Here is a 46,428-nt window from a genome sequence, read left to right as displayed (position 1 = left end):
GGATCCGCTGGGTACCCTGCTGTTTGCGATGATGAAATTATTGAGCAAAAATGCAATGACAGCGGCGGTAATAATGATCTTGATCCAACTGATGATTTCTTCCCTCCAGCTGAACGGTTCCCGTTCTTTTGGCATGTTATCGTTTTTTTTCATATGATCTCTCTTCTTTTCCTTCATGATGGTTCCATTACAGAGTTTAAATGAGATTGATTTATAACGCAAGGGGTTTTACAAAATGGTAAGAAAATATTCACAAATACTCTACGGATTGTCCATAAAATCATGATATCCTGATTCTAAGTTAAAAAAATTACACCAGGGGGAGCCGGATCATGGGAGGGAAAAGCCGGAATCAGGATAGAACGATTATTGCAGCTTCTGCGTTAATGTTTGCAGTTTCATCGCTGCTTCAGATACTGGCAAGAAAGGTTCCGGGATTTGGGGACTGGTATGCCAGGCGTATTTACCGGTTTATGGTAGGAAGCATTGGAAGGCTGTCCGGGGCATTTCCCTTTGCCCTTGTGGAGGCCTGCACCTACCTGCTTATTTTGTACGCTGTTTTCTACGTCTTCGTCCACCGCAAGGAGAGGAAGAAGATCCTCATAAGAGCCGTGTTTCTTGTTACCGGCCTTTTTTTACTGTTTACGTTGAACTGTGGTATCAACTATTACCGGAAGCCGTTTTCCAGCTATTCAGGGCTGGATATGAGAAAGTCTTCCGTTGAGGAACTGGAGCGCCTCTGCCGGAATCTTACAGATGACGTAAACCGTATGTGCAGAGAAGGCATAGCAAAAGAAATAGACTTAAAAAGCCTGGAAAAGGAAAGCGTTAAGGCTATGAAAAGACTGGGGGAGGCTTATCCTGAGCTGGCAGGCTATTATCCGCCTCCAAAGCCCCTCCTATGGTCTTACTTCTTTTCCGTCCAGCAGCTTTGCGGCCAGTATTCCCCTTTTACGGTGGAGGCCACTTATAACCGGTCCATGCCGGATTACAACATTCCCCATACTATCTGCCACGAGCTCTCCCACCTAAGAGGGTTCATGAGAGAGGATGAGGCCAACTTCATCGGCTATCTGGCCTGCATTGGATCTGAGGTTGATGCATTCCGCTACAGCGGGTACTTAACCGGCTGGGTATACGCTACCAATGCCCTGGCAAAGGCAGACCGGGAAGCATACGCAGAAATCTGCGGACAGCTTAGTGAAAAGGCATGGGATGATTTAAGAAACAACAATGAATTCTGGGGGAAATACGAGGGGAAAACTGCCGAGGTCTCCAACCGGATGAATGATACTTATTTAAAGCTCAACAGCCAGTCCGATGGCGTTAACAGCTATGGCAGAATGGTTGATTTAATGCTGGCATACGCAAGGCTCAAATAAGCCCAATTCCTGGCAGACTCTTGAAAATTACATGACCTGGTGATAAAATATTTCCATAACGAGGGACCAGGAGGAGTCATGTATGGATGGTAAATTGTATGATTTAATGGATTGGGCCGGCATTGAAGAGATTGTATATTCAGAAGCAGCGAATCCCCACGAGATTCTGGGCCCGCACGTAACAGAGCAGGGGCTGCTTATCCAGGCATTTATTCCTACGGCAGAATCGGTGATCGTCCGGTTTAGGGAAAGCGGTAAGGAATACCCTATGGAGCTTGCGGATGAAGCCGGTTTTTTTGCGGCTCTCATACCACGCAAAACCACAGCAGCTTATACCCTGTTGGTTACTTACGATAATGGGACATCAGAAGAATGTCTGGATCCCTATTCCTTTCCAGCCTTTTATAAGTCGGAAGACATCAAAAAGTTTGAATCCGGAATTCACTACAGCATCTATGAAAAAATGGGGGCGCACCCCATGTCTGCAGGCGGAGCAGAAGGGGTATACTTTTCTGTGTGGGCTCCCTGTGCCATGCGTGTCAGCGTGGTTGGGGACTTTAACCTGTGGGATGGCAGGCGTCATCAGATGAGGAGGCTGGGGGATTCCGGCATTTTTGAATTGTTTATTCCCGGCTTAAAGACAGGAGCGTTATATAAGTATGAGATAAAGCATAAAGACGGGACACCCCAGCTTAAAAGCGATCCCTACGCCAATTACTGTGAGCTGCGTCCTGACAATGCTTCCGTGGTCTGGGATATTAACCAGTACTCCTGGAGTGATCAGGAATGGATGAAAAAGCGGGCAGGGTCTGACTCCAAACAAAGTCCCATGTCCATTTATGAAGTGCACTTAGGCTCCTGGTTCCGGAAGGAAGCGGAGCTTGATGAAAACGGAGCTGCCGTTGTTGGTTCCGAATTCTGTCATTATCGTGAAATAGCAGAAAAGCTGGCGGAATATGTAAAGGATATGGGTTACACCCATGTGGAACTTCTTCCCATCATGGAACATCCCCTGGATGCCTCCTGGGGATATCAGGTGACCGGGTATTATGCGCCCACCAGCCGTTATGGAACCCCGGATGATTTTATGTATTTCATGGATTACATGCATAAGCAGGGCATCGGCGTGATTTTAGACTGGGTTCCGGCTCATTTCCCCAGGGACAGCTTTGGACTTGCCAGCTTTGACGGAACCTGTGTTTATGAGCATAAGGATCCAAGACAAGGGGCACATCCCCATTGGGGAACTTTGATTTATAATTACGGCAGGCCGGGCGTCAGCAACTTCCTTATCGCCAATGCTCTTTTCTGGGCGGACAAGTACCATGCGGATGGGATCCGTATGGATGCGGTAGCTTCCATGCTGTATTTGGATTACGGCAAGAACCCGGGGGAATGGATTCCCAATATTTACGGCGGTCATGAAAACCTGGAAGCTGTCGAGTTCCTGAAGCATTTGAATTCCATATTCAAGGGCCGAAAAGATGGGGCGGTAATGATAGCGGAGGAATCCACGGCATGGCCCCGGATCACGGCTGATGTAAAGAGTGAAGGCCTGGGCTTTGATTATAAATGGAACATGGGCTGGATGAATGATTTCACCGGATATATGCAATATGATCCTTACTTCAGAAAACACCATTATGGAGAGATGACCTCCAGCATGCTTTATGCATACAGCGAAGATTTTATCCTTGTATTCTCTCACGATGAGGTGGTTCATGGAAAAGGTTCCATGTTGGGCAAGATGCCGGGAGAAACCCTGGAGGAAAAGGCGGCGAATCTAAAAGCTGCTTACGGTTTTATGGTGGGACATCCAGGTAAGAAGCTATTGTTCATGGGTCAGGATTTTGCACAGGTGAGTGAATGGAATGAAAATAAAAGTCTTGACTGGGAGATCCTAAAATATCCCCTTCATAAGCAGACGCAGGATTACGTAAAGGCTTTGAACCGTTTTTATAAGAGCCAGCCGGCCCTGTACCAGCTGGATTATGATCCGGACGGCTTTGAATGGGTGGAATGCACGGATTCGAAAGAGAGCATTGTATGCTTTTTAAGAAAGACAAAGAAAAAGGAGGAGACTCTTCTCTTCCTATGTAATTTTGATACAATGCATCATGAGAAATACCCGGTAGGGGTTCCCTTTGAGGGAAAATATAAGGAAATATTAAACAGTGATGACAAGGCCTTCGGAGGACAGGGCCGGGTAAATCCACGGGCAAAAACCTCTAAGAAAAAGGAGGCGGATGAAAGGCCGGATTCTATGGAAATAACTGTGGCTCCCTTAAGCATCATGGTCTTTACCTGTACCCCTGAAAAAAAGAAGCCGGCTTTGGCAGGGAAGAAGACCAGGAAGCCTGCATATACTGAAAAGGCAAAGGTTGAAGGAAAATAGCTTAATTCATTCGTACATAAAAAAGGATCAGGAGGTTATGAAATGAAATTCTATATGGTTTCCAGTGTACTTCCGGGAGAGTCCCTGGCAGATTTGCAGCAGGAGGTACAGGAAAACTTAAACCAGTTAAGGCCCAATGTCGTGCTGGAAACCTTAAAGGGCTGGGCTCCCGAGCTCATAGCGTTCGGGATAAAGCTCCTCATTGCCCTGGTGATTTTTTTTGTTGGCTCCAGGATCATTAAGTTCTTTAATCGTATGCTGAACCGCTCATTTAAGAGGGTGGATATGGAGGTCAGCTTAAGAAAGTTCCTTCTGTCCGTTTTAAACGCCACCATGTACTGTCTGCTGGTTTTTATCGTAGCAGGGCAGATAGGAGTGAATTCGGCTTCTATCGTGGCATTGCTGGGGTCTGCAAGTATTGCCGTAGGTCTGGCAGTCCAGGGAAGCCTGGCTAATTTTGCCGGCGGGGTGCTGATCCTTCTTATGAAGCCGTTCCGTGTAGGGGACTATATCGTATCCAGGGATGGGGAAGGCACGGTCCGTACCATTGGACTGGTGTACACGGTTTTAAACACCGGCGATAATAAGCAGGTGGTCATTCCCAACGGGACTCTGTCCAATTCTCCCCTCACCAATGTGACCGCCATGGATAAAAGGCGGCTGGATGTCCTGGTGGGGATCGGATATCATTCGGATTTAAAGAAAGCCAAGGAAGTTTTGGATAACATTTTTCGTAATCAGAACGGGATCTTAAAAGAGGAGCCTATAGATATTTTCGTCAATGACTTAACAGAGAATGCCGTTACCATCGGAGGCCGGGGCTGGACCTCTTTAGACGATTACTGGCCGGCCAGGTGGGAGATCCTTGAAAAGGTAAAGCTTGAATTTGAAGCGGCAGGAATTGAGATTCCCTATAGCCGGATGGAGGTGCAGGTAGAAAACCGCCATTCCTGATAATAAAGGAAATTCTCAAAATAAACCTTGAAAAACGTGAAGTGCACCGTATGTCAGATATAATTTCATCTGACATACGGTGCACTTTCTTTAGGCGGTTCCGAAAGACCTGGACGCCTATTCTTTTTTTATTTTACCCGGTAGGTCACAGTTACCTGGGCTTCCACACCGATCTGTCCTGGTTCCACAACCACGGATTTGGCTCCGGCTGCGGCATCCTCTTTTGCCACAGATGTGGAGTAGCGGATATTTGGGTAGGTATTCATCTCTTCGATGTGAGCGATTCCATCCAGGGTGACTCCGCTGGCGGCAGCAATTGCCTCTGCTTTAACTTTGGCGGCTTCAACAGCCTTTTTAAGGGCTTCCCTGTAGTTTTCATCGTATTTGCTGGAAAGATAGTTTACGCTGTCAATGCAGTTAATGCCTGCTTCTACGCTGGAAGAAAGCATAGTGCCCACCTGGTCAAGGGGAAGGTCAGAAACGGTGATACTTGTGCGCATCTGATATCCGGTGATCTGCTGGCCGGAATTATTCCAGTCATACATCGGCTCAAGGCCGTAGCTGGAGGTCTGGATGGATTTTTCATCAATGCCGGATTTTTTCAAAAATTCAATGACATTGCTTGTATCCCCGCTGTTTTTCTCCTGGCAGCTCTTGGGATCCGCGGCCTGAGAGAGCACTGCAAAATTGACCTGTGCCATATCGGGAACCACCTTAACTCCCTCTGTGCTGCTTACCTGTATGGTATTGTTATCCTTGCTGCTAATAGTAGTTACGTTGGCTCCCGGTACGGAAGCGGTCCCTGTTTGGGCACATGCACTCATGCTCAGCACGGCTGCGGCAACAAGAGCGGCAGCCAGCGGCTTATTCATTTTTCTCATAAATATTTCCTCCTTTTCATATTTTATATTCTACAGGAAAAATTTAGGAATTAGTATTTCTTTTCCCTTAACATTTAAGTCAAATTTCATAGGTTTTAATTACGAAAATCTGACTATGGAAAAAAGCGGGAATAAGGGATAAAAAACAATGGAAGAAGGCAAATTATGTGGCATAAATTGTGGAAAGTGCCTAAAAAAAGAAATGAAAATGCAATGGTTTAACGAAAAAAGAAATTTTGGCTAAATCTATTGCATTTTTTTGTGCAATGTGTTATCTTATAGCCATAAGGTTATTGGAAACGTTACCGATATCGTTACCAAAAGATTGGTATCCAATGATCAGGAAAGATAAAGCCTGGGAATAAGCAGGTGAATCAAGTTTCTGTGTGGAAGGCATGCAGAAAAAATTGGGGGTTGAGTGGACGGATCCATCAACCGGAAGGTGCAAATGCACGGAAGGAGGATATTATGAAAGTAAAAAAACTGGCAGTACTTACTCTGGCGGCGGCAATGGCGGCGGGAACACTGGTAGGCTGTGCTTCCAACAAGAAAACGGAGACATCAGGGGCAGAGCAGAATTCTCAGGCAGCGGATACCACTGCGGCAAAGGCTGATGATACGGCAGAGGCCAAAGGACAGATCTATTATTTGAATTTTAAGCCAGAAGTTGCAGACACATGGGTGGAGCTTGCAGGCAAATATACAGAGGAAACCGGCGTGCCCATGAAGGTACAGACAGCGGCAGCAGGTACCTATGAGCAGACCTTAAAATCTGAGGTAGCTAAGAAGGAACCGCCTACACTGTTTCAGATCAACGGACCGATCGGTTATAAATCCTGGGCAAAATATTGCAGGGATTTAAAGGATTCCACAATCTACGGACATCTGGTTGATAAAGATATGGCTGTAAAAGACGGAGATGGAGTTTACGGCATTCCTTACGTAGTGGAAGGCTATGGAATTATTTATAATGATGCCATCATGAAGAAGTATTTTGCTCTTGACGGCGCAAAGGCAAAATCCATGGAAGAGATCAATACCTTTGATTCTCTCAAAGCGGTTGCAGAAGATATGCAGGCAAGAAAGGCAGACCTTGGAATCGAAGGCGTGTTTGCTTCCACTTCCTTTGCTCCTGGCGAGGACTGGAGATGGCAGACCCATCTGGCAAACCTTCCGGTTTATTATGAATATAAGGATGACAGCGTATCCGATAAAGATGTCCTTGACTTTAAGTATGCAGACAACTACAAAAACATTTTTGACTTATACATTCACAACTCCTGTACAGATCCAAAGATGGTAGGCGCAAAGACTGTTGAGGATTCCATGGCAGAATTTGCTCTTGGCAAGGTTGCCATGGTCCAGAACGGAAACTGGGGCTGGGGACAGGTGTCCGGCGTTGACGGAAACACAGTTAAGGAAGAAGATGTGAAATTCCTTCCTATCTACACCGGAGTGAACGGTGAGGAAAAGCAGGGACTTTGCATTGGAACAGAAAACTTCTTCTCCATCAACAGCCAGGCAAAGGAAGAGGATCAGCAGGCATCTCTTGACTTCCTGGAGTGGCTTTTCACTTCTGACACAGGTAAAGATTATGTAACCAACAAGCTGGGCTTTATCGCTCCTTTTGATACCTTTGCAGCAGATGAAAAACCAACCGATCCTCTGGCAAAAGAGATCGACCGCTATATGAACAACAAGGACTTATATTCTGTGTCCTGGAACTTTACCTCCTTCCCAAGCCAGACCTTTAAGGATAACTTCGGAGCTTCCCTTCTTGAGTACGCTCAGGGCGGCAAAGACTGGAAGGCAGTAGTCGATGACATGAAAGCTGATTGGGCAAACGAAAAAGCTATGACAAAATAAGAATATTAAAATAGGTTTCAGGGAAATGGGTGAGCGCGGGGGAGATGCCTCACCCATTTTCATACAAGAAATACGATCAGCCTCAGCTCATCGGGCAGCTTTATAGAATACCCTGCGGGTATGCCTATGAGCCCGATGATGCGGGGCACGCTGTAAAGTGTGGCGGGCCCTGTCCCAAAAGCATGGACAGTAAAAAAGAAAGGAGAACTGCTATGCAAAAGTCAATGAAACGGTACTTTCCAATATTTGTTCTGCCCACACTGGCTGCATTTACCGTTGCATTCCTGTACCCGTTTATCATAGGTATTTATTTATCCTTTACGGAATTCACCACGGTAAAGGATGCCTCCTGGGTGGGGATTTCAAATTATAAAAAGATATTTATGGACCGGAATTTTATCAATGCACTGGTATTTACCGTGAAGTTTACCATTGTGTCGGTAGTGAGCATCAATACCCTGGGGTTTTTACTGGCCTATGTCCTCACAAGAGGAATTAAGGGGACCAACCTGTTCCGGACCGTATTTTTCATGCCAAACTTAATCGGCGGCATTGTGTTAGGTTATGTCTGGCAGCTTCTGTTAAACGGTATTCTTGCAAGATTTGGGGTTACCCTCTCTTTTAACGCCAAGTACGGCTTTTGGGGCCTGGTGATCTTAATGAACTGGCAGCTGATCGGGTATATGATGATTATTTACATTGCCGGGCTTCAAAATGTTCCGGGAGAACTGATTGAGGCCGCAAGGATCGACGGAGCTACCGGATTCCAGATCTTAAAGCGCATCATGATCCCTATGGTCATGCCGTCCTTTACCATCTGTCTGTTTCTTACCCTGACAAATTCCTTTAAGCTGTTTGACCAGAACCTTGCGCTGACCGCAGGCGGACCGGGAAGACAGACCAGCATGCTGGCCCTTGATATTTACAATACCTTTTACGGCAGAGTGGGCTGGGAAGGGGTGGGCCAGGCAAAGGCCACGGTGTTCTTTCTTATGGTTGCGGTCATATCCCTGACCCAGCTTTCATTAACGCGTCGTAAGGAGGTGGAGAACTGATGAGCAGAAAGAGAAGAAATATGGAAGCGCAGCAAATGGAAGTGGGAAAAACCGCGGGAGCGTTTTTAACGGCTGTATTAGCAGTCCTTTCCCTAACATTTTTATTTCCGATTGTCCTGGTTTTCATGAACTCCTTTAAGAGCAAGCTGTTTATCAGCGATGCGCCGTTTCAGCTTCCTAAGGCAGGCACCTATGTAGGGCTTACCAATTATGTGGAAGGCATCCGGAAAACAGGGCTGTTCCCGGCTTTTGGCAGATCCTTGTTTATTACGGTAGCTTCTGTGGCAGTGATTATCCTGTTCACCTCCATGACAGCCTGGTTTTTAACCAGAGTGAAATCCGTATTTACGAACGTCTTATATTACGTTTTTGTATTTGCCATGATCGTGCCCTTCCAGATGGTCATGTTCACCATGTCAAAGACAGCAAATGACTTGTATTTAAACTCCATGTACGGTCTTGTGCTTCTTTACCTGGGCTTTGGCGCCGGGCAGGCGGTATTTTTATTCTGCGGTTTTGTTAAGGCAATTCCCCTTGAAATCGAAGAAGCGGCTATGATCGACGGCTGTTCCCCCATTCAGACTTATTTTCATGTGGTATTCCCCATGTTAAGACCTACGGCAGTGACCGTTGCCATTTTAAATGCCATGTGGATCTGGAACGATTATTTGCTTCCAAGCTTGATTCTTCCTCAGGAAAAAGGTACAATACCAATGGTTATTCAGAACTTAAAAGGCGGATATGGTTCCATTGATATGGGAGCCATGATGGCAATGCTGGTTCTTGCGATTTTTCCTATCATTGTATTTTATTTAAGTTGTCAGAAATATATCATAAAGGGCGTAGCTGCAGGTGCGGTAAAAGGCTAGGAAGTCTGCGATTGGCTCATTGCTTGAAGTATTAACAGAAAAAGGAGACTGATTATGCGGGAATGTGGTATGTTGCTCCCAGTTGCAAGCCTTCCGTCAAAATACGGGATCGGGGCATTTTCAAAAGAGGCATATGAATTTATAGATTTATTAAAAAAAGCAGGTCAGCAGTACTGGCAGATACTCCCGCTGGGGCCTACCGGTTATGGGGACTCTCCTTACCAGTCATTCTCCGCATTTGCGGGAAATCCGTATTTTATTGATTTAGATGAGCTGGCTTCAGAGGGACTGCTTACCATAGCGGAATGCGAAGCCGTGGACTTTGGAGATGATCCGAGAGATATTGACTATGAGAAAATGTATTATAACCGTTTTCCCTTGTTGAGGAAGGCTTATGGACGGTGGAAAGAGCAGGGACATACGTCAGATGAGCCTGTGAGACATCTTGGAGAGGAAACGGCCGGATACTGCTTTTACATGGCGGTTAAGGATCATTTTAAAGGAAAGAGCTGGATCTGCTGGGATGAAGATATTCGTCTTAGAAGAGAAGAGGCAGTTTCCCGGTATGAAAAGGAACTGTCAGATGAGATTGGATTTTATGGCTTCCTTCAGATGAAATTTGAAGAACAGTGGAGCCGGTTAAAGTCCTATGCAGGAGAACAGGGCATCAGGATCATCGGTGATATCCCTATATATGTGGCGTTTGACAGCGCGGATTCCTGGTTTCATCCGGAACTGTTCCAGTTTGATGAAGCCTGCGAGCCCGTTGCGGTAGCAGGCTGTCCGCCGGACGGATTTTCCGCCACCGGACAGTTATGGGGAAATCCCCTTTACCGCTGGGATTACCACGGAAAAACAGGTTACGAATGGTGGATGAAGCGAATGGAATACAGCTTCCGCCTTTACGATGTGGTGAGGGTGGATCATTTCCGCGGCTTTGATGAGTATTACTCCATTCCGGCGGGAAGCGAGAATGCTGTTCACGGTACCTGGGAAAAAGGACCTGGAATCGATATTTTCAATAAGATGCGGGAACGATTTGGGACACTGGATATCATAGCGGAAGACCTTGGCTTTTTGACTCCATCGGTTTTAAAGCTGGTAAAGGATACGGGCTTCCCAGGTATGAAGGTGCTGGAGTTTGCGTTTGATTCCAGAGAAGAAAGCGATTATCTGCCTCATAACTACACACAGAACTGCGTGGTATATACGGGAACCCATGATAATAATACCATCAGGGGCTGGTATGAAGAAATGTCCCAGGAGGACCGCCAGCTTTCCATTGACTATATGAATAACGGAAGAACGCCGGGAGAAGAGATCCACTGGGATTTTGTCCGTCTGGCCCTGGCAAGTGTAGCCAAGCTGGCGGTGGTGCCGGTGCAGGATTATTTAGGCCTTAGCGCGGAGGCCAGGATCAATGTGCCTTCCACCCTGGGGAAAAACTGGAGATGGCGTATGGTTTCCGGGGAAATAACAGTAGAGATTGTGGAAAAATGCAGAAAAATTGCCAGGCTTTACGGCAGGGCGTGAGGAAAGGAGATGAGTATTTCTGATGGACTCCATTAATATAAAGGATATAGCAAGATTGTGCGGGGTGGGTGTGAGTACCGTATCCCGGGCCATTAATAACCATCCGGATATCAATCCAGAGACAAAGAACATGATCATGCAGGTGATTAAGGAAAATAACTATATTCCCAATAACAGCGCGCGGAATTTAAAGCGTACCGATTCCAGGGCCATCGCGGTGCTGATCAAAGGGATCGGCAATCCCTTTTTCAGCAAGATGATCCGTATCTTCGAGGAGGAGATCCAGAAAAAGAAATACTCATTCATCCTGCAGCGGGTCGATGAGCAGGAGGATGAGGTAGATGTGGCTTTGGAACTGATCAAGGAAAAGAAGCCAAGGGGAATCGTGTTCCTTGGAGGATATTTTTCCCACAGCAGGGAAGAGCTGGAACAGCTAACCGTTCCTTATGTGTTAAGTACCATCGGAATGACAGAGTACTTGGGTGAATCTCCTGATTTTTCCTGCGTATCCGTAGATGACTACGCGGAAAGCTACAAAATGACGGATTACTTATGTAGACTAGGTCATGAAAAAATCCTTATCCTGACCGCTCCTTCTGATGATGAGAGCATCGGCCGCCTCCGTCTGGAAGGATACAAAAAGGCTCTTTTAGATAACGGCATCACCCCCTCCCCCTCTCTGATCATATTTTCAGAGGAATGCGAGGAATGCTATACCATGGAAAACGGGTACCGGATGATGAACCGTGTTTTGAATGAAAAACCGGAATTTACGGCTGTTTATGCGATCTCAGACAGCATTGCCATCGGTGCCTGCAAAGCCATCTTTGAGCATGGCATGCGGATACCGGAAGATTATTGTATGGCCGGCTATGACGGCCTTGATATTGCCCGCTATTATAACCCGTCCATCACCACCATCCGCCAGCCGGTGGAAGAGATGGCAAAGGCCACCATCAAGATCTTATTCGATGTGATCAAGAACAAGGCAGAGCATCAGAAAACGGTATTTAAAGCTGAGCTGATCGAAGGAGAATCCACAAGAAGGATAAAATAAAGTTTGTACCAAATTTAAGGGAATCAACCATAAAAAGAATGCCGGTTCATGCAAAACATGAACCGGCGTTCTTTTTTTCAAGGGCATCAGTGAACGCCCGTTAATAAACGGATTTGATTTACCCATGCTAAGCGGGAGGAGTTACTGTCTATGCTTAAACCCATCAGTTTTGTATTTAGTGCTTCAAACTGATCGTTCGCATGGGCAAAAGCGATAAATTCGGTTGTGCATACAGGCGTAAATACATTGCATACGGCTGGAAAAGTATGGTCTGCTTTTGCAATAGAGAAGGCTTAAGATATTTGCAAATATTGGCTTTTATGTTATAATATTAGAAATAAAGGGTTTTGGAGGTGTAATTTGGCACAGCAATATACAAAAAAAATGATTCGGGATATGTGCATTAAAATGCTGAATGAGCGACCCTTGAATAAAATCACAGTAAAAGATATTGTTACGGCCTGTGGTATTAACAGAAATACTTTTTATTACCATTATCCGGATATATATGCCATTCTATCGGAAATTTTCCAGTCCGAGCTTCAAAATGCCATTGATGAATATAACGATACCCTTTCATGGGAGGAAGGCTTTCTTGTTGCGGCTAAATTTGCAATGGAGAACAAAAGAGCCGTTTATCATGTATATAATTCCATGCAGAGAGAGGTATTGGAAAACTATATTTTCAGCGTCGCCGGAAATGTAATGTACCGTTATGTTGAAAGAGAAAGCGAAAGCGAGGGGATACAAGCCTCCACCAAAGATAAAAAACTCATAGCCTCTTTTTATCAATGCGCTCTTACTGAAATGGTGCTGCGCTGGATAGGCTCAGGAATGAAAGAAGATCCCAATGTAATCATCAGACGCATCGGCGAGCTTTTTGACGGTCATATTACATTGTCTCTTAAGAGGAGCGGAAAATTTAATTTTTAAAATATTGTCAAACCAAATGGATCATTAAAGTAAACAACCTTAATAATAAGCAAATAGGCCGGAAAGACAAGGTAATATTTCAATCTCATTTTTCTGAAGCATTTGCCGCTTACGGAATTCGATTATTTCAAGGTCTAGATGATAGACAAATAAGCCTCAGTGTTCGATTTTTGAACACTGGGGCTTATTTGTCTAATGAAAAGTTGTGAAAAAGATTATATGATGTAGGAAATAAGGTTGCCGGCGTTCACAAAAATTGAAGGGATATTGCCTATTGTTAAGACCAGGTGAACGCTCAAAACTCTAATTACAGCAAAATAACATGAAGGGAGTAACAAAAAGCCTGCTTTTCATAAACGGCTTAAATATAAAAAACCTCTATATTTTAGTTATTTAAAATATACGGTTTTTGTTACTGTTATTAATCTATTTTGCTATACATAACTTCAGTTAACATTTAAAATCAAAATCTTGAAAGAGGGGCTAAGAATGAAAATTAAAACTCATGATGAAAGACTTACTCTTACAAACGGCACATATCATGCATTGGTTCATGCAAGAAAGCCGGAAGGAATCGATGATAAGAAAGCTTATTTAATCGGTACAGGCATCGGTGCCTTGGCTGCAGGCTGCTTTTTGATTCGGGACGCCCATATGGACGGCAGCAAAATTGTTTTTTTAGAGCAGCTTGACCTTCCCGGAGGTTCTTTAGACGGTGCAGTTATGCAAAATGCAGGTTATGTAGCACGCGGCGGCCGTGAAATGAGCAAGTGCTTCGAGGTTCTCTGGAGCTTGTTCAGCTCTTTACCTTCCACAGAGGATCCGAATATGACTGTATTGGATCATCTGTATTATACGAACCTTGAAGACCACAACTACAGCAATTGCCGTATTACAAAAGAATGCGGCGTTCGCTATGATAACGGTAAATTCAATTTAGGCCAGGAGCTTGCAAAAGAACTTGCTATGTTTGTAGCAACCTCCGATGAAGAGCTTGAAAACAAAACCATAGAAGACGTATTCTCCGACGAGCTTCTTGACAGTGATTTCTGGACATATTGGAGAACGATGTTTGCATTTGAAAACTGGCACAGTGCACTTGAAATGAAGCTTTACATGAATCGTTTCATTCATCATGTGGGCGGTTTACCAGACCTTTCAGCTTTGCAGTTCTCACGTCATGACCAGTATACTTCCTTCGTAATGCCTATGGTTAAATATTTGAAAGAAAATGGAGCAACATTCAGATATGGAGTTACCGTAAACAATGTAGAGTTTTCAATTTCCCAAGAAAAGAAAGCTGCTACAAAGATTGTTGCAGTAGATAAAGAAGGAAAAGACATTTCCATTGACTTGACGGAAAATGATTTAGTATTTATTACAAACGGTTCCATGACAGAAGGCTCCGGATACGGTGATGACAATACGCCTGCTCCATTCAATAAAGAGCCTGGCGGATGCTGGACACTTTGGAAAAATATCGCCGGTCAATGCGATGAATTCGGAAGACCGGATAAATTCTGCGGAGAGCCTGAAAAATCCAATTGGGAATCCTGTACTGTAACATGCCATGACGAAAGCGTGCCCAAATATATTGAAAAGATTACAAAACGCTCACCTTATACAGGCCGTACAGTAACAGGCGGTATAGTTACCGCATTGGATTCTTCATGGCTTATGAGCTGGACAATAAACCGTCAGGAACAGTACTACGGACAGCCTGAAAAAGACGTTGTAGTTTGGGTATACGGTTTATTCTCCGATGTTCCGGGAGACTATATTAAAAAGCCCATGAGAGACTGTACCGGCAAGGAAATCACTAAAGAATGGCTGTATCATATAGGCGTGCCTGTTGATGAAATAGAGGAGTTAGCCAATACATGTACGGCTGTCCCAGTAATGATGCCGTTCATAACTTCTCAATTTATGCCCCGTGAGTCTGGTGACCGTCCTTATGTAGTGCCTAAGAATGCAGTAAACTTTGCTTTCCTTGGACAGTTCGCTGAAACATTGGATGATCCCGGCCGCGATACGGTATTTACCATTGAATATTCCGGACGTACAGCTATGGAAGCCGTATATGTTTTAACCGGAGTGGAAAAGGGTGTTCCTGAAGTATTTGCTTCCCGTTACGATATTCGTTATCTTCTCAGCGCAGGCGTATGCCTGCTTGACGGAGAAAAACTGAAAGTAGACTTGCCGCCTCTTAAAAAAAGCAAGATTATGAAGCTATTAGCAGGAACGGACATTGAGGTAATGCTGAAAGATTTTGGGATTTTATAAATTAACCCAAGTTGAGAAATTAGATAAATAGGTTAAAATCCCGGTTTTTTATAAGCCGGGATTTTAATTTATAGCCAGTCAAGTTAAACAATGTACAGATTCCGTGTAAGAAAGGTTCTAAAAGTCCTAAAATGGTTTTCAATTTCGTTTACTGTACAAATATAAGTAACAGGAGCCTGTATCAAAGCGGACCTTTCCCAAGGAACCGGGATGATGAACTGCGGAAAACAGGCTTTTGTTACTTATTTGAATTTATTTGACTATAAATATCGCGTAAAGGGGAATTTTCCATGAAAGATAAATACGACATTGAACCGCGCTGTATTCCCTCAATTGAGGCCATCCAGGAGCAGTATGAAAAGCAGCTGCGAAAGGAAGCCTCACAGTTATTAGAGGATGAGCACAATAAAATTACAGACGGGCAAGGAGGTTTTTTCAGGGCCTTTAGAAGATTTGAACAGATAAGCGAAAGCTCTGCGGCGGATGAAAATACAGACATTGAATATGTTGAAAAATACAGGGCCTATGTAGAAAAGGAAACAGCAGATCAGGGTCTGGCAATAGAGGAAATTGAAAACCTTATTGACTACGAGACCTTTTTTCTTAAATGGGAAAGGCGGGTTAGCTATGAGAGCAATCATTATTCCCAGCACAGAAGCAATTCCGCTACGAGATATAGGGTTGACCGTATAGAGGGTCTAAAAAAAGAGATAGAAAAGCGTTTGGACAGCTCTGCCGAAGCATGGGAATTTTATCATACCCGCCAACTGCTGAGCGATATTGAAACCCAGCATCAGCAGCGTTTGGTAACGGTTCCTTATGTAATGGAAGCAAAGGAAAAGGTAATAGATTCTTTAAACCTTGGAATGCCGGTATATATTGTAGGGCATTTAGGAAGCGGAAAGACCCAGCTTGCCACGGAAGCCGCCATGGATTTTTCAATACAGAATAAAATTCAGGCAGAACTTGAAGATCAAATGGAGAAATGGTATTGCGCCAACCCAAAGGCCGGGGAAAAAGAGGCTATTGAAAAATTTAAGGAGATAAATACACAGCGAAAGCAGCATTATAAGGAAATATTGACAAATGGAACGCAAGAAGAGATAGAGTCTTTGCAGCCGCTCTTTATATCCGGTTCTCACAATCTGACCTATGAAGATATGTTTGTGGAGAAGACACTGACACTCAAACATAGCTTTTCTCAAAAATCCTATAATGATTATCTGGATATGATCATCGGAGATTTTTATCAGTGGATGCATGAAAACGAAGATAAGCTCCAGCAGATGACGGAAGAAGAAAAGCTTCAGCTTAAAATACAGATATGGAACAGCTTCTCCGATTTATTGGTTGCAAGCAACAGTGCTTTCGGTACGGAAATCAAGAAAATTGAGAAGGAAATATTAATCGCGGTAAAAGAAGGCCGGCCCGTAATAATTGACGAGATTAACACCATCGCCATGCAGAATCTCATTGCATTAAACGATATACTGCAGCGCCATGCAGGGGGGACGGCTTATATTACAGGGGTAGGCCCTGTATTGATTAAGCCGGGGTTTGCATTTATAGGAACAGGAAATCTGTCTACCCAGATGGTTAATTACGAAGGCACAAATGAGCTTAACCCTGCGTTTAAATCCCGGTTTGTAACTATCGAATATAATTACGTTTCCCAGAATACCAAAGGCTCTATGGAAGAACAGGCGGACCCGGAAAAAAATGAACTTTTCAGGGTTATTATTGCAAGGCTTTCAAATGCCAACGGAACAATTCAAATTCCCGATCCCAAACGGACCCTTGAAGAGCTGTTTCGGTTTTCTCAGCTCTGCCGTGTTACCCAAAATGTATTTATGGGCAAATGGAAGGATGAAGAGCAGAAGGATATTTCCAGCGAGGAGCTGGAGCTTAGAGAATCCGTATTTTCCATAAGAAATATTCTGCACGTTTTGGACAATTGGAATCAAGGAGAAGAAAAGGATTTAAGCAAGGCCCTGTGGGACGGATTTATAAGCTCTATCACTTATTCCGACGATCAGAATTATATTCTTTCCCAGGCGGTGCGCTTTGGCTTTTTCCCGGCAGAGGAAGGCTGGAAGATTGAAAACAAAGGCATAGGAGAATCAACCACCACTTACGATGAAATCAGAACCCGCCCCTATCGCTATGTTCGCCCTAAAACCCAGACCTTAAGCCATTTGGATGTAGTTCATATGCTTTTTGGAAAGGGTACCAAAAGAAAAAATATACCGGAAGAATTAAAGAATATTTTTCAATCGGACCTGGAAGATATGCTGAGGATTGATGCAAAAAAATATCAGCTGCTGGATCAGAAATTATCCCATTTAGAACATTCAAAAGCTCTCCTTGAGCATTTGGAGAATAATGGAGGCTAAAATGAAGCTGAATTTATCGGTTGATGAGGAAGAATTTAAAAAGCAGGTAAAGGACCTAAGGCAAAAACTAAATAAAATTCGGGAAACAGGCATTTTAGAAGATGATTTTGAAAATTGCCTTGAAGTGCTTTCCGCCAGGGAGGAAAAGCTTCTCACGGAGATGATTCCCCATTACAGGGCATATGCAGGAAATTCAAAAGACGCCATAAAAACAGAATCTGTAACAAGGCTGGGAGCCTGTGGCTTTGATGGATTTTTTCAAAGTGTTTTAAGGCTTTCCGAGGATCTGTTTGTTGCCGGAAGTACAGATTGTGCATTGCAGTTTTTTCAGATAAGCAAAAGAACGGAACCTTCCGGCAAGGAAAGGATTCAGGAGGAATGGAGTCCGCCTGTTAAAGATATTAAAGAAAAAATTTCGGCATTTCACAGGCTTAATAAGAATGAAATTCTGCTTTTGGGAAGCAAAGGCGGCTGCTATTTATTATCATGCAGCAATTTTAAACAAATCCCCAATGGAAGCGGGGAGATGCATATAAAAAAGATAGAGACAGAAACAGGAATGAGCTGGTATGGCCAATGCCTGTCAATAAGCAATAATTTAATAGCTGCGGAAAAAGAGCAGGAAGAGCTGGTTTTGCTGGAAATTGTTAAAGAAAAAGAAGAATACCGCCTGATACGCCATAAAGACGCTACTCTTCCTATTTCAAACATAAACGGAATGGAGAAAACAGGAGCTGATGATTTTGCCGTCGGCACCAAATCAGGAGAAATATATTTTATAAAACGGAACTATCATAATCTTTCTATAGTAAATAAAATTAAAATTCCAGATTGCGAAATACGCAAAATCCATTGCCTCGAAAATGAAAAGGGGCAGAAGGATACTCTTTTGTCCATAGGGAATAATGGTAAGCTTTATATCATTTCTCTTGACGGGGCGGATATAAACATTCTTGATGAAGGAAATTTCCTTAAAGGGAATCTTTTTGATGCAGAGTCTTCAAAAGGAACAGCCGTAATATTAAGCGAAGACGGAATTCTATATTTGCTGGAGGAAAATTTCGGAAAATGGCATATCAATAAGGATTCAAGTATGGAAGGGGTCTTTTTTACCGATGTGATGAAGCTTTATCCATCAAAGTATTTGCTGATGGGAGTAGAAGGCGGATTATGCACACTAAATATTAACAGAATCGATACCCCGCAAGCTTTGTGGGATTTGCCGTTATATCAGTAGGAGGGGAATGGGCTTGCCTAATTATGATGAACAGAAGCTGATAGAAGAGTCAACAAAACATGTGGAATCCTTTTTGCAGAGAGAGCAGCGTACGTTAGCTACGTTTACAGGGGATTCCAGCCTGATGTATATGCCTGAACCAAAGCTTGAAAGATTTTTGTTAAATCCGTCCAAGGGCATATTATATCTTCCGCTGGCGGCTTTTTTGGACAGGGACTTAGACGAAAATCAGATTTTATGGCATATTTATTATGAGCTTGCCATGTATCCCGATTGGAAAAAACAAACGAAAGCCTATCTGTACAGAGGCAAAAGATGGGAAAAAGAAAAAGACAGAATGACCGGATATATCCTTCATCGCATTGAGAAAGAAGGCCTTGGAGAAGATCGCGCATATCAGCCGGATATTATAACCGGATATGTTAAAAAGGAAATACTAGATGCTTTGCACAGGCTGGATAAGCTGACTTCCTTTTTAAGGGTTTTGCAAATGTGCCCTGTTTACAGAGATGAAGCTAATTTTAAAAAGATAGCTGCATATATGGAGCAGACAGGCAATAAAATGAAGGCTATTGAGGAAATGCCGAAGCACAGGGCATTTATCAATAGTTTTATCATTAAGGAGATTTATAAAACAACGCCTGAGATTAAAGGATGGGGTGAGAATCCATTCAGCAAAAGGATATTGAATCAGCCTTTTTTGGATTTCGTTCATTCTCAATTAGTAAGGCAGATAAACAGCGAAGAAGGTGTTTTAGAAAGAGATTCCCTGATTCGTTCTTTTATTTATCCTGTATATGAGCAATTATGGAAAGAAGAAATAGATGCAATGGACTTTTTTAAATCCCAAGGCGCATCTCAGGAACAGGTAAGTGAAAGAAAAAGCCCTTTTGAACAATCGGAAGAGGAAAAAAGGGATGCATTGGAATCCACGGAGGAAGAAGAAAAAACCATCCTTGAAGAGATGCTGGACCAGCAGGAGAAAAACAATGAAATAGTTCAAAATATAATGATTGGAAAGGTCGACTTAACATCTTACGGCATCAACCAGAATGATCAGCAGCTTTTTCAGTATTATTCAAATAAAATGAAGACGGAAAGAGAGCAGATGCGCCAATTCTGGAGTAAACTTATTGGAGATGCCAAAAAAGAAATCAGCGTAAAAAAAGATGGGCAAATAAAAGGCAAGCTGGACGTTAACAGCTTTATTGCCGCCTATCCGGATTTTGTAGAAGCGGAGAAAAAGGGAAATTATAAAAATCTTCCCGTGTTCAACCGATATTTGCTGGAAACCCAGGCAGATAAATTGCCGGAACGAATCGAAATTTCTTTTGTTATAGATAATTCAGGCTCCATGAATGCCGCAAAGATTGAATCTGCAAGAGAGGCGCTGGCCGTAACGTTGCTTTCAATTGATGATCTGAACAGATATCTTAAACGAAATGCGGAACAATTAAACCAGAAAATAGAAGTCTTAAGCGAAACATGGTTTTTTGGAAGTCAATATTATCATATGAAAGAATTTAACGACAAAACCTCCGGAGAGAAAGAATCGGCGGATATAATCCGTTCCATCGTAAGGCTTAATTCCACCGATGGCGCTACAGACGATGCAAGCTGCTTGAAAGAAATATCCGGAAGCATCACTCCCGCAGAAGAAAGACAGCTTAAAATGGGAAAGCATATAAAGTTAGTTTTCGAAATTACTGACGGAGCCTCCAGTTTTCCCGGCCTGGCTAAGAATGCTGTCCAAGAGCTTTTATCGAAAGATGTTGCCCTTTACGCTTTTCAAATCGGAAAGAACAGTACAGCCAGCGAAAGCACATTTAATTTTGTATGGAATGACGGTTACAAGGAACCTCACGGCATAATTTTAGGAGAGCAAGTGGAGAAGCTTCCTAAAGAACTGCTGAAGGCCGTAAAAAAGAATATGCAGTCTATTTTCAAGGGCTGACGGATAAGCTTATTTAACTTTAAAACTTTTTTATTTTAAAGTTAAATAAGCTTTTTTATGTTAAGAGCAGGTAATCTTTGTTCACGTATGTATAATTATAATTTACTTACAGAAATGGGATTCTGTAAGTGACTGGGTGTGATTTGGCTGTTGAGAGGGTAGGTGTATGAGCGGAACTGAGTTCCGTTCATGAATGGGATCGGGCAGATCGAAGAGAGGGAAGCGTATGAGTGGAGTTTTGTATTATGACTACAAAAATAAAGGAGAGAGCATCATGGATATGTGGATAAAAGGGCTAACGAAGCATGGAGAAAACTGTTTACTACTATACGATAAAAACAATTAGATACTCGCGAACAATTTCTATCTACTTCTAAAAGCAGCCATCTTACCCACATGCCCACAATGCCGATGGCGGTTGCCGACCCGCTTCCTGGGCTGGAAGATATGAAGCCAGAGAAGAAAATCCGGGAGATTTCTTTTGGTCTTGGTAATCACAAGCATGGGGTTAGCATCATGGATATATGGACAAGGGGGCTGACGGAGCATGGAGAGAGCTATTTATAATGATCAGATAAAAAGTAATCAGATAAAAAGCAACCAGATAGTTATAAACAGCTTCCTCACACTCCTAATAACAGCCACCTTGCCCACATATCCACAATGCCCACGACAAATGGCAAGGATTTTACCCTCGCTTCGCTCACCCGGCAAGGGACGCCTTTCCTTTACTCTAATATAAACCCTTGCAGAATTTATGGCAGGAATAGGGCGTTACACGCCGTGCCACAGATTGCATACAAAGCCTGCAACTGTCAAGGATTTTCGTTTGTTACTTATGAAGTTTTCTATATACCTGAGTGCTACAAAGATTGATTATTATTAAGGAAATCCTATATTCTAGCTGGATTTTATTGTGTTACAATCTGACTTTTATAAGTACTAAGTATAAAAAATTGGTGGCTGTAACTTACGTGAGCAATATTATTGGAGGGGGATAATTATTACTAAAATAATTACTTTTCTTTATAACCTTTAATTAGAAAAAAGAACATATGTTCGAAAAAAGCATTGACAATAGGATTCTAGAGTATTATAATCTAGATGTCGACAAAACAGAACATATGTTCGAATGTTAGTATGGAATCAGAGATTGTTTCATGGCAATATGTATGTAACAGCTTAATGATCAGAAGAAAATTCAAGCAAAATTCAAATTAAAAGAGGAGAAATAATATGTCAAGTACAAATAAAACATCATTAGGATTAAATATGTGGGAAGCATCGGATAAGCCGGTAAGACAGGATTTTGTCAATGATAATGTTATTATTGATGAGAAGATAACTAAGTTAAATAGTGATTTGAATAACACAAATATTGCATTGGATTCTAAGCAAACCTTAAGGATAACGAATCTTGGCACAGGTAATCCCGTAAGCCAGATCAGTTTTGGTTACTTTTTTAACGGTGGTAAAATCTATATAAATGTATACATAGATAGCGTCTTATACGGGCAAATACAGCCGGTTCCTTAAAATGATTATTTACACAATGGTCATCCAGTTGCTCAACCATTCTTTATTTACGTAACACCTATATTTCACGGTCAATCCACTAGCAAAATATTTAAATGCCACCACAATCCCTCTGGTACCAGTTCCGTCTTGCAGGTTTAAAGCACACCATTCTACACCATCATCCGGGAAACCGGTAACACTATTACCCTCTATTTTCCAGATAGAAAGCCTTCTAGCATCATCTGATGCCCATTGTAACAGCGAAGAATTTGGAAAGTTAGCATTTTGTCCTCTAAGATCATGAACGGTAGTTTTATCTGCTTTATCACTATTTATAAGCAAAGGCAATAGCCTTTACGGCAATACCTACTGTGATTCCGGGTATCCTATCAGTTTTGGCAATCCACTGATGAGCCTTGTTCAAATAGCAGCCAATGACTATATGGCTATCGTCAATACCGTTAACAACTTGGCAGTTTACCATGAAGACACCGCCTGGTATTTCACCCGTATCAAAAACTACAAATTCATTAGTATTTGATTTTGCGACAAAAGCTTTTTTTACTATTTTTAACTCACTCAAATCACTATATTATTGAGTAGTGGACCAAAACGGCCCTATCTTTTACAATAATGTGGAAGGAGGGCTTTAACTAATGATAGAGCAGATTTTGGAAAAAGTGATCAATACTATGCTGCCGCACCTGGATAGTGGACAGATGGAGCAGCTGCATAATGCACTGTACATTAATTTTCACGGCGTGGAAGTAAGTGAAGAATGTTACGAGGTAGCAGAAACGGGCATTGACGGCGACGCCTTAAAGGTCAAGATGTTCGTGGCAAGCAAAAAGGCAGTTAACCGGCAGGAAAATACCTTAAAGCAATATACAACGGAGATCTGCAAGATGCTGGATTTCCTGGGGAAACGGATTGAGGACATTACCGCCATGGACCTCCGATATTATTATGGGGTCATGAGGGAGCAGCACGGCATCAAAATGACAACCATGCAGACAAGGCTTCATTATTTATCCAGCTTCTGGGATTTCCTCACTACAGAGGAGCTTGTGACCAGTAACCCGGTTAAACGGGTAGGGATCCTGAAGTTGGCCAAGACCATCAAAAAGCCGTTTTCCCAGGAAGAAATGGAAGCACTTAGGGTTAATTGTACAGTACTGAGGGACCGTGCCTTAATGGAGTTTTTGTACAGTACAGGTGTCAGGGTGTCAGAGCTGGCGTTACTGAATGTCTGTGATATAGAAATGGGGCGGCAGGAGTTGATTGTATTTGGTAAGGGAAGTAAGGAAAGAAAGGTGTATTTGACGGATAATGCTAGGTTTTACTTAAAGAGATACCTTAAAGAGCGCATGAAGGAGGAGGAGATAACCGAGGAAGAATTGGTAAATAAGCCTTTATTTGCAACACTAGATCAGCCTCATGCTCGCCTAACTGTTGCCGGAATCCAATACATGTTTAGGCAGCTTGGGCGGCGTGCAGGTGTGAAGAAGGTCCATCCGCATCGTTTCCGTAGGACCATAGCTACCGATCTGCTGAATAGAGGAATGCCGGTGGAGCAAGTATCAAAACTTCTGGGACATGAAAAACTGGATACGACAATGATCTACTGCACAGTCCAGGAGGAAAATGTGAAAGAGTCTCACCGGAAGTTTGCATAAATAACTGAAATGGATTGATTTTAAGTAGCTGGAAACGGGGGGCTTTATTAAGTTTACCCTTTTTCTAAACAAAAGCTGGGAATGGAGTAGTATGGAGATATGAGAGATGGCTTAATAATATAGTGATTTAAGTAATAAAGTAAATTCCAGTGATATAACTTATTTCACCAAAATAAGGTATGGTGTAAAATGGTTTAGTACTTCTGAAAACAAAACCTGGGTAAACATAGCACTTGCTGATTTTGGATTTCCAAACAATTTGCTGGCGAATTATCCTTGTGTTGTTGCACTTCCGCAGATGGATCCTAACGACTTAGCTAATATTAATGCAGATGTTCAAGTGATGTGTGCCAAAATGTCTACAGATCGAAAAAACATAATACTACTGCTGAATAGGGCATTTTCTAATGGATTAATCTTTGCTGTTTGGTTCGTTGTTGATTAAATTATCATTTTAATCATCTAATAAACAGTTAAAATTTATATATATCTCTGCACTTCCTGGGATTCCACCATCAATACGGGCCGCAAAAACAGTATCACCAATCTCATTTACATATGAATAGATATAACCTGCCTTATAAGTGCTTAATAGTACTGGAGCTACAATAGGTTTTAGTTTTCTGTTAATGTAAAAAAATGTAGTCTCATTGGCTATACCACTGACAGGTGATGTTATAGTAAGGGAAATATTAACCTGATCCCCTGATATACCAGAGGCATTACGGTTTATGGTCCCTAAAAAAACGCCTAATGTAGTTAATGGAATTGGCATTATTCCTTTTATATTATCGCTAACCGTTACTAATTTGCTATTTGTTGTAGCAATTTGATCATGTAAATCACTATTTACTTGAGTCATACGGAACTGATACTCCTTCTTCCCTCAATAAGAAAGAAAGAGTATCAGTATAAATCACAAAATCTACCATTGGTTTAAAACGAAATACTACAAGAAACCACACGGTACTGAAACGAAAAATATCATAATTATGACGGGGCATGTGTGAAGTACCAACAAAAAACTCCAAGTATAATCAATTATGAAACAAAAACTAAAATTATCAATAGAAAACGAAAGGAGGAACCTATTATTTATGAACCGACCAGAATGTTTACACATCCCTACCCTCCACGAGGGAGAACAAGCACAAATCAGCTGGGGAGCGGTGGAAGCAAATAACGATTATATTGTAGAACGGGTATTTAATGAAACTTTTTTACAGGCTCTGTCTGGATACACCTGGGACAATTTTGACAGTACCAATGAACCATGGAGCAGGTATGATCAGGATGCCCTAAACTGGCATCAAATCGAAACCAGAACTGGCAAAGGACAGCACTGGGAACGCCTGGATTATGAGCGGTTAAGCTGGTCACAGTTTGAGAATCATTCGCATACCTGGCAGCAGTTAGAAAGCCAGGAAATAAGCTTTGAAATATTTAAAGGTCCCGGCGATGAACGGCCCGGTATTGAGCAGGGGTGTACCTGGCTGGAAATGGACGAGCTTAATAAAACCTGGACTAGTCTAGAAAACTCCGGATATTCATGGGAAGAAGGGGAGAAGATGACGCTGCCTGGCCTCTCATGGGAGAGTATTGACTCCAGATGGCTGACGTTTAACGAATGGGAAGGAAAAGAATTGACCTTCCATGAACTGGATACACAGAAACAGATTGAAGAACACCGGGGAATGACAGATTTCATCCCAATTGGAGCATTAAACGCAATGTACCGGATCAAAGCATATGATTCAAATGGTGATGAGTCTGATTATTTAGAAACAGCACAATTGCCGATTATTCCTATATTTTACCGCAACAGCACCATGGAATACCCGGTAAAGACCGGCAAACATTACGCAGTCCTGCTGAAAGCCCAGGATGTCAGCGGTCTGGACAAGATCCGCATGAACCTCCGGTATGATCCATACTTACTGGAATTAACCAGCCTCGCAGCCGGCAGCCTAAAAAGCATAACAGAACCAGGAAATTATCCGGAAGAAAATTTAAGAATATATTCAAGTATTCCGGGAAAGCTGTGGTTTCAATCAACCAGACAGTTAAGTCAGAATGAATGCTTTAGCGGTTCCATTGCATTGGTAGAATTTATCGCCAAGGGTACTGGAAGTGCAGCAGTATCATTATTTTAAGATAAGAAGGGAATAGATGAAAGAGAACGAGATTATAGAGAATCACATTGATAAAAATGAATGGGAAGAGCCTGATACAAAGGCAGCGAAGGATGTATCAGGCGGAGAAGAGAATGAAGCAAAAGGTCGGGAAAACCTGTTTAGTCGGGCAGCCCTGCCTGCGGAGGAGGAAGAATTTTCCGATATAAAACAGTATCCGGAATCCCCATTTACCTACTTCGAAACAAATCAGGTAAATGTTCAATTAAGCACCGGCAATGTCCAATATGAGACAACAGATTTTGTACTGCCCGGTAGGGATGGGTTCGACGTATCCATTGCCAGACGCTATGACTCCGGCTGTGCCAATCTAGTGGATATGGATCCATATGTCAAAGGTGAAAAGCTAAAAACAGGTTCGAAAGATAACAGTTTTTACGCTAAGACTTATGGATTGGGATACGGCTGGTCTTTTGTCCTGCCGTCCATTGAGACAGTGCCGTATCTTAAATGTTCTAACCTGATCATATCTTATGATCCTCCAAAGTCAATTTTAATGGGACTACCCGGTTTTGATTATGTTCTGCACCTGGAAGACGGAAGAAGTTTAAAAATAAGCCGGTCTTCAGACAGATTTGAGGATTATGGTCTAAAAGATGTCAGTATCATTACCAGATCACGAACCATTCAACACCCCTATGCCAAAATTTCTAAAAGTTATGATATCATCATTGAATATAAGAATGGGAACAAGGACTATTTTAAAAATTTATCTGAAACTGTTGACGATCGAAATGGGCTGTTATCGCAGAGGTTTACACTGGCCGCCCGGCAGGATAAGTTTGGAAATGTGATTTGTTACGATTTAAAGGATTACGGCGGTATGGAGATTGTAGACACTTGGGGGCGTAAAATCAGCCTGGAGAAGACCGATTACGGACTTATCTGGAAATTGCCAGAAAGCAAGGCTGGAAAGGCATGTGAACTTTCCTACCATATCGATCAGGCGCAGCCGCTTAAGCTCACTGCAGTCGCAGACCCCGCAGGCCGTAAGACCCAATATAACTATTATAATCAAGAAGATTACAAGGGCATTATGAGTTATGCCTCCAAGAAAGTGGCAGGAAACACTACCGCAAATATGACACGTAAATATATGCTGCTAAAGAGTGTCACATACCCAAGTCATGCATCCACGCAGTTTACATATGGCCGGGAAATTGGTATTGAAAGTGAAACCGGTGGAAAAATTACCCATTTTGCATTAACAATGAAAGTGGATACCGCTGACGGAGCCGAATACAACCGGGGAGAATATAACTACAGGCTTGATTCCGGAGCCGCAAACAGCAATGGCAAGTATATTGAATATGCGGAAGTAAAACATCATCAGGACATTTTGGAAACCCATCAATTTGATGGGGAAGGGCAGCTAATAAAAAAGGAGGTTCGTCATCAGAATGCCCTTATTTCAAAAGGCGTATATAAATATAGCAATAAACTAATCGTGTCAGCCGTTGACCAAGTATTTGATAGAAACGATGAATCAAAATTTCTGAAAAAGGAAACCTCTTGGAAATATTCCGAAGATCGAAAAGCAGATATTATCCAGCTCATTGAAGAATATCCGGATGATCCTTCCTGCAACCAGGAAACCAATACAACCTATGGAGACTACAGCACCATTCTTAAAACAGAAAGAATAAATGGCTCTGGCCTGATCAAAGAAGAAAATGAACTTCATGAGGATTTGGGAAAGCGGGTTATAAAATATCATCAGGTCTATGAAAATGGAGTCTTAAAAGAAAAAATAGAATATGATTATAAGGATTCGAAGAATCCCTATTGTGTAACCAACGAAAGAAGGTATTTTCTGACAGGCAGCGGGAACCTGGAGCAATCAGTTGATTATGCTGAAACCATTTATAAATACAGTTCTCCATCCAGTACTGCCAGCAGATATACACATAATTCTATATCAAAAGAACAAACCGACATCCGAGATGCAGATGGCAAGCTCTTAGATCCAATCAAGGAAGAATTCCAATATGATAATTGGGGACGGATGGTCTACAAAAAAGATTCCAGGAATCAGGTGACTACCTACCTCTATGATGAGCTGGGACGGATGGTAGCAGAGACGCTCCCTGCGGTAGATGGCCAGAAGGCAGTAAATGAAACCTCTTATAATGACTCCTTAAACTTTATCACCACAACCGATGGAAATCACCAGAAAAAGCGGATTCAATACACACCCTTTGGACAGATTCAGCAGGTCTGCCTGGCCGTATCCAAGGAACCGGCCACTGGTGATGTTGTGCTCCAGGATTTCCGGTATAATTCATGGGGAGAGCTTACAGAAGCGGTTACATATGATGGGAACGGCACAGCACTGGATAATACAAGAAAGACCGAGCGTTATACTTACGATTCTTTTGGTCGGGTACTGTACCGCAGGATTCCCCAGGTGGGCTATGAAGAAACGTATGAATACAATGAGGTATTTACCGATCCAGCAGATGGAATAAAATACTTTCGCGAAGTAAAAAAAATCATAGGAGACGCCTCCGCTCCGGATATCGTGACAGAATGTTATAAAGACCAAAAAGGCCAGGTCAGGAAGGAATTTTTAGCCGGAGAAAGGTTGTTTACCTACGAATATGACAATGCAGGAAATAATATCTGTAAAACTGATGCCAGGAACAAAACAGAACGCTTGGAGTACGATTATGCAGGTCGTTTAGTAAGATCCATGCGGACAGACTCTGGTCAGGAGAGAATTACCAGCATTCAATACGATGCGTTAGGCAATAAACGGTTCCAATGGGATGAAGCCGGAAAGAAAACCGAATTCCAATACGATAAGGCAGGACGCCTTGTTCAAACGATAGCACCGTTTGACCAGTGCAACCAGAAAGTAAAATATTACTATGATGGAGCCGGTAATATCATATGGGAAAAGAAAGCTCAAAAGGAAGGCTGGCAGGAGACTCAGTATGTGTATGATGCCAGGAACCGTTTAACTGATACCTACCAGTACTTAAGCCCTGGCAATTGGATTAAGACTACCTGTCAGTATGATGGAATCAATCAGGTTATTCTAAGGAGAACCGGGGATACCCCATCTGGCCAAGGGCGGGAGGTGACAAAATACACCTATGACCGCTTTGGAAACGTCACAGCAATGACGGATGCCCGCGGCAGTACAGAATACTATGAGTATGACAAAACCGGAAGACTACAGAAAAAAACGGACAGGAACAAGGACCAGACCGTTTATCAGCATGATGCCTTAGAACGCATGATAAAAGAGACCGTGCAAAAGAGAACTCCTGATGGAATGGTAATCAGCGAGCGGGAGTATGCCTATGGTAAAAACGGCAAGAAGAACCGAGAAGTCAGCAGGGAATCCATGGGAGGAAAACAACCCCTCCTCCAGGAGACGAAATACCGCTACAATCCTAAAGGCCAGTTGTCCCGCCAGGACGATCCGGGAAATGTAAAGAAAGAATATACTTATGATATATATGGAAACCGACAGTCCTTTCAACTAACCCGGGAAGGAACCACAAGCCCGGTTGTCAGTCTGTATTATACGTATGATGATTTATACCGTTTAAGGCAGGTAAGAAAAAACAATGCTGCCGGGGTGGTACTGGCCGAGTACGAATACGATGAAAAGGGCAACCGTAAAACCCTCCGCCATCCGCAGTCTGGTATGGAAACCAGCTATCAGTATAATGATGGTAACCGGGTAATATCTTTGGAGAATAGACGGCAGGGATCCATGATTTCCGCATGGGAATACGGCTATGATCTGGATGGGAACATTTTAAGTAAGATCAACAAAGCCGGTTCTTCCCCAGTCACCATATCCTATCAATATGACCGACTGGGTCGTCTGACTGAAGAAGATTATTCCGGCTGGAAGCGGACACTTTATACCTATGATGCCTATTCCAACCGTGTGAAAATGATGGTGGAAGGAAGAACAAAGGATGAACTGGTCAGTGTTACCAATTATGAGTATGGTTTGAACAACCGGTTGGAAAAGGAGACAAAAAAGCAAGGGAAAACAACGGAAACGTATCGGTACCGTTATGATGATAATGGAAATGAAACTTTCCGGATTTGGGAGAAAACATCGCCAACACCAGACTATCCTGGAAATGTTAAGTTATCGGGGCATTATCAAAAGGAGACACCGACCGTTTATGAGTGGAGACATTATGATGGATTCAACCAACTGAGCCGGATCAACCAGGATGACAAAGAGATTCTATATCAGTACCGGGGAGATGGCCTGCGCCATAGTACCCAGGTGAGGGAACTGACCGAAAGCCAGGGTAAGACGAATCTGTTTTGCTGGGATGGAAATGATATCGTAGCGGAACAGACTGACGGTGAGCAGATTAAAATCTATATAAGAGGAATCAATTTGATTGCCGGAGAATTCGATCGTGTGGTATACTACTATATATTGAATGAGCATGGGGATGTAACCCAGCTATGGAGTCAAAGTGGAACGTGTAAAGCTTCGTATGAGTATGATGCTTTTGGAGTTGAGAGAAATCCAGATAAGGGGGATGAGAGTTCATTCCGGTATTGTGGGGAGTATCTGGACTTAGGGACGAATACCTATTACTTACGAGCAAGGAATTATAGATCTGTGACTGGGCGTTTTACAAGTGAGGATACACTCCGATGTGTTAAAAATCAATTACCAAATAAGCAAGAAGTGAGTGACCCGTTATCACTTAATCTGTATACTTATTGTCACAGCAATCCAGTATTTTATACTGATCCTAGTGGACATTTTGTACTTCCATTTTTGGTTGTTGCAGGATTAGCTGGTTTAGCAGCAGGAGCACTTGCAGGTGGAATAGCTTCATCACTTAATGGTAAATTTTCAATGAAGGCAGTTCTTCAGGGTGCAGCAATCGGAGGTACGATCGGCTTAACAGGAGGCGCGGCTCTTGCATATGGTGTTACTGGTAGTGCCCTTGCATCAACAGGTGCCGTTATGTCAGGTCTTGGATTTGGTGCAACAACAGTGGGTCATGCTGGAGCAACAGGTTTTGTGCAGGCTCGGCAGATTCTACAGGTACAACAAATGGGAACTGGCGAAGGGGCAGGGAACCCTGCTGAATTAGCAAGTCGTTGGCAGGGGAGTATAGATTATCCAGGTGTTGATAATTGGATTAATGTTACTCTTGAAAAAGGTACTAAAGTATGGGGCGGTGCACCCGGTCAAAGTAATTTCTATACTACTGATGCCATAATGAAATTGGTTGAAACTGATGCAACTAAGTTATATCAAGGAATACAAGTTGGGAAGGGTATTTACCCTACATATAGAGCCGGCATGACAATGTATGAAGTTATGGAAAACATTACTGTTGGGTATGCAGAAACCTTGGCTAATCCTCAATACGGTGCTGGTGGTTTTCCCCAATACTTTATTAAAAACTATCAAAGTGTATTACAACCAATACTGACAAGAATCATGACTAATAGATAATATCAGGAGGATCGTATATTGATTAATATTCAAAATGGTAATATAGATATAGATAATATAAACTTTACTATTAAACAAAAACTAACAAAAGATGAATTTATTAGTTCAAATTTGTTTGCTGATGTGTTAAATAATGATGAATATGGATATACACGATATTACATAAAACCACAAATAATATGTGGTGATAAGTTTGCCATTTCTTTGATTTTTAATCCAGATGGGTTTTTATATATGGCAAATATTGGAATACAGTCGGATGATGTTATCTCATCATGGGAAAACTGGTCAGAGAGTAGAGAGATGCAGAAAAAAGAGTTTCATGATAGGTGGTTGAAAAAGAATATTGGCCAGCCACCATACAACTACACATGGGGCTTGATGGCATCATCTTATGATCCTCGTTCTGGCTCAAGTAGCATTAACATTACGTATAAGTAAATACATTTTTTAAACAAAACGTGCTCAAAGCCTATAAGGATTGTCTTATGAACTTAGGATAAGGACTAAAAAGAATCTGATTCAATAAAATCCTGATCATACAATGTTATGGTCTGGATTTTAGATTATACATTTAATCTTATAATTTTGAGCAGGCTCGGCAGTTACTGCAGGCACAACAAATGAGAGCTGGTGACGACACGGGGTATGTAGTTGAATTGACTCGCGCTCAAAATAGGAATATCAATACTTTGAAAAACATAAATGAGAATAATCTAACTGATGGAGATTTTAGTGGTACTTTAGCAGATCTTTAAGGTAAGCCAATACTTAAACCAGGTGGAGGTTTCTGGGATCACTTAACTGAAAGGAAACAATCTTATACTGGTTTGCAGGGAGTTAAAAGCGGACTAGTAGGTTCATTGAAAATCCTAATTTAGCTCAAGAGGTAAGGGCTGTTTTGTAAGGTAATTTGGATAAAGCAAACTTATATATTAACAAAATCCAAGAACTATTTGCTCCGTTTGTAGGTATAAAATGAGTAATACATTAAAAGATATTTACCATCTTGATTATGATAAATCCAATTTCAATAGTGGTCTTATCAGTTGGTATAATAATCTTATTAATAAAACTGTAGATGAACTGAATGTAGTTGATGTGTCGAAAATGGCCCGTCAAAACATTTTAAAAGATGTTGCCACTGCCAGAGCCATCGAAATATTTCTTTACGACCCTTTCGATGGAGAAATGCAAGATGGAGATTTGTTTTCATTAATAATCTCACATGGATCTGAAGTTAGTAAAAATGGAAATAAACGTGAAGAGCTGATAAAAGTTATTAATAAACTAGAATCAAATTATTACGATTTTGATTGGTCGTATGAGAGTATTAAAAACTCATACAAGCATAATATTAACATCTTAAAACAATTTATTAGCGCTTGAATGATAACAGCTACAAAACCTAATTATGTCGGGTTCTGTAGCTGTTTGTTTAAATATGCTTTTTGCATGATCTCAAAGGTAATCTTCATACCTAAGCAGAAACTGTCCGCAAAGTTGTCTGCTACTGAATTAAACCTTTGATTATGTCTACTTGATAGGGAACGGTTCAATATAGAACTGATAGTTTTTTTACATATAAGTTATTCAGTAAAACCCATATTTAACTGAGTAACAGGAAGTTTAGGCCCAGCTTTTCTGCTGTAATAATATCCCTGCAACATGGTGCAATTGCGCAGCGGTATCAATGTATGAATGATTTTCGTGCAGTATTATCTGCAGCCATACTGGTAGTGTTATAAAGTAACGTCTGGTGCTGGTACTTTTAAAAAGTAATTTAGATAAATTGTTTTCCATCATATCACCTCAAAAATATGGTGTGTGGAATGGAAAAAAATTATGCAGGAAGTATCTGGCTGTCGAAAAAATCAGCATTTTAGAGAGCATTAATGTATTCCTTGGGAATTAATTAACATCTACACCATAGTTTAAAATAGCTTTTTATATATCAGAACAGGTAATTCCTTTTCATACAATGAGAGTTTTTCAACTAAAGTGATGAAATGTGGCATCTTAGTATGATGTTGTAAAGCTTCGATATCCTCCCATTCTTCTATTAAAGTTAGGTTATTAGGATTATTTAGTTCTTGGAATAATTCATAAGTGATGCAACCAGGTTCTTTTATAGTTTCAGAAACCAGCAGTTTATAGATTTGTAGAGCCTCAGATAAATGGTTTTACTTTATGACGCTTCTTGCAATTACTTTAATCATATTTTTCTCCTAGTTTAGATTATTTTCTTTTAGCTTAACATAATAGGTAAATATAATATACCCAATTTTAATTAAACAAAGATCGTCTGAATGGAGGAATAGCATTCGAGAATAGATAAATATTACGATATTCAGTGTAAGATATGTGGATTCAATCGAAGTACAGATTTTAAATTTGAATGGAGCATCTGAGATAAAGAAAATTCCGTGATACTGGGTGAGGCTGCCTTTATTATTGATAATATTAAAGCAGCGGGTTTTCGCCCCACTAAAACGATAATTTTTGGAATGAAGAATATTAACCAGGCTTTCCAAAAACTTCATTCAGTTAAATACTTGAGGGATTATTTAATAATATAAATAGATTTGACAAAGACAAAGGAGAACTGGTGAGGTCCGTAGCCCAGGATTTTACTGACCAAGAGATACAAAACAAAAAAGTTAAAAGTATCAACCGAGCTGACAACATTACTCCTGAGCCTTAGAACGTATAAAAGGCTGTATAAACTATCAGAAGTTGTTTTATCATTTATGGAGCAATTTTAAAAATAAGTAGATTGTTTCGAGTCTTGTGGCTAGTCGAAATAATGTCTATTTTATAATATTAGATAGCGAACCCGCAGTAAAGGCTAGAATGCTTGCCTTCACAGCGTTTCCGCTATCTTAGGTTAGGATGCTGTACTTAAGACATAATTTCTAAAACATTTTTTAGATCATTTTCATTTTGAGATAAACTTTCCAACTATATTCAATGTAAAATCGCCTGGATGAGAAAATAGAACCACCCATTGCCCACTGAAATCGGACAGCTTCAGCGGTCCAAATGTTGTCATAGCAGTAAAATCAGGGGCCTGCATACCAATGTTAACGTTCATAGCTGATTCTTGAAATTAACTCGTGTTATTATATGACAATATCAATAAGGTATTTCCAAATTATTATCGCCTATTCCCAAGTAATCGAAATATGGTATTCCCTTTTCCCCTCCACATAAGGAATTTCCGTTCCTTCCACAGGTTTCCCATCCACCAGCATGGAACGAGTTCCATGATCACTCTCTTTGGTATGATCCACATGGATATAATAATCTGCTCCCCGGAATTTACGGACGGCGGAAAATTCCCCGATGGAATCCGGCAGGCATGGGTCTACGATTAACCCGTTGAAACCAGGGCGGATCCCTAAGATATGCTGGGAAATACATGCAAATGACCATGCAGCCGTTCCGGTCAGCCAGCTGTTCTTAGCTTCTCCGAAATGAGCCGCATCCTTACCTGCAATCATCTGTGCATAAACATAAGGTTCTGCTTTATAGGTTTCACTGTTGTCTTCCATATAGGCCGGAGAAGTGCGCCGATAGACTTCAAATGCCCGGTTACCCCTTCCGATCATAGTTTCTGCAATGGAAATCCAGGGGTTGTTGTGACAGAAAATACCTGCGTTTTCCTTGTAGCCAGGAGGATAAGAGGAGATCTCTCCAAGGTTTTCCTGGTAGCCGGTGTATGCCGGCTGCAGCAGAACGATACCACAGGCCGTATCCAGCTTCTCTTTTACGCTGTCCAAAGCTTTTTTTGCATGGCCTTCTTTAATGCCGATACCACCCATGACGCAAAAACCTTGTGGTTCAATAAAGATCTGTCCTTCCCTGCATTCGCTGGATCCCACCTTCTGGCCGAATGCATCATAGGCGCGCAAAAACCAGCTGCCATCCCAGCCATATTCGATTACGGCATCGTATACTTCCTGTACAGAAATCTCTGCTTCCTCTGCTTCGGTTTTTAATCCCATCAAGCGGCAAACTTCAGCATACTCTTTTCCGTATTTTACAAACATTCCTGCGATCATCAGGGATTCTGCTACAGGACCCTCCGAGGGACCGGTGGTTTGAAAGGACTCTCCGGGCTCTGTAGAAAAGCAGTTTAAATTCAGACAGTCATTCCAGTCAGCCCGCCCAATAAGAGGCAGACCATGGGGGCCCAGGTGGGTCCTGGTAAATTGAAAGGAACGCCTCAAATGTTCCATAAGCGGCTGGCTTTTCTCCAGGTCATTATCAAAGGGTACGGATTCCTCTAAAATACTTAAGTCCCCGGTTTCCCTGATATAAGCGGATACACCGGCAATGAGCCACAAAGGATCGTCGTTGAATCCGCTTCCGATGTCCATATTCCCCTTTTTTGTAAGAGGCTGATACTGGTGATAGGCGCGTCCATCCTCAAACTGGGTGGAAGCAATGTCGATGATTCGTTCCCTGGCCCTTTCGGGGATCATATGTACGAACCCAAGCAGATCCTGGCAGGAATCCCGAAAACCCATGCCGCGGCCGGTACCAGACTCGTAATAGGAGGCGGAGCGGGACATATTAAATGTTACCATGCACTGATACTGGTTCCAGATGTTTACCATGCGGGCTGTTTTCTCATCGGCCATGGTAACGGAGTAGTTGGAAAGCAGCTCTTCCCAGTAATGCTTTAATGCGGCGAGAGCCTCATCAACCTGTTGGTCTGTCTGATACTTTGACAGAACAGCCAGGGCCGGTTCTTTGTTGATGACATTGGGAGCAGTCCATTTTTGTTCCTTAGGATTCTCTGCATATCCCAGCACGAAGATGAAACTGGTCTCTTCCCCGGGATCTAAATGGAGTGTTAATCGGTGGGAGCCGATGGGAGACCAGCCGCTTGCCATGGAATTCCCTGAGATGTTATTTTTAACCATAAGGGGCATCTGGTTGGAGCCGTATACACCGACAAAAGTGTTTCTGTCTGTGTCAAACCCCTGAATATCTGAATTGACAGCGTAATAAGCGTAATGGCTGCGCCTCTCTCGATACTCTGTCTTATGGTAAATGACTGAGCCTTCTACCTCTACTTCTCCGGTGCTTAAATTCCGCTGAAAATTGGTCATATCATCCACTGCATTCCATAAACAGAATTCCACATAGGAGAACAGGGTAAAATCTTTTGATTCCCCGCTTTCATTTTTCAGGATAACCTTATGGATCTCGCAGGTGTCATGCAAAGGCACAAAGGCTGTAACTGCGGCAGATAAGCCATTTTTTATTCCCTGGTAGCGGGTAACTCCCAGTCCGTGCCGGCATTCATAAAAATCCAGGGGTGTCTGGGTGGGCTGCCAGCCAGGATTCCAGATGGTGCCGTTATCATTGATATAATAGTAGTGTCCGTTGCTGTCCAGAGGGACGTTGTTATAGCGGTACCGGGTCAGCCTTAACAGCTTTGCATCTTTATAGAAGCTGTAGCCGCCTCCGGTGTTGGAAACCAGGGAGAAGAAATCTTGGCTGCCCAGATAATTGATCCACGGAAGGGGAGTATCTGGGGTTGTAATAACATACTCTTTTTCCTGGTCGTCGAAATATCCATATTTCATAATCGAATAACCCCTTTCTGATTAGGTGATAAATTTACTTAATTCGACATTTTACGAAAACGATTAAGAACAGAATTAGGGAGATATAGGGCCATAATAACTCATTCATTTTTAAATTACAATAGGTATTTATAAAAAATAATAGTACCATGCTTGATTGTTGGTAAAATTACATAAATAATATTGAGTAAAACTATATAAATTAGATAAAAAAACAAAAATATATTGCTTTTTCTTCTGGAAAGGAGTATATTGAGGTTACGAAAACGATTAAGTAAAAGGAAGAGACATATGATTTCAATGAAGGAACTGGCACAGCATTGTGGAGTATCTGTTGCCACAGTAAGCAAAGCACTTAACGACCAGAGTGACATCGGGGAGAGTACTAAAACCAGGATCAAAGAAGCAGCGGTAGAGCTGGGATATTATCCCAACGCAGCTGCAAGGTCTTTAAAGACAAACAGAAGCTACAATATCGGCGTTTTATTTGTTGACGAGGCCAACAGCGGCTTGACTCATGAGTATTTTGCTGCGGTACTGGAAGCCTTTAAGGTCGAAGCGGAGAAACAGGGGTATGATATCACGTTTATCAATAGTCAGATAGGAACGAAGAAAGTCTCCTATTATGATCACTGTAAATACAGAAATGTGGACGGCGTGGTAATCGCCTGTGTAAATTTTGATAACCCGGAGGTGATCGACCTTTTGGGAGGCGACATTCCTGTAGTTACCATTGACCACATCCACGAAAACTGTTCCTCGGTTTTGTCCGATAACATTAAGGGAATCCAGTCCCTGATGCAATATATCTATGAAAATGGTCACAGAAAGATTGCATACATCCACGGACAGATAAATACGGCCGTTACAAAGGCAAGACTTACAAGCTTTTACCGGTTTATGGAGAGTCACGATCTGTATATTCCGGACAATTATGTATTGGAAGCAGATTATCTGGATGTCAGCCAGGCCATGGCATACACCAGGGAACTGCTGGACAGAAAGGATCCCCCCACTTGTATTTTATACCCGGACGATACGGCATTAATCGGCGGATTAAATGAAATACGGGCGAGAAACTTAAAGGTTCCGGAGGATATCTCCATTGCCGGATATGATGGCAGCCGGATCTCGCAGCTGTTGAATCCCAAACTGACGACCATACATCAGGATACGGCCGCCATTGGTATGCAGGCCGCTAAAAAATTAATAAGCTCCATCGAAAAACCCAAGACAACTTTTACAGAACAGATCATTGTGGAAGGAGAGCTGTTAAAAGGAGAATCGGTTGGAAAAGCAACTATATAATGATAGTTCATATCAGAAAAGGAGAGGGTAATATGAGGAAGAAAGTAGTAAGCGGTTTGCTGTGTGCAGCAATGGCAGCAATACTGATTGGAGGCTGCAGTTCCAAGAGCACTCAAGATACTCAGAGCGGAAGTGGAACTCCTGAGACCACCAGTAAGGAAGCAACGGAAGAAAAGGGGGCTGGCAGTACAGAGGGGAAGGTCGTGAATATCTATGTCTGGAATGATGAATTCAAGGCAAGATATGAGGATTATTATGCTTCCAAGCTGCCAGAAGGGTATACGGTGAACTTTATAACAACTCCAAGTGAAAACAATGCGTATCAGAATGCTCTTGATGAGGCTCTGTTAAATCAGGCTGATGCAAAAGCAGATGATAAAGTCGATATGTTTCTGGTAGAAGCAGATTATATTTTGAAATATGTGAATTCCGACAGTACCACTAATTTGAAGGATATCGGCATCACGGATCAGGATATGTCCAAGCAATATAACTATACCAAGGAGATTGCCCAGGATGCAAGCGGTGCGCAGAAGGGGATTTCCTGGCAGGGCTGCCCTGGACTTTATATTTACCGTCGTTCCATTGCAAAGGCTGTGCTTGGAACCGACGATCCGGAAGAAGTCCAGAAGGCAATCAATGATTGGGATTCCTTTGACAAGACTGCGGAAAAGATGAAAGAAAAAGGGTATTATATGGTATCCGGTTTTGATGATACCTATCGTACCTTTTCCAATAACGTTTCTGCTCCCTGGGTTGATGGAACTAAGGTTGTCATTGATCCTAACATGGAAAAATGGGTGGAGCAGACAAAAGATTATACGGATAAGGGATATAACCAGAAGACCATCCTTTGGGCAGCAGAATGGGCGGCTGGCCAGGGACCGGAAGGAAAAGTATTCGGCTACTTCATGCCTGCATGGGGTGTGGATTTCGTTATGGCAGGAAACTCCCTTGAAAAAGCAGAAGCGGATGGCGGAAAACAGGAAGTAGGGAATGGCTGCTACGGTGACTGGGCGGCAACCATTGGCCCGGAGTCCTATAACTGGGGCGGAACCTGGATTTGTGCAGCTAACGGAACCGATAATGCGGATATTGTAGCGGACATTATGAGAACCATTTGCTGTGATGATGCAACAATGAAAAAGATCGTAGAAGAAAAGAATGACTTTGTCAATAACAAGGCAGTTATGGAAGAATTGGCAAAGAGTGATTATAAGTCCCAATTCCTCGGAGGGCAGAATCCGCTTCAGATGTATTGCGATGCGGCGGAAAAAATTGATATGAGTAAAATCTCTCCTTATGACCAGGGCCTTAATGAAGAATTCCAGACTGCAATGCATGATTACTTTAATGGGGCTGTTGACAAAGATACGGCACTGAAGAATTTTTACACCGCAATTACTGAAAAGTACCCGGAATTAAAGACAGAATAGTTATAAGCTGCAGGGCGGGGATATCCCGCCCTGCATAAAACAGGAGGTTTTGCAATGGTAAAAGAAAAGAAGGCAAAGACCAGAAAAAAAATCAGCTATGCGAAATGGGGATATATTTTTCTGATACCATTTTTTGCCACTTATTTGATATTCTCCTTTATCCCCCTGGTAAATACTTTTTATAACAGCCTGTTTGAAAATTATCGTTCCGGATTGACGCAGATCGGCCCTAACTTTGTAGGACTGCAAAATTACGCATCTATTTTTCAAAGTGACTTACTTAAGTATCTGGGCAATACCATGATCCTTTGGATCATTGGCTTTATTCCCCAGATTATCATTTCATTGATCCTGGCAGTCTGGTTTGCGGATTTCAGGTTAAGGTTAAAAGGAAGCACTTTCTTTAAGACCATTATCTATATGCCAAATGTCATAATGGCGGCTTCTTTTGCCATGCTGTTTTTTGCTCTGTTCTCCGATGACGGCCCTATGAATAACCTGCTTATCAATCTTGGGATTTTAAACAGCCCTTTCCGTTTCCTTGCAACCGTATGGGGAACCAGGGGGCTGATCGGGCTCATGAACTTTATGATGTGGTTCGGAAATACAACGATTCTTTTGATGGCTGCGATTCTTGGTGTGGATTCATCTTTATTTGAAGCGGCTTCCATTGATGGAGCAAAGTCTCTGCAGATATTCACAAAGGTAACCATGCCCACCATTAAGCCTATTTTTATTTATGTCCTGATCACCTCCCTGATCGGGGGTCTGCAGATGTTTGATGTACCTCAGGTACTGACAAATGCAAAGGGGAGTCCGGACAGAACCAGTACTACCCTGATCATGTTTTTGAATAACCATCTTTACAGTAAAAATTATGGCATGGCAGGTGCCTTATCGGTAATACTCTTTGTTATTACGGCAGCACTCAGTCTGGTGGTATTCTTTGTACTGACCAGTGCAGGGAAAAAGAGAGGAGGAAAGTAATGGGCAAGATGATGAATATAAAGAAGGCAGTTGCCTATGTGTTTTTGTCACTTTTGGCGTTTTTATGCCTCTTCTTCTTTTATTGCCTGATCATAAATGCAACCAGGTCTCATCCGGAGATTTCAAAGGGATTTTCTTTTATTCCGGGTAAGTCCTTTGGTTCCAATTTGTATAACGTACTTCATAATAAGAATCTTCCGGTCGTTTATGGGATCGTCAACAGTCTTCTGATAGCCGGTAGCTCTGCGGCGCTTGCGGTATATGTTTCGGCTTTGACTGCTTATGCCATCCATGCTTATGAATTCCGGCTGCGAAATGTGGTTTATCTGTTTATTGTTCTGATTATGATGATTCCCAATCAGGTAACGACTCTTGGCTTTTTAAGACTGATCAGCAGAATGGGGCTTATGGACAGTTTTGTTCCTCTTATCCTTCCTTCCATGGCTGCTCCGGTGGTATTTTATTTCATGGTTTCCTATTTTGAGAGCAATCTTCCCCTTGAGATAATCGAATCGGCAAGAATCGATGGATCCCATGAATTCTATACCTTTAATACGATTGTAATTCCCATTGTTAAGCCGGCACTTGCGGTACAGGGTATCTTTGCATTCGTGGCTTCCTGGAATAATTACTTTGTACCCTCTTTGGTACTGAAATCCAATGCTAAAAAGACATTGCCGATTCTGATTGCACAGCTTCGTAGTGCCGATTTCCTGAAGTTTGACATGGGGCAGGTTTATATGCTGATTACCATAGCAATTGTTCCGGTAGCGATTATTTATTTATGCTTATCTAAATTTATTATCGGCGGTGTGACTGCCGGCAGTGTGAAAGGATGAAGAGATGAATTTCAAAAAGGACTTTATATGGGGGACTGCGACTTCCTCGTACCAGATCGAGGGAGGCGCACAGGAAGATGGCAAAGGCCTTTCCATCTGGGATGTATTTGCCCGGGAGGAGGGAAAGATCTTTGAGGGACATACCGGTGAGCAGGCCTGTGATCATTACCACCGCATGAAAGAGGATGTAGCTTTGCTCGGAGAATTGGGAGTAAAAGCGTACCGGTTCTCTATTTCCTGGCCCAGGATTTTTCCTAAGGGCTGTGGTTCATTAAATGAAAATGGATTAAAGTTTTATTCCGATTTAGTGGATGAATTGCTGAAATACGGAATCACTCCTTATGTGACCCTTTATCACTGGGATTATCCCAATGAGCTGGAGATGCAGGGCGGCTGGCTGAATCCGGCAAGTCCGGAATGGTTTGCCTCTTATGCGGAAGCCGTGGCAAAAGCGTTGGGAGACCGTGTAAAGCATTTCTTTACCTTCAATGAACCGCAGATATTTACCTGGCTTGGATATGACAAATGCATTCATGCTCCCGGGATCAAATACCCGGTGGAAAGATTGCTTATCATGTGCCGTCATATTGCGCTGGCTCATGGAAGGGCGGTACAGGAGATAAGGAAATGGGTACCGGGCAGCAGGGTTGGTTATGCGCCTACCTGCGGCAATGCTTATTGGCCTGTTGATGAAACTGATGAACTGATCGATGCTGCCAGAAGGCTTCAGAATTCCTTTGGAAAAGAAGATTGGATTTACTCCTCTGCATTCTGGAATGAACTGTTTTTAAAAGGAACATTTCATGATAAATGCAAAGATTTATTTGGCCCTCTGCTTCCGGTTATTACGGAAGAAGAACAAAAGCTCATTAGCCAGCCTCTGGATTTTTGCGGGATGAATCTATATCAGGGGACCTCAGTCTGCCATGATAACCAGGGAAAGCTTTTGCTTGGAAAGCTTCCGGTCGGACATGGAAAGACCGGAATGGGGTGGCCGATCACGCCAAAGGCCATGTACTGGGCGGTCCGCAATTTCTATGAGACCTATGGGCTTCCTGTGATTATTACGGAAAATGGTATGTCTGCTCTCGATGTGGTTTCTCTGGATGGGGGAGTTCATGACCCTGGCCGGATTGATTACCTTAAGCGTTATCTTACAGAGCTGGAGCGGGCAATTGCTGATGGAGTGAATGTCATTGGGTATTTCATTTGGAGTTTTTTAGATAACTTTGAATGGGAAAAGGGGTACGACGACAGATTCGGAATTGTTTTTGTAGATTATGAAAGCCAGACCAGGATTCCCAAGGACAGTTTTTATTGGTACCGGGATTTAATAAAGGAAAAAATTATATAATGAGACAAACAAAGTGCGGTTCCAAATCCAGGAACCGCACTTTGTTTGTATTCTTGTTATTTACTTATCATATAGCACAGCTTAAGATTCTGCTTGATCCTCTGTCTGTACGTCTGGTGTTTCCTCTTCTTCAATGCTTTCGCCCTGGGGGGTAATGGTTACATGAAGCTCATTGCCGATATTGTCTTTGGCAGTGATGTTTAAATTGTCCTTTATAAGCTCAAAGGTCACACGCCCTGTACTCCGGTCTATGGACAGGGGAGCAATATCCTGGTTGTCCTCATCACAGGCGGAAATGGAGGAATAATCCACGCCGGACTGGCTGTCTTCCAAACGGAAGGAAAGAATTCCGTTTTCAACTATATTATCCTTAATGACTGGAGGTGTGTCATCTAAAACATCCACCTGCTCATCTAAAACGGTCTTCATTTTGTTAAAGCATGTAAGCTTTACTGCAAGTGTTCCGTTGCTTTTAAGGACTGCAGAATAGGTCTTAAAGCCTGTTTTCGTCATCTCAACGGGTGAACCGTTTAAAGCAACCTCCATGCTATTCACAGGAAGCAGGGATTTGATCTTAAGCTCCATGGTTGTGGATATATAATCGCTGCTTTCACCGATCGTAATCTCGCCTTTTGGTCTGGAAGTCACCAGAAAAAAGATCAGGCCATTAATAACGATGAAAGGAAGCACATAAAACAGAAGGACCGATAGAAAACCGTTTTTCCCTGCATCATTTCTGTTGCCGGAGCGCGTTTTTCTGCGGTTTGATCTGACTTGATTGTTATATTGGTTCATACTGGTTCCTTTTCCTCCTGATGGTTTTTACGCCTATAAGCATATCAGAAAATGATGGATCTTACAAGATTATCTATCAAATCGTAATAATTTAATTTATTCTTACAGAATGCTGTGTTTATGCGTGTTTCAGGGGTATCACTTTACCATTTGACTGCATTTTGACTGCATTGTAGTAATTCTCAAGCTTATCTACTTGCACATCCGTGTAGCCGAAATGAGTATAGGTATCAAGAGTGGTTTTAATGTCATCATGACCTAAGAGGTATTGAGCCTGTTTAATGTCCATCCCTGATTTGTATAAGTCACTGGCGTAAGTGTGCCGGAACATGTGTAAAGTAATATCATTTGCAATTGGGGTATCTGAAACTGCCTGCAGCTTTTTCAAGATTTTTTTCCAACGAAAGTTCATTGTTCCATCGGAGATATATCCTCCGTTCCTAGAGGTGAAAAGAATACCCGTCCTGCACTTAATATATTTTGAAAGAATCTCTAGCAGAAAGGCTGGTATAGGCACTTGTCGTTTTCCGGCAGTTGTTTTCGTGTACTCTTGCAGACATGACTCTCTTCTTTTGCTGGCAATCAGGGACTTGTTAATATTGATCCGTTTTTTCTTTAGATCTATGTCACTTACATTCAGGGCCAGAGCCTCGTTTTTTCGCAGCCCAGTGTAAAGAAGAAGATTGACAAAACAAAGTTCAAAACTATCCAGATCGGCTTTTATTATAAGCTGTCGTTCTGCCGGAGTGATAGATCGCTTACTCCGCTTTTGGCAATTCTTTATTCTCTTCATTCCAAGAGTAATGTCCTTTGCTGTGATGTCTTTTTGTACGGCATATCGTACGATTGCCCTTATCCGGGACAGGCAAAAGTTATACTGTGCCAACTTACCAGACTTTAGCATCGATGCCCGAAATGCTTCGATATGGCTCTGTTTTAAGTCCTTGATCTTTATGTCTCCTATGTGTGAATTTATCGTGCTCAACTGCCCTTTAATCGTGGTGACGGATTGTTCCCTGATACTACCTATCTTTTCATTCGCAAGCCATAGTTCGGACAGCTCCCGGAAGGTCATGTTCTCTTCCTGCAGAATAATCCCCTTATCCTTTAGGCTCATAAAATCCCTATAATTCTTGTCTAGTTCTTTTTGCGTTTTCCCGTAGATGGTTTTACGAACAGGTTTCCCATTTTTCATACCTATGGTTACCTGTTTTGCATATCGGCCGTCCTTTCTTTTCTTCATTTTCTCAGCCATAATATCATTTCCTTTCGTGAGTTGTGATGTCACAACTTATTTTTGGGTACAAAAATACGCCCCTTGCCAGGACGTTCCGAAAATGATATAATTCTACTGACTAGGTAGTTATATCTTTCCGGAAGCCCGGTAAGAGAAAATCTATGTAAAGCCGTTCGGTGTTACCAGCACCGGGCGGTTTTTGTATTTCATATTTATTTTATTTCTGTGATATCAAGCGAATATCCTAATACCTCGCCTACTTGCGTTACCTTACCTTTTAAAGTAACCGCCTCGCCTTTTGTCATTCCTGCGACCTTGCTTTTCTGATCATCATTCTTTATATAACATTGAATGCCGATAATTGCAAAAGCTTCATCTGAAGGTGTTAAAGATATGTATTTGCCATCTGAGTCTATATTGCTAAGTTCTCCCGTGATTTCCACATACTGTCCTTTATATTTTTCACTTGCATTCAGGGCGTTTGCTTTTAAATCACTCATCATATCGCCCACACTATAGGCAGTATATTCAATTGCTGCTTCCGTAACTTCTGCGGTTGTAACTTTAGCTCCGGCTTCTGCGGCAGGTCCGGATTGGGTCTTATTAGAGCCACCTCCTGATGCCGCGCCAATAATTCCGAGCACGACAACAGCAGCTATAGCAATTAAGCCGCCTTTTCCTTTTTGCTTTTTGCGGCACTGCGGACATATCTTCGCACCATAAGGTATCTCTGTTTTGCAATGCTTACAAATTTTTGTTGTTGGTTTTTCTTTTCCCATACTCATTTCCTTCTTTCTTAATGATGTTATTAAAAAGCCTATGGCTATTTTAATCTTATTGTAGAACTTTTATTTCGCTACACTCCCCGTCATTCTATAAATATTAAATGGCTCAAATAATATTATGTATTCACCCTTTTGGAAACCGAGGCCATACTTTGAATGGTAACAATCTATTGCTTCTTGGAGAAATGACTCTGTTACACAAAGATGTTCGGCAATCTCATACCGATTACGGCAACCAGCTTCCTTAGCGGAAATTATTTTTTCTATTGTCACCATTTTATTATAGGCCCAAAGCCTTGCAAAATTTTCCTGTTTCTGATTAGCGCTACTTTCCATATTTAAAATTATACCAGAAGATGTATGATGGTGCCCTAATTCTTCAGCAAGTATACATGCTTTTTCTACACACGTTTCAACGCGATTACTAATTGCTATAGACCCATCACAG

36 protein-coding genes and 2 pseudogenes are annotated in these 46,428 nt (G+C 42.2%); 25 read left to right on the top strand and 13 right to left on the bottom strand.

The window, feature by feature from the left end:
- A pseudogene (locus tag RT269_RS30245) lies at nucleotides 1–135 on the bottom strand (signal peptidase I); the annotation flags it as partial.
- Between the two features lie 197 nt (nucleotides 136–332).
- On the opposite strand from RT269_RS30245, the gene RT269_RS17765 reads away from it, so the two are divergent.
- From RT269_RS17765 to RT269_RS17755, 3 genes are all read left to right on the top strand, one after another.
- Entirely contained in the window at nucleotides 333–1,382 is a 1,050-nt protein-coding gene (locus RT269_RS17765; protein ID WP_313184564.1) for a DUF3810 domain-containing protein, read from the top strand.
- Nucleotides 1,383–1,464: 82 nt separating this feature from the next.
- A complete protein-coding gene (glgB, locus tag RT269_RS17760) occupies nucleotides 1,465–3,777 on the top strand; it encodes a 1,4-alpha-glucan branching protein GlgB (protein WP_313184562.1) in 2,313 nt (770 codons plus the stop codon).
- Between the two features lie 42 nt (nucleotides 3,778–3,819).
- Entirely contained in the window at nucleotides 3,820–4,731 is a 912-nt protein-coding gene (locus RT269_RS17755) for a mechanosensitive ion channel family protein (protein ID WP_313184561.1), read from the top strand.
- A gap of 128 nt (nucleotides 4,732–4,859) precedes the next feature.
- On the opposite strand, the gene RT269_RS17750 is transcribed toward RT269_RS17755, so the two are convergent.
- A complete protein-coding gene (locus RT269_RS17750; RefSeq protein ID WP_313184559.1) occupies nucleotides 4,860–5,612 on the bottom strand; it encodes an SIMPL domain-containing protein in 753 nt (250 codons plus the stop codon).
- Nucleotides 5,613–6,080: 468 nt separating this feature from the next.
- Here RT269_RS17750 and RT269_RS17745 point away from each other — a divergent pair, with 468 nt between their 5' ends.
- The 5 genes from RT269_RS17745 (at nucleotide 6,081) to RT269_RS17725 (ending at nucleotide 11,992) form a co-directional block, all read left to right on the top strand.
- Nucleotides 6,081–7,478 (top strand): ABC transporter substrate-binding protein, encoded by a 1,398-nt coding sequence (locus tag RT269_RS17745; RefSeq protein ID WP_313184557.1) that lies wholly within the window; start codon nucleotides 6,081–6,083, stop codon nucleotides 7,476–7,478.
- A gap of 212 nt (nucleotides 7,479–7,690) precedes the next feature.
- Nucleotides 7,691–8,533, top strand: coding sequence for a carbohydrate ABC transporter permease (locus tag RT269_RS17740; RefSeq protein ID WP_025230144.1), 843 nt, complete (start codon nucleotides 7,691–7,693; stop codon nucleotides 8,531–8,533).
- Nucleotides 8,533–9,402 (top strand): carbohydrate ABC transporter permease, encoded by an 870-nt coding sequence (locus RT269_RS17735; protein ID WP_313184556.1) that lies wholly within the window; start codon nucleotides 8,533–8,535, stop codon nucleotides 9,400–9,402. The genes RT269_RS17740 and RT269_RS17735 overlap by 1 nt, the downstream gene beginning before the upstream one ends.
- A 54-nt stretch (nucleotides 9,403–9,456) precedes the next feature.
- On the top strand, nucleotides 9,457–10,935 hold the full coding sequence (malQ, locus tag RT269_RS17730) for a 4-alpha-glucanotransferase (protein WP_313184555.1): 1,479 nt from the start codon (nucleotides 9,457–9,459) through the stop codon (nucleotides 10,933–10,935).
- Nucleotides 10,936–10,957: 22 nt separating this feature from the next.
- Nucleotides 10,958–11,992, top strand: a complete 1,035-nt coding sequence (locus RT269_RS17725; RefSeq protein ID WP_313184554.1) for a LacI family DNA-binding transcriptional regulator — start codon at nucleotides 10,958–10,960, stop codon at nucleotides 11,990–11,992.
- 86 nt (nucleotides 11,993–12,078) lie between these two features.
- Here RT269_RS17725 and RT269_RS17720 read toward each other — a convergent pair whose 3' ends face one another.
- Nucleotides 12,079–12,276 (bottom strand): redoxin domain-containing protein, encoded by a 198-nt coding sequence (locus RT269_RS17720; RefSeq protein ID WP_313184568.1) that lies wholly within the window; start codon nucleotides 12,274–12,276, stop codon nucleotides 12,079–12,081.
- A 76-nt stretch (nucleotides 12,277–12,352) separates the two neighbouring features.
- On the opposite strand from RT269_RS17720, the gene RT269_RS17715 reads away from it, so the two are divergent.
- The 7 genes from RT269_RS17715 to RT269_RS17685 all read left to right on the top strand — a co-directional run bounded on the left by RT269_RS17715 (nucleotide 12,353) and on the right by RT269_RS17685 (nucleotide 22,328).
- Nucleotides 12,353–12,925: a TetR/AcrR family transcriptional regulator gene (locus tag RT269_RS17715; RefSeq protein ID WP_313184552.1), complete on the top strand. Its 573-nt coding sequence runs from the start codon at nucleotides 12,353–12,355 to the stop codon at nucleotides 12,923–12,925.
- A gap of 489 nt (nucleotides 12,926–13,414) precedes the next feature.
- Complete coding sequence (locus RT269_RS17710) at nucleotides 13,415–15,208, top strand: oleate hydratase (protein ID WP_313184550.1); 1,794 nt, start codon at nucleotides 13,415–13,417, stop codon at nucleotides 15,206–15,208.
- Nucleotides 15,209–15,498: 290 nt separating this feature from the next.
- Nucleotides 15,499–17,601, top strand: coding sequence for a hypothetical protein (locus tag RT269_RS17705; RefSeq protein WP_313184548.1), 2,103 nt, complete (start codon nucleotides 15,499–15,501; stop codon nucleotides 17,599–17,601).
- Nucleotide 17,602: 1 nt separating this feature from the next.
- Entirely contained in the window at nucleotides 17,603–18,838 is a 1,236-nt protein-coding gene (locus RT269_RS17700) for a hypothetical protein (protein ID WP_313184547.1), read from the top strand.
- Between the two features lie 13 nt (nucleotides 18,839–18,851).
- Nucleotides 18,852–20,792, top strand: a complete 1,941-nt coding sequence (locus tag RT269_RS17695) for a VWA domain-containing protein (RefSeq protein WP_313184545.1) — start codon at nucleotides 18,852–18,854, stop codon at nucleotides 20,790–20,792.
- 396 nt (nucleotides 20,793–21,188) lie between these two features.
- Complete coding sequence (locus RT269_RS17690) at nucleotides 21,189–21,359, top strand: hypothetical protein (protein WP_313184543.1); 171 nt, start codon at nucleotides 21,189–21,191, stop codon at nucleotides 21,357–21,359.
- Nucleotides 21,360–22,028: 669 nt separating this feature from the next.
- Nucleotides 22,029–22,328, top strand: coding sequence for a hypothetical protein (locus RT269_RS17685; RefSeq protein WP_313184541.1), 300 nt, complete (start codon nucleotides 22,029–22,031; stop codon nucleotides 22,326–22,328).
- 9 nt (nucleotides 22,329–22,337) lie between these two features.
- Here the strand turns inward: RT269_RS17685 and RT269_RS17680 are convergent, their stop codons facing one another.
- On the bottom strand, nucleotides 22,338–22,652 hold the full coding sequence (locus RT269_RS17680) for a hypothetical protein (RefSeq protein WP_313184539.1): 315 nt from the start codon (nucleotides 22,650–22,652) through the stop codon (nucleotides 22,338–22,340).
- The gene (locus RT269_RS17675; RefSeq protein ID WP_313184537.1) at nucleotides 22,639–22,794 is read right to left on the bottom strand and encodes a hypothetical protein; all 156 of its coding nucleotides are present in this window, start codon (nucleotides 22,792–22,794) and stop codon (nucleotides 22,639–22,641) included. Before RT269_RS17675 ends, RT269_RS17680 begins: the two co-directional genes overlap by 14 nt.
- Before the next feature lie 172 nt (nucleotides 22,795–22,966).
- Between RT269_RS17675 and RT269_RS17670 the strand changes: the two genes are divergently transcribed.
- Nucleotides 22,967–23,986 carry a tyrosine-type recombinase/integrase gene (locus tag RT269_RS17670; protein WP_313184536.1) on the top strand — a complete coding sequence of 340 codons (1,020 nt, stop codon included), beginning with the start codon at nucleotides 22,967–22,969 and terminating at the stop codon, nucleotides 23,984–23,986.
- A gap of 454 nt (nucleotides 23,987–24,440) precedes the next feature.
- On the opposite strand, the gene RT269_RS17665 is transcribed toward RT269_RS17670, so the two are convergent.
- Complete coding sequence (locus tag RT269_RS17665) at nucleotides 24,441–24,848, bottom strand: hypothetical protein (RefSeq protein WP_313184534.1); 408 nt, start codon at nucleotides 24,846–24,848, stop codon at nucleotides 24,441–24,443.
- Between the two features lie 235 nt (nucleotides 24,849–25,083).
- Here RT269_RS17665 and RT269_RS17660 point away from each other — a divergent pair, with 235 nt between their 5' ends.
- The 4 genes from RT269_RS17660 (at nucleotide 25,084) to RT269_RS17645 (ending at nucleotide 33,028) form a co-directional block, all read left to right on the top strand.
- A complete protein-coding gene (locus tag RT269_RS17660) occupies nucleotides 25,084–26,139 on the top strand; it encodes a cohesin domain-containing protein (RefSeq protein WP_313184533.1) in 1,056 nt (351 codons plus the stop codon).
- A gap of 16 nt (nucleotides 26,140–26,155) precedes the next feature.
- Nucleotides 26,156–31,639, top strand: a complete 5,484-nt coding sequence (locus tag RT269_RS17655) for an RHS repeat-associated core domain-containing protein (RefSeq protein WP_313184531.1) — start codon at nucleotides 26,156–26,158, stop codon at nucleotides 31,637–31,639.
- Nucleotides 31,640–31,657: 18 nt separating this feature from the next.
- A complete protein-coding gene (locus RT269_RS17650) occupies nucleotides 31,658–32,080 on the top strand; it encodes a hypothetical protein (RefSeq protein WP_313184529.1) in 423 nt (140 codons plus the stop codon).
- Between the two features lie 537 nt (nucleotides 32,081–32,617).
- Nucleotides 32,618–33,028 (top strand): contact-dependent growth inhibition system immunity protein, encoded by a 411-nt coding sequence (locus RT269_RS17645; RefSeq protein ID WP_313184528.1) that lies wholly within the window; start codon nucleotides 32,618–32,620, stop codon nucleotides 33,026–33,028.
- A gap of 545 nt (nucleotides 33,029–33,573) precedes the next feature.
- Here the strand turns inward: RT269_RS17645 and RT269_RS30440 are convergent.
- The 3 genes and pseudogenes from RT269_RS30440 to RT269_RS17635 form a co-directional block, all read right to left on the bottom strand.
- A pseudogene (locus RT269_RS30440) lies at nucleotides 33,574–33,801 on the bottom strand (putative quinol monooxygenase); the annotation flags it as partial.
- A 776-nt stretch (nucleotides 33,802–34,577) separates the two neighbouring features.
- Entirely contained in the window at nucleotides 34,578–34,715 is a 138-nt protein-coding gene (locus RT269_RS17640) for a redoxin domain-containing protein (RefSeq protein WP_313184566.1), read from the bottom strand.
- Nucleotides 34,716–34,803: 88 nt separating this feature from the next.
- A complete protein-coding gene (locus RT269_RS17635; protein WP_313184526.1) occupies nucleotides 34,804–37,239 on the bottom strand; it encodes a GH36-type glycosyl hydrolase domain-containing protein in 2,436 nt (811 codons plus the stop codon).
- Between the two features lie 291 nt (nucleotides 37,240–37,530).
- Here RT269_RS17635 and RT269_RS17630 point away from each other — a divergent pair, with 291 nt between their 5' ends.
- The 5 genes from RT269_RS17630 to RT269_RS17610 are packed head-to-tail and all read left to right on the top strand — an operon-like array spanning nucleotide 37,531 to nucleotide 43,163.
- Nucleotides 37,531–38,547 (top strand): LacI family DNA-binding transcriptional regulator, encoded by a 1,017-nt coding sequence (locus RT269_RS17630; protein WP_313184525.1) that lies wholly within the window; start codon nucleotides 37,531–37,533, stop codon nucleotides 38,545–38,547.
- A gap of 32 nt (nucleotides 38,548–38,579) precedes the next feature.
- Nucleotides 38,580–39,983, top strand: coding sequence for a carbohydrate ABC transporter substrate-binding protein (locus RT269_RS17625; RefSeq protein ID WP_313184523.1), 1,404 nt, complete (start codon nucleotides 38,580–38,582; stop codon nucleotides 39,981–39,983).
- Nucleotides 39,984–40,037: 54 nt separating this feature from the next.
- Nucleotides 40,038–40,970: a carbohydrate ABC transporter permease gene (locus RT269_RS17620; RefSeq protein ID WP_313184522.1), complete on the top strand. Its 933-nt coding sequence runs from the start codon at nucleotides 40,038–40,040 to the stop codon at nucleotides 40,968–40,970.
- Nucleotides 40,970–41,809 (top strand): carbohydrate ABC transporter permease, encoded by an 840-nt coding sequence (locus RT269_RS17615; protein ID WP_313184520.1) that lies wholly within the window; start codon nucleotides 40,970–40,972, stop codon nucleotides 41,807–41,809. The genes RT269_RS17620 and RT269_RS17615 overlap by 1 nt, the downstream gene beginning before the upstream one ends.
- Before the next feature lie 4 nt (nucleotides 41,810–41,813).
- Nucleotides 41,814–43,163 carry a GH1 family beta-glucosidase gene (locus tag RT269_RS17610; protein WP_313184518.1) on the top strand — a complete coding sequence of 450 codons (1,350 nt, stop codon included), beginning with the start codon at nucleotides 41,814–41,816 and terminating at the stop codon, nucleotides 43,161–43,163.
- Nucleotides 43,164–43,244: 81 nt separating this feature from the next.
- On the opposite strand, the gene RT269_RS17605 is transcribed toward RT269_RS17610, so the two are convergent.
- The 4 genes from RT269_RS17605 to RT269_RS17590 all read right to left on the bottom strand — a co-directional run.
- On the bottom strand, nucleotides 43,245–43,958 hold the full coding sequence (locus tag RT269_RS17605) for a hypothetical protein (protein WP_313184517.1): 714 nt from the start codon (nucleotides 43,956–43,958) through the stop codon (nucleotides 43,245–43,247).
- Nucleotides 43,959–44,076: 118 nt separating this feature from the next.
- Nucleotides 44,077–45,213, bottom strand: coding sequence for a tyrosine-type recombinase/integrase (locus RT269_RS17600; protein ID WP_313184515.1), 1,137 nt, complete (start codon nucleotides 45,211–45,213; stop codon nucleotides 44,077–44,079).
- A 194-nt stretch (nucleotides 45,214–45,407) separates the two neighbouring features.
- Complete coding sequence (locus RT269_RS17595) at nucleotides 45,408–45,974, bottom strand: OB-fold protein (protein WP_313184514.1); 567 nt, start codon at nucleotides 45,972–45,974, stop codon at nucleotides 45,408–45,410.
- 69 nt (nucleotides 45,975–46,043) lie between these two features.
- The coding region (locus RT269_RS17590) for an ImmA/IrrE family metallo-endopeptidase (RefSeq protein WP_313184513.1) at nucleotides 46,044–46,428 on the bottom strand (385 nt) is incomplete at its 5' end.

The sequence above is a fragment of the Lacrimispora sp. genome, from assembly GCF_032078915.1.
Classification (GTDB): domain Bacteria; phylum Bacillota; class Clostridia; order Lachnospirales; family Lachnospiraceae; genus Lacrimispora.
Note: the sequence above shows the minus strand (reverse complement) of the source record. Positions and strands in the feature narration are given on the sequence as shown.

Excerpts from the sequence above, each read along its gene's own strand:
- RT269_RS17660 (WP_313184533.1), top strand. The coding sequence starts at position 25,084 with ATGAACCGACCAGAATGTTTACACATCCCTACCCTCCACGAGGGAGAA.
- glgB (WP_313184562.1), top strand. The coding sequence starts at position 1,465 with ATGGATGGTAAATTGTATGATTTAATGGATTGGGCCGGCATTGAAGAG.
- RT269_RS17670 (WP_313184536.1), top strand. The coding sequence starts at position 22,967 with ATGATAGAGCAGATTTTGGAAAAAGTGATCAATACTATGCTGCCGCAC.
- RT269_RS17655 (WP_313184531.1), top strand. The coding sequence starts at position 26,156 with ATGAAAGAGAACGAGATTATAGAGAATCACATTGATAAAAATGAATGG.
- RT269_RS17710 (WP_313184550.1), top strand. The coding sequence starts at position 13,415 with ATGAAAATTAAAACTCATGATGAAAGACTTACTCTTACAAACGGCACA.
- RT269_RS17755 (WP_313184561.1), top strand. The coding sequence starts at position 3,820 with ATGAAATTCTATATGGTTTCCAGTGTACTTCCGGGAGAGTCCCTGGCA.
- RT269_RS17610 (WP_313184518.1), top strand. The coding sequence starts at position 41,814 with ATGAATTTCAAAAAGGACTTTATATGGGGGACTGCGACTTCCTCGTAC.
- RT269_RS17605 (WP_313184517.1), bottom strand. The coding sequence starts at position 43,958 with ATGAACCAATATAACAATCAAGTCAGATCAAACCGCAGAAAAACGCGC.
- RT269_RS17665 (WP_313184534.1), bottom strand. The coding sequence starts at position 24,848 with ATGACTCAAGTAAATAGTGATTTACATGATCAAATTGCTACAACAAAT.
- RT269_RS17740 (WP_025230144.1), top strand. The coding sequence starts at position 7,691 with ATGCAAAAGTCAATGAAACGGTACTTTCCAATATTTGTTCTGCCCACA.
- RT269_RS17685 (WP_313184541.1), top strand. The coding sequence starts at position 22,029 with ATGTCAAGTACAAATAAAACATCATTAGGATTAAATATGTGGGAAGCA.
- RT269_RS17640 (WP_313184566.1), bottom strand. The coding sequence starts at position 34,715 with ATGCAGGCCCCTGATTTTACTGCTATGACAACATTTGGACCGCTGAAG.
- RT269_RS17675 (WP_313184537.1), bottom strand. The coding sequence starts at position 22,794 with ATGGTAAACTGCCAAGTTGTTAACGGTATTGACGATAGCCATATAGTC.
- RT269_RS17700 (WP_313184547.1), top strand. The coding sequence starts at position 17,603 with ATGAAGCTGAATTTATCGGTTGATGAGGAAGAATTTAAAAAGCAGGTA.
- RT269_RS17765 (WP_313184564.1), top strand. The coding sequence starts at position 333 with ATGGGAGGGAAAAGCCGGAATCAGGATAGAACGATTATTGCAGCTTCT.
- RT269_RS17645 (WP_313184528.1), top strand. The coding sequence starts at position 32,618 with ATGAGTAATACATTAAAAGATATTTACCATCTTGATTATGATAAATCC.
- RT269_RS17635 (WP_313184526.1), bottom strand. The coding sequence starts at position 37,239 with ATGAAATATGGATATTTCGACGACCAGGAAAAAGAGTATGTTATTACA.
- malQ (WP_313184555.1), top strand. The coding sequence starts at position 9,457 with ATGCGGGAATGTGGTATGTTGCTCCCAGTTGCAAGCCTTCCGTCAAAA.
- RT269_RS17615 (WP_313184520.1), top strand. The coding sequence starts at position 40,970 with ATGGGCAAGATGATGAATATAAAGAAGGCAGTTGCCTATGTGTTTTTG.
- RT269_RS17705 (WP_313184548.1), top strand. The coding sequence starts at position 15,499 with ATGAAAGATAAATACGACATTGAACCGCGCTGTATTCCCTCAATTGAG.
- RT269_RS17690 (WP_313184543.1), top strand. The coding sequence starts at position 21,189 with ATGCCCACAATGCCGATGGCGGTTGCCGACCCGCTTCCTGGGCTGGAA.
- RT269_RS17725 (WP_313184554.1), top strand. The coding sequence starts at position 10,958 with ATGGACTCCATTAATATAAAGGATATAGCAAGATTGTGCGGGGTGGGT.
- RT269_RS17750 (WP_313184559.1), bottom strand. The coding sequence starts at position 5,612 with ATGAGAAAAATGAATAAGCCGCTGGCTGCCGCTCTTGTTGCCGCAGCC.
- RT269_RS17625 (WP_313184523.1), top strand. The coding sequence starts at position 38,580 with ATGAGGAAGAAAGTAGTAAGCGGTTTGCTGTGTGCAGCAATGGCAGCA.
- RT269_RS17600 (WP_313184515.1), bottom strand. The coding sequence starts at position 45,213 with ATGGCTGAGAAAATGAAGAAAAGAAAGGACGGCCGATATGCAAAACAG.
- RT269_RS17620 (WP_313184522.1), top strand. The coding sequence starts at position 40,038 with ATGGTAAAAGAAAAGAAGGCAAAGACCAGAAAAAAAATCAGCTATGCG.
- RT269_RS17630 (WP_313184525.1), top strand. The coding sequence starts at position 37,531 with ATGATTTCAATGAAGGAACTGGCACAGCATTGTGGAGTATCTGTTGCC.
- RT269_RS17595 (WP_313184514.1), bottom strand. The coding sequence starts at position 45,974 with ATGGGAAAAGAAAAACCAACAACAAAAATTTGTAAGCATTGCAAAACA.
- RT269_RS17735 (WP_313184556.1), top strand. The coding sequence starts at position 8,533 with ATGAGCAGAAAGAGAAGAAATATGGAAGCGCAGCAAATGGAAGTGGGA.
- RT269_RS17745 (WP_313184557.1), top strand. The coding sequence starts at position 6,081 with ATGAAAGTAAAAAAACTGGCAGTACTTACTCTGGCGGCGGCAATGGCG.